The sequence below is a fragment of the Marinospirillum alkalitolerans genome (assembly GCF_045055655.1).
Taxonomy (GTDB): Bacteria; Pseudomonadota; Gammaproteobacteria; order Pseudomonadales; family Halomonadaceae; genus Marinospirillum; species Marinospirillum alkalitolerans.
This window is the reverse complement of the sequence record NZ_JBANFI010000004.1, coordinates 57672-113280: the sequence shown is the minus strand read 5'-3', so window position 1 is coordinate 113280 and position 55609 is coordinate 57672. Positions and strand designations below refer to the sequence as shown.

Below are 55609 nucleotides of genomic sequence, written 5' to 3'. Positions count from 1 at the left end.
GGCTTCCGTCTCTATTCGCTGAATTGAATCGTCGGGGCTGGCGCTTCTTCAAGCTGGCTAAGTTGCAGAATCAACTGCTCAGCAATCTGGCCAAAGGCTTGGCTGGTCGGGCTTTCGGGTTCTTGCGCCACGGCCGGTGTGCCTGCATCCATCAGTTCTCTCAGGCGTCGCGTCAGTGGTAGTTGCCCAAGTAGCTGTGTTTGATAGTCTGTGGCAATGCGCTCGCCGCCGCCGCTACCAAAAATAGGCTCGCTATGACCGCAAGAAGAGCAGGTGTGCAGGCTCATGTTCTCAATGACGCCGAGTACAGGCACTTTCACTTGGCGGAACATTTCGATGCCGCGTTCTGCATCGAGCAGTGCGATATCTTGGGGGGTCGTCACAATAACGGCACCAGTCACCTTCACCTTCTGTGCCATGGTGAGCTGGATGTCGCCCGTGCCTGGTGGCATATCGATCAGCAGAAAATCTAAATCAGACCAGCGGGTTTGGTTGAGCAGCTGCTGAAAAGCACTGGCCGCCATCGGGCCGCGCCAGATCATCGGCGTGCTTTGATCAACAAGGAAAGCCATCGACATCAGTTGGATGCCTTGGGCTTCGATAGGATCAAAGCTTTGGCCATCTTGGCTTTGGGGTTTTTGTGTCGGACTGACGCCAAACATTTGTGCCTGGCTCGGGCCGTAAATATCCGCATCCAATACGCCAACACGATGGCCAAGTTTTTGTAGAGCCAAAGCGAGATTGGCCGTTACAGTCGATTTACCAACGCCACCCTTGCCAGAGGCAACGGCGACAATATTTTTTACACCTTCGATCACGGGTTTTCTCCTCAAACAGGTCCTTGGCATCTTAGCTTGCTTTGTGGAGCGAAGCAAAGCTTGTACTGAACGGATCGTGACTCAAACCTCCATAAAAAATCATTGTTTTTCATGGGGTTAATTGAATGTTGTGTGCTTGGTTGGCTCGGATCACCACAAGAGGGTCCAAAGGCCAAGGCCAATAAAGAGCAGGGCGGTGATCCAGTGTAACTTATCCAGCGAGATTTTATCGAAAAGCAGATGCCCTGCCAGAATAACGGGAAGATTGGCGGCCAACATGCCAGCGGTCGTGCCTAGAATGACACTGACCAGGGCCTGCTCAAAGTGAGCGCCGAGCGCAACAGTGGCAACCTGAGTTTTATCGCCCATTTCAGCAATAAAAAAGAGTACCAAGGTGGCGATAAAGGGGCCGTATTGAAACCAGCGTTGGGGGGTGTCCTCGTCGTCGAGGCGATCTGGGATCAGCATCCAGAGTCCCATCGCGATAAAGGAGAGGCCAAGCAGCCAGCTGAACCAAAGTCCATCCAGCCAGTGGGCGGCAATAGCGCCCAGCCAGGCGGCAGCGGCATGATTCAGCAAGGTTGCGAGCAGAACACCCCAAATAATAGGCCAGGGACGCCGATACTTGGCAATAAGCAAGAGGGCGAGAAGCTGGGTTTTGTCTCCAATTTCGGCCAAAGTGACCAGTAGGGTGGAGACGATAAAGGCACTGAGGTGAGAATCACCAAAACTGCTGAGGTAGGTGTTCAAAGAATCGAGTAAAGACAAGAGAAATCCTAGGAGGCTGGCACAAAAAAACTGAACACAACTCACGCCAGCCTCGACTGGTGGGTTGGGTTCAGGTCTCGTTAGGCCAGAAGGCTATTGATGCCATGGTGTGCTCACCAAGAATGTTGACATCAATCTCAGATTAAAAAGTAATCTGAGCAACTACTCCCCTAAACTTGATTTCTTGCATAAGAAATCACTTTTTGGTGCCCGGGGCCGGACTCGAACCGGCACAACCAAAAGGTCGAGGGATTTTAAATTATTTATAGTAAAACTCTTTAAAACCCTTTCCCAGCAAAAACAAGCGTTTAGGGCAGTAGCTGCTAGTTTCGTTACTGGTTAGAACCCTTTGTTTGGGTACCGCCATTGTACTCAGCTATTTCCATTTTGCAACATCCTAGGCTATGGATTCTTCTTTTTCTGTGATCAGTCTGGCGTCGTTCTCTTTCAGCTTGAATCTGTATAGCTTCAATCCAGCAGATTCGAATGCCCGATTCATGATCCAGTCCCGCTTTTGTCTGTCGTCACGTTCATGGCTTGCATCATCAAGTTCAGCTGCACAGATGATTTTGAAGTCTTGATCGGTTACGACATAGTCAACGTGCCACTGGCTTATTTGCCTGAATGCTACTTTTTCATCAAATGAGCCCTTGCGTATTTCTGACCAGTTGACGTTGAGTAGATCGACTACTCTGACTTGTGCAAAAATCCTTTTATCGTTTCCGAATTTCTCCTGCATGTGATGGAAGAACTTTCTCTCCGTTTCTGTCATCAGGTGCGATTTGCCTCTGTAGACTTTTTTTCCATCCTTTAGCCATTCTCCTACTTTTCCAATTTCTTTAACTTCTTCTGACGCCTCATTTTCTTTTGTATCTTTATTGTTCTTATTGAGTGAAGCGTAAAAATTATCACTGGCCTTTTTGCCTGTTTTAATCTCAATTTCACTTTTTTCTTGAGAGGTTTCTAATTTTTTTGTTCTTCGCAAAGTTTTGGTTTTTTTCTCATTTTCATACTTTGCCTCTTTTTTCTCCTTTTTTTCTGTCTTTGATTTTTTTGATATTAAATTTGCTGCTACTATTACCGCTATTGCTAAAATGAACCATCCCATTATGCTTCCTCCTTTTGCCTTCCTCCTTGGAACCAGGCTGCATTTACTCTCGCAGCCAGTTTTATTCCGTCCCTGTTCTCTTCAGCTCCTTTTGCACATCCTTCGACATTGGGCTGATTTGACCTATATCAGGTTCTTCCCCTCCTGTCATAAGCCACCATCTGAATTCAGGGTACGCTTTACCTAAAATTTCTATCTCGGCTGCACCGAACCTCGCTTTTCCACGTTTTATGTTTTGCCACCGCGTATAGCTCGTTGACCCAAGTCTATCTAGCTCCGCTATGCTTGTTTTTTCTAGCAATAGCATTGCTCTATCGTCTATGTTTTTTTCCATAGTAATAACTCATCATTTTTCTGTTTTGCACCCTTTACATGTCCATAGTCCATGACTACACTGTTCCTATGCACTTTGTACATGTCTTTATAGCTTTCTTGGACAACTAGATAGGATGCGTACTGAACGAAGGATTTAACTTTCTTTGTGCTTCTCCTTTCTTGTTACCCATTGCAACCCATTACAACCCAACGCAAGCAGTATAGCAAAAGGACTCAAGCTATGAACCAACAAGCTTCCATTCCTGAAATCGCTCCGGCTCCCCAGCAGTTAACTGGTGCAACTGTGTTTGCTCCTCTCGTTACTCGCGAAACCTTCGCTCGCCATATCGGTTTAAGCGTCCGTGTTATCGATGGCTGGATTTCAAACGGTTATCTCCCCACCGTCAAAATGGGCAAGTATTCCCTGGTCAATGTCGCTCTTTTATCTAAGCAGTGTTTAGAGCACGAAGGCGGTGCATCATGACTCAGCAAATGATGGCTATAAAAATTGATTTTGCTCTTGCTGTTGATGATGCATTGGTATCAATTCAAAAGGCGTCAGAGCTTTTTTTATCTCTGCGTAATTCATTTGATGGCAATCCAGTCCTAGAGACTGAACTCCAGATTGAGCTAGAAAAGTCCATTTTATACTTGAAGGCGTTGAAATCTGGTTCCATGCAGATCCCTTTCTACACTGATGGAGGTGCATCATGATTAAAAATAGAATGAAGTCAGATGCTCTCTTTCTCCAAGCTCATTTAAGTGCAGTCGTTTTCTATTCTGTTTTTCAGGATGATTTACACTCAGGCCATTTACATTTGTCTTTCAGGCCATTGGCTGATGATGCGCATATTCAAGTGCATCCTAAATATGTGCTTGATTCTGAGACTCAAAAGCTCACTATCACTTTGTTTGATATGGATTTTTATAGTGTTGATCATTTTGCATTCTATTTGTGCGCAAAATACAAGATCAATTTTGTTCTGGCTGGTGGAATCATTCAAGACCTGATGATTCATCATCCGCCTTATAAAAATCATCCATTCGTTGGCGTTTCTGACTCTCTTGATGTGCCAGGTCAAAAGAATACGATTTTATATTTTGACTCTGCTACTCAGCGCTCAATGATTTCTCACTTTACCCAGCAGCAGTGTGCTTTGGTGCAGTCTCAAGCTAAAGACCTCTTTTTAGCGCCTGATGTCATTAAGTCTCTAGAAGACCGACTCGATTATTTAGGACGTGTTGCAAATTTGAATTATCACACCTATCGCTCTGCGACTTGTGATTTTTAGCGTTATTTAAATCTTGAGTATTGCTCAAGCCCATGCAAGCAAGCTTATAGCTGTCTGCATTAATCAAACAGCTCCAGGAGCATTCAACATGACATCAAAAAAAGCACCAATACGAATTTTTCTTGATCCAGAAGATCTTGCCAAGCTGAACCATTTAGCAGGTGACGCGATGGAGACGCCGAATAAGCTCGGTGCATTCTATCTATCTGCGGTTGTGCAGGCCCAGCACGCTAGGCGACAGCTTTTATTGGCTGATGGCCTTGATCCTCAGCCAAAGAATTTGACCCAGCTTCAGCTGGGTGGGGGTGAGGCGGCTGCCGCCGCTCATGCTGGCAACCAGCTTACCTCTGGAGTCTAGCCTGTGTTCCCTCTAACCCCTTGCCCGTCACCCGTCGCTTCGGTCGCGCAGCCATATCAGCAGGCGGGCGGCTGGGTGTCACACCCCCGAGGCACGAGTGGGGTTGATACCCAGCTGGCCGTCTGCATGGCTCTGCATGCGACCGTAAGCGATCACTGGGTGGCGGTGCTAGGGGTGACCCCTTGCCTCGATCCCCGAGCAGAGGGAGCTGGTGAGGTTTTAAGTGCGGCGGCAGCCGCTGCATTAACTGCGCTAGGGATTGTAGGGGCCAGTTCCCCAGTCGCGGTTTTAAGCGACTTGGGAATGAGCGTTTAGCGAACCCCGAAAAGCCCGACCCTTTATGGGTAGCGCCCATTAATCAATGTTGGAGAAGAAGATGAACCCCACTTATAAAATGGTTGCTCAAGTTATCGGTGCCAGTCGTTACAGCATGGATGGCGGCATTAAAGGTGCAAAAGTGCAAGTTGTTCAAGATGCAGATCCTGATAACCAAAACCGTCTTGGTAAAGAAATCATGGTCTTAAACGCACCCTATGACGTTTTTGAGTCACTGCAACAGTATGCAGACTCTCTTCCTTGTCCCTTGGAGCTTGAAGTCCAGATGTCATTGATGGCTGGTGGTAAAGGTGGCCTCAAGATTATCTCAGCCAGCTGGCCACCTGGATCAGCAACAACGCACCCAAAGCAATCAGCAGATCAATCAAAGAAATAGAGGGCTAGGTCATGGCTGATCGTATCGGACTTTGTGAGCAAGATTGGAATCAAGTGGTGTTTGATGGCAGCTCTTTAGTGAGCTGTCCGACTCATCTTTTCCAGTTGACGCCTTTTCAACAAGCGATACGTCAGCCAGGTTTTTTTGACTCAACCGTTCTAGTCGCTACTTGCTCAAAAGTAGGTGGATTTTCAGAAATTATTTCAGGGGCCAATTCTATTTTGAGTTGTCCCGAAAATGATTTCCTGATGATAAGTCGATCAAGTTATGCATCTTATCCCATCGATGATGACTTGGGCGCTTCCATATCACAAATCCAATACGACCATTTATGGCTACTTGTCTTTATTTGTGGATTGCTCATGGCTTTTGGCCTTGGCGCTATCAAAGGAGGCCAGCGATGACACACGAAAACATCGTATTCATTGTTGGGTCTCTGATAACTGCCTATGCAATAGGCTGGGCCTGGGCAGCATCCATGCTTTATTTCAAACAATTTATGGAGAAAATCCAATGAAACAAAAACTTCAAAACCTGCGTGTAATGGCTGCTCGTCACTCCAAGAAACTCGCTGCTACTGCTGTAGCCGGAACTGCAGTTGTATCCGGCCAAGCAATGGCTGATTTGCCAGCTGGTGCCACAGCTGCATTTTCTGAGGTGGCTGGTATGGGAACCGCTTTGGCCGCTGCCGCTTGGCCTGTTGTCACTGTCATTATGGCTGGTTTGATCGGCATTAGTTTGTTCAAGAAGTTCATCAGCCGCGCAAGCTAATCCTTGTGGTCAGCATCTCAACCCCCTCTGGCCCTCACTTGAGGGCCTTTTTACAGATGCTGGGTGTGATGCCTGAAAATGCGTTTGTCAGCTTTTGGAGGTTGTGATGCCTATTAATCTTATTTACTTTTTTTTCGTTCTTATTGTTGCTTTCTCCTATATTTTTTCCTCTCAATCCTTTGCATCCGATGTGCCCAGAGCTACTTGTGATCTCGTTTATGATGCATCCAGGGCGCCTCTTTCAGAGTGGACCGGTCCTCATGATTCTCGCGTTGTTAATTCTAGTTATCCGTCTAATGCGCCAGAACGTAGGAGACGCCAATTAGCAGATGGTAGCTGGGAAACTTATTGTTCTCCCGCTCGTTCTGCGCCATCATCTTATACTCGTATTGTAAACCGTATTGATCGTCCTTATTTACAGCGCAATGTTTATACTCAACTTGCATCTTCAACTAATGGTTGTAACGTCTCTTATCATAGAGAGCATTATCAAAAACGCATCGGTGTTCCTTCTGCTTTAGATGGCGATTTTAGTCATTGCATTTCCAGTGCTCATGATGAGCCTTCTTGTCCCCCTGATCGTCCTGATTGTGATTTTAATGCAGATGATGATGATGAGCCTTCTTGTCCTCCTGATCGTCCTGATTGTGATTTTAATGCAGATGACGATGATGATCTTTTGCCTGGTCAGCCAGTGCCTGATGTTCCTGAGCTGCGCGATTTAGGCAACGGTGTTTTCTATCATGATGGTAATCCTGATTGGGGTACACCTCCTTACTATGTTTGTGAATCTGCTATAATTTGCGCTTCTTATACTCACCCCTCTGATTGGCACAATCCTCATGTTGATCCTGATGATTTGTACAATTCTTCTTCTTGCCCATCATTAATCTATAATGACGCTCATTTGCCTTATGGTGGTTTCTTTACTAGTGGTGGGTGTCTTTATACGATGAATTCATCTAGTCAGTCTGCTAGTATCGTCCATTATTGTTCAGTCTATGACTGCACTCCTGATTCTGGTGGAGATTCAGGGGGTGATACTGATGGAGGCGGTGCTAATGGAGGCGGTTCTGAAGGTGGTTCAACTGGCGGTGATTCTGATGGCTCTTCTGATGGTGATACTGGTAGCTCGCCAGGTGGTGACGCTGGTGGATCGACAGGAGGTTCATCAGGTGGATCAGCCGGTGGTGATAGCTCAGGTTCAGCCAATGATTCTACAGGAGGGTCAGCGGGAGGTGCTACTGGCTCTACGGGAGGAGGCGGCTCAGGCTCAGGCGGCTCGACGGGAGGCGATAATTCGGGATCGGGTGGCTCGGCAGGAGGCTCAGCGGGTGGATCAACAGGTGGTGATAGTTCGGGCTCAGGTGGTGGCTCCACAGGAGGGTCGACGGGTGGCTCGACAGGAGGGTCAACGGGTGGGTCGAATGGTGGGTCAACTGGTGGTTCAACCGGTGGCGATACAGGCGGCTCCGTAGGAGGCGGCCCTATAGTTGATACCGATGTTGATGTTATTGGTGAGGTCGGAGACATTACTGTTAATGTATCAACTGAGGTCAACTTTGATGATAGTGCAATCATTTCCGCTATTGATCGATCTCAATCGAATATTGTATCTCGCATTACAGAGACGGCCAACATGCTACTGGATGGCCTCTCTGGCTTTCTCTCTCAGCTGGTTGATGTCTCTAAAGATATTCTTTCAGCGATTCTGGATCTACCATCTCTTATTAGCTCTGAGTTTTCCCAGTATTTTGATGATCTATCTGATCAGCTTGCTGGCATCGAAAACCCAACAGCTGATGAAATCGCAGATGCTCTAAATCCCTCTTTTGATGCTCAGACATCTCAATTAACCACTGCTATCGAATCTCAAACAGGCCAGTTATCCCAGTCCATTAATTCTCAGGGTGCTGCGATTGATGGCCTATCCTCGGCTATTGGTGATCTCGTTGATACTCTGTCGTCTGGGGATGGTGATGTTGCACAAGATGGTTTAGATAAAATATCGGATCAAATTGATGATCTTCATAAGACATTAACCGATTTTTCTGATTCCTTTGATGATTTTTCTAGCCTTGATGAAGCTGATATTAGTGAGGCTGATGTCTATGATCAGATTTCATCTAATGTTGATTCTGTTGTTTCAGATATTCAAGGTGAGCTTGATGCGTATAATGATTTGGCTTCTCATGATTTTGATCATGAGATTGAATCCGGATTGCATCAGGTTGTATCAGATCAGGCTGATACTTTTTTATCCTCTATAAGTGAAAGAATGCAGTCTCTTAATCTTCTCAGCCTTTTACCTTCTTTACCCTCAGGAACTTCTTGTAGCTCTGTTACTTTGTCATTCATGGGAATGAACTTTGCTGTTGAGTGTAAGGTTTTCCAGACAGTTCAGTCTTATTTGTCTTGGATTCTTTTTGTCTGGGCGACAATTAGGATCTATTCCGTTATTTTTTCAACTAATAGGTAGGTAAGTCATGTTTGCAATTTTGAATCTTGTTTTCAGAGCTTTTCTTATCAGTTTTGGTGTTGTTTTCAGATTGATAATGAAGCCTTTCGTGATGATATTTCTTGCCGTTTCTCCTTTTATAAGAGACTTTCTCTATCTTTTTATTAGAGATATGGCTGGAAAAAAGTATACTTTCTTGGTTTATTCTATACTTCTCGGTATATGGATGACTATTTTTGTTGGTACTATTATGTCTATCATGGCGCTTTCTGTAGCTATCCACGTTTCTTTACCTTCTGAGCTTGCTCGTGGGATAGGTCTTATAAAACCCCATAATGCAGAAGCCGTCTTATCATCAGTGATTACTGCGGAGGTGATGGCTTTTGTTTTGCGCGAGCAGCGCTTCTCCATTCTGACGTTTATAAATGGCGGTTCGCTCAAGACTGCCTCTGCTCATGTTCCAAGTTCGCGCAGGTAATTTATATGGCTGTTTACTTTATAACAGGTAAGCTCGGTGCTGGTAAGACTCTCGTTGGTATCGGCAAGATGCGCGATAAGCTCAACTCTGGCTGTAAGGTCGCGACTAATATTGATTTAAATTTGCATAATTTAATCAATATTAGGAGTAAAAACGCTGTTGTTTATCGCATACCCGATAAACCAGAGCTTGAAGATCTTGAGGCTATAGGTGTGGGTAATGATACCTATGATGAAGAGAAGAACGGTTTGCTCGCCCTCGATGAATGCGGCACTTGGTTTAACTCACGCTCTTGGGGTGATAAATCACGTCAGGCTGTCATCAACTGGTTTTTACATGCTCGAAAACTGGGGTGGGACGTTATCTTTTTCGTTCAAGACATCAGCATAGTTGATAAACAGGCCCGCGAAGCCCTTGCTGAGCATGTCGTCTATTGTCGCCGTTTGGATCGCGTTGGCATACCCATCGTATCTGGTCTTTTGAGAATCGCTGGTGTTCGTGTCACCTTGCCAAAAGCTCATTTAGCCATCGTTAAGTATGGTCATCAGCAAAACTCGATGATTGTTGAGCGTTGGTTGTATACAGGTAAAAGCCTTTATAAAGCTTACGATACCAAGCAAGCTTTCTCTGATCATTATGAGCATAGGACTTATCAAGTTTTGCCGCCTTACTATTCTCATTATCGTTATTTGGTTAAAAAAGATTTGAGGTTTTTTATGCGTATGACAAAGATTTATCTCAAAAGATTTAATCGTCCTCTGATTGCAGCTCTTGCTTTCATCCTTGGTATTGTTTTTACCAGCTCTTACCTACTTTATGATCTTGTTGAGCAGAAAAAAGCCTATGCAGCTGAACGACAAATAGAGCCTTCTTCTTCACAATTTTCTTTACCTGAGTCTTCATTAGCCATGTTTAACGGTGCGCGTATTACTGGTTATTCGCAGTTAGGTAGCTGGCAGAGCTACCGTATTTTAACTTCTGATCTTCAGCACATTAGTTCAGATGAGGTCGAGGCCCTTGGTTATCAGCTTGAAAAGAAATCAGCTTGTCATCTAATTATTTCTAGAGGGGCGCACCATGAAGAAGTACGCTGCTAGTTTATTGCTGCTGTTTTCTATCCAGCTTCATGCTGAGATACCGGTTATTCTGCAAAACGTAGCCCTTGGCGATTTTGTCACTTGGTATACAGAGCAGACGGGTGAATCAGTCATCATCTCAACTGATGCTGATTTAAAGCTCACTGTTTATGCGCCAAATACGCCAATCGAATCTTTGCCTGGTCTCTTCCGTAGCATCATTAGTGCTCATGGTCTGGCCTTAGAGGGCGGTCAGCCTCTTATTATTGCTGATCCAGCACCTGAACAGCTTTCACAGCCAGTTGATCAATCAACTGATCTGGTTACTCTTGTTTATCGCTTCCAGCATGTTCTGGCCGATGATCTTCTTGAGTTCACTAGCACTTTTTCCAGGTCAGCTTTTGAACCATCACTTGCAGTTGCATCTGTCTATGTGGTCAGAAGCCTAAATGCTTTGGCGCTCACAACGACTCAGGATCGGCATGACGTCTATGCAGATCTCATGTCTCACCTTGATACGCCTCGGCCTTTAGTGCTGCTTGAAGCTGTCATTTATGAGCATCGAGACTCAAGCGGTCAAGATCTCGGCTTGGCTTATGGTCATCAGCGCGATTCTTCCGGCGTTCTTGGTGGATTCAATGCAGGCCAGCTCGAAAGTTTAGCTAGCTCCGGTTTAAGCCTTGGAATTTTGAGCGGCCAAAATCTTTCGGTCCTGGTCAATGCACTTAGATCAGATGTGCAATCAAAAATTCTGAGCACACCTCAGATCCTGGTCATGTCCGGTGAGAGGGGGGTGATCAGCGTTGGTCAAAACGTGCCGTTCCTCGCGTCAACGACTGTTAGCAATGGTCGAGAAACCCAGTCAATCGAGCGCCGTGATGTCGGTGTGTCGCTCACTGTACGGCCTTTTGTGTCTCAAGGCGGTGAGATCATTCTTGGTATCCAGCTCACTGCTGACAGCATCAATCAAGCTCTACAGGCCAGCGACATCATCACTAATACGCGCAATTTGAGCACAACAGTCCGCATTCAGTCCGGCCAATCCATCGCCCTTGGCGGTCTGATCACCTCTGATGAAGAAGAGCGCGTATCCAGTGTGCCGTTTCTTGGCGCCATACCGTTTTTGGGTGCGCTTTTTCGCTCAACCAGTACAGAAACCACTGAGCGCGAGCTGAATATCGTACTCCGTGCTGTGAGCGTGACCACCCTCTAGCAGGTCACGCAGAAATTTTAAAAAAATACCGTAGCCACTCAATAGAACTCATTACAAGGATTTTAAGATGTTGCATTTATGGGATAGAACTTCGCTTGATTCTCTGTTTACAGAAAATCCGATTGATGGTCGTGGCGCTATCATGTTGTCATCACGGGGCCAGGTTGATACCAGCTCGATGAAGATTCTCGCTTCCACTGTCGATACAATCCGGCAGCTTTATGTAGGCATCATCAATCCTGATCGTCTTTCTGCCCTCGAGCAAGCCTATAAGGGGCATGATAACTATGTTGCTGATGACGGTACGCTTTACGCAGTCGGCGGCGCGATGCAGGGCGGTTACAAGTACCGTATTCAGAGCAATGACATCGGCGTCATCGTCATGATCAAGCACCGCTATCATGATCCCGATGCTAAAGCACCCCATGTCAAAATTGAGCTTTCACCCAAGCTCATCCAGTCGCTTGATCCCCTTGAGATCCAGCATTATATGGATGATCTAGCCTCTTACTGGCTTGATGATCCTCAGCCCACTGGCTGCGCCGTTCACATGGCGACTGATATTCAGGGTTGGCAGCCACCACACGACTTACTCAATCGTTTTGTATGCAGATCCAAGCGTATCGCATCTAACTCCGGTATCTCTGATTTCTCGATAGAATCAGGCCAGATCGCCACAACCTACAACTACGGCCAGTCCATGTTGTTTGGAACGGCTCGATCCATGCAATGTGCGATTTACAACAAGACAGCAGAGGCTCTGCACCGCGATAAACTCGATTTTTGGGAGGCGATTTGGAAACGCCTCGGCGGTGATGATCCGTTTACCTCAGCCTATGATCCTGAAAAACCCGTTTGGCGTGTAGAAATTCGCCTGCATCAGTCTGTCATTCGTGAGTTTGCATCAGGCACTCTTGACGATACCTCGCGCTTTAACTGGCTGAATACACGCACTGGTGAGCTGATCGGCACTAATCCAGAACTGAATCGATTTATTGACATCGTTCCCCATCTGTCCGGCCTCTGGCGTAAGTCTATGATGTCTTTCAGGCTGGATCTGGATAAAGGCAAGCTGATAGACCCTTTCTGGCAGCGACTTTTGCAAGATCCACTCTACTTTGATACAGAAGAAACGCTCGACTATAAGCGCCTCAAGAAAACACCAGGGCAAGGTTCAGAAAAGAATATCGGTCTCGCATTGGGAAACCTCCTCAGCCTTTATGCTCGTAATTCGTTTACCTCTGCATATGCTTTGCACTGTCTCGCTCAGTGCGGCATTTGGCACGAGATTCAAGCCTATTACGAGTCTAGGGGCATTGGCCTTGCTGAGCTAAAGGAGCTGATAAAGCAAAAACTCACTCAACGCCGACTTTTGGGGCGTGTGTGATGTCGATCCACAAGACTAAAACGGGTTGGCAAGCTCGGGTGTATATCACCCCAACAATTAGGCCCAAAAAGACATTTAAAACGCAAGCAGAAGCTAAGCGCTGGATGGCACAAATAAAGCATCGGTATGACTCAGGCCATCGGCCCGAGCAAAAAGACACCCGAACGCTGCTCGATTTGATCAACCAGTACAATGAACTGCATCTATCTCATCTGTCATCTGGTGCGGATCGCTACTCCAAGCTTGTGCACCTGTGCAATTTTGCACGCAATCCAAAGGCAAAGGATCTTGATGCGCTGTGGTATACGCACCTCAGAAACCAGAGGGCAAAGCATGTATCACCCAACACGTTGAATCATGATCGCGCTTATCTTAGCTCTATGTTCAATGTCTTGATTCGTCTAGGGCTGTGGCATCAGCCTAACCCTGTTAAAACGGTGGCATCGGTCAAGACTCACGATGCTGAGGTGATTTTTTTGGCACATGATCAGATAGATTTGCTCTTGTGCGAATTATCCAATTCGCAGAATCCACATGTCCGACTGATCGCCGAGATTTGCCTGTCAACTGGCGCGAGGTGGTCAGAAGCCGAAAAATTGCAGTCGCACCAGGTCACACCTGGTCTGATCAGTTTTTGGAAAACCAAAAGCAAAAGATCGCGTCATGTTCCCATCAGTGATGAGCTTTTTCAAAAGATCAAGCAGCACAAGAAGCATAGTGTGAACCGTCTTTTCGGCCCATCTTATGCCGCTTTTACATCTGCTTTGAAAAGATCCGGCATCCAGCTTCCACAGGGCCAGCGCACGCATGTTCTCAGACACACGTTTGCAAGTCACTTTGTGATGAACGGCGGGAATTTGATCGAGCTAAAAGAAATCCTCGGTCATAGCACTATCACTATGACAATGAGGTATGCGCACTTGGCACCTGGTCGGCTTGATTCGGCAACGAAGCTTAACCCACTGGCTAATACCTATCAAAATACTATTTGAGGCTTTAAATATGCGAACAAAGAGCAGGCTCATCCAGCACATTGAGCGAACAGAGCGAATAGCATTTAACCTTGATTTGTTGAAGCAGTATTACCTTGGCAGCTTGGATCTACCACATGAAACGCTATCTCTTGTAAGGGCGCGTGTTGATGCCCATGAGTTTGCCAAGACACCAGCCCAGCGTGAGGCAGAAAAGAAACACGCAGAGATATATTGGTATGAATCAGATCAGCGTCAGCAAGAAGAAGCTGAGCACAGTTGTTGCCCAGATTGCGGTGCACCTGAAAACGAGATTCCTCTTTGCAGGGATTGCCGATAGTCCGCATTGAACTCCATTTTTTACCGCTTGGGTACTTTTTGGGTACTTTGAAAGAATGAGGAGTTTAATCAGGGGAGGGGTGATTCTGTAAGTCTTTGAAAACTATGTTCCATTTTTGGTGCCCGGGGCCGGACTCGAACCGGCACAACCAAAAGGTCGAGGGATTTTAAATCCCTTGTGTCTACCAATTTCACCACCCGGGCTTGCCTATCAAGGCAATAAAAATGGAGGCTGGAGTCGGAATCGAACCGGCGTCCACGGATTTGCAATCCGCTGCATAACCACTCTGCCATCCAGCCATAACATAAAAATGTCGATCTGATTTTTACTTGTTCAAGTAAAAATGCTGGAGCGGGAAACGAGATTCGAACTCGCGACCCCAACCTTGGCAAGGTTGTGCTCTACCACTGAGCTATTCCCGCTCGACAGGGACGCATTATAGGGGGTGTTTTATTTCTGTCAAATCTTTTTTCTGTTTTATCGCATTTTTTCTTTCTTGGGCAGAGACTTAAGTTATTTCTGCCCTGTTTGCCTTCTAGTCTGCTTTGCGAAGATGCGGGGTGGCCGCACGCAGATATTGATACATTGACCAGAGTGTTAGGCCGGCAGCGACATAAAGCAGCGCGAGGCTGAGATAGGCCCCCAGCGTGGCAGGCGGGAAGTAAAGTAGCAGGATAATGGCCAGCATCTGAAAAGTGGTTTTGACCTTGCCTATCCAGCTGACGGCCACACTGGCGCGCTCACCTAGCTCAGCCATCCATTCCCTCAGAGCAGAAATCACAATTTCACGACCAATAATAATCAAAGCGGGTAGCGTCATCAGCCAATGTGCATGCGCCTCGATCAACAGTCCCAGCGCAACAGCCACCATCAGCTTATCGGCCACTGGATCGAGGAAGGCACCAAAGGCCGTCATTTGATCCCAGCGTCGTGCGAGGTAGCCATCCAGCCAATCGGTTATTGCTGCGGCAGCAAAGAGCACTGCGGCAATCAGGTAACGGGATTCAAACGGCAGGTAATAAATCAAAACCAGTAAAGGAATGACAAGAATGCGTAACAGGGTGAGGGCTATGGGTAGATTCATCTTCAACTTCTATTTCAGCGAGTGATTTTTGGGGTTAAGCCTAGCACGAATGTCTTCGGCAAGACCACGGCTGATACCTTCAACTTGGCAGAGCGCATCGAGGCTGGCGGCTTCGATGGCTTTGATGCCGCCAAAATGGCGCAGTAGCGCTTGACGCCTTTTAGGGCCGATACCGGGGATGTCTTCTAAGGCCGATTGAGTGCGTTTTTTATCGCGCTTTTGACGATGGGCTTGAATCGCGACGCGATGAGACTCATCGCGAATATGTTGAATCAAATGCAGCGCTGGCGAATGGCTCGGCAGCACCAGTTCCTGCTCAGGCGTTTCAAAGTAGAGGGTTTCAAGGCCCGCCTTACGTGTCGTGCCCTTGGCCACACCAAGTAGATGAAAGGCGCCGGTTAGCCCTTGCGCTGCGAAGTAGTCGCGCGCGGCATTCAGCTGCCCCTTGCCGCCATCGAGGATCAGTAAATCCGGCCAAGGGCGGGGGCTCTTGGCTTGTTTGTTAGTCGAGGGGGTGGCCGTTGTGCTCTCGTCGTCGCCTGGCGCAGGGTAGCGTCGCGCTAGAGCCTGGGCCATGGCGGCATAGTCATCTCCGGGTGTGATGTCATGAATATTAAAGCGACGATAATCCTGACGGCGCGGCCCTTGACGATCAAATACCACGCAGGAGGCGATGGTCGCTTCACCATGACTATGGCTGATATCAAAACATTCGATGCGCTCTAGTGGCTGATCGAGTTTGAGCGCGGCTTCAAGGCTGGCGAAACGTGCCTGTTGACTCTGTTCTTGGCGGGCTTCGCTATTCAGCTGTTCCAGTGCATTGGCGCGCGCAAGATCAAGCCAGCGTGCTCGTTGTGCACGGACCTGACTGGTGATTTTGAGCTTACGGCCATAGTGTGCACTGAGCGAATTTTGTAGTGCTTCCTGCTCTTCTGCCGCTAAAGCAGGGCTAATCAATAACTCTGGTGCGGGTGGAAGCGGGCTGCGGACCAGAAAATGCTGAGCAATAAAGGCTTGTAGCCGATCCGCTGGGCTGGCCTCGAGTGGGTCTTTGAAACGAAAATGACGTGTTGCCAATAATCGTCCTTGGCGAAGTTGCAGCAGGGTGACGCAGGTGCGCAGCCCATGGACCTCAAGAGCAAAGACATCGACTTCACCCAGGCCCGTATCCACATTCTGCTCTTGTTGCATTTGGCGTAATTGCTGAATTTGATCGCGAAATAAAGCGGCGCTTTCAAAATCTAATTCAGCAGCGGCAGCTTCCATGCGATCGGCAAGACTGAGTGTTAGCTCATGGTCTTTGCCCTGCAAGAGTAAGCGCGCATGGTGTAGGTCGCGCTGATAATCCTCTGCGCTGATTTCACCTGTGCAGGGTGCAGAGCAGCGTTGGATTTGGTATTGCAGGCAAGGTCGGCTGCGGTTGTGAAAAGTTGCATCATCACATTGGCGCAAGCGAAAGGTGCGATAGAGTAGCTGGATAATATCGCGCACACTGGCCGCATTGGGATAGGGGCCAAACCATTCACCGGGTCCACGCTCTTGACGGACCCTTTGTACGGTCAGCGCTGGCCAAGGGTGATGAGAAAAGTGCAGAAAGGGGTAGGATTTATCATCGCGCAGCAGAATGTTGAACGGCGGTTTGAGCGCTTTGATCAGATTTTGCTCCAGCAGCAGCGCCTCGATCTCATTGTGAGTGAGCGTCACCTCGATGTTGGCTATCCGCGCGACCAGTGCTTGGGTTTTTGGATGCAACTGGTGAGCCGGGCGGAAGTAGCTGCTTAAGCGATTTTTTAGGTTCTTGGCTTTGCCGACATAAAGAATGCGATCTTGTTGATCAAACATCTGGTAGATGCCAGGTGCTTGCGTCAGATTCTTTAAGAAGCGGCGATGCTCAAAGGGTGTCGATGCCATGCTAGCCAAGCGTCTCAAAGACATCGATCAGCTTGTGACGCATCGCCAGATGGGTGAGCTCCACATCATTGCGCACATCGAGCTTTTCAAAAATACGGTAACGATAGGTGTTGACGGTGCGTGGGCTGACAAATAAGCAATCCGCAATTTCCTGCGCTTTGCGGCAGTTCACGATCATCATCGCCACTTGCATTTCGCGCTCAGAGAGTTGCTCAAAGGGATTATCCTGTGCCTCAGGTTTGCGCACAATCATGCCGCTGGCGAGGGTGGGATCAATATATTCATGGCCTGCCGCAACAAGACGAATGGCGCGAATGACCTCTTCATAGCTGGTGCCCTTGGTCAGATAGCCCTTGGCACCGGCCTTGAGGAGGCGTGTGACAGAAACATGATCACCATTGGCGGTTAAACCGATGACCGCGATATCAGGACAGCTATGGTGCAGGCGTCTGGTGGCCTCGACACCACCGATTCCAGGCATTTTAACATCCATTAAGATAATGTCAGGCTGGAGCTCGCGAGCCAGTTGAATGGCTTCTTCTCCTGTTTCGGCCTGAGCGACGACCTCTATGCCATCGGTATCAGTCAGAATGCGGTGAATGCCTGTCCGCACGAGGAGGTGGTCATCGACAATCAGAACGCGGGTCATTTTTATTTACCTAGGAAAATGCCAAGGACGGTGAGGCCAGCTCGCGATGGATCTCAGGGGAAAGCGTGACCTGAGGCTTCGGGCGCGTTAAAATAGCCCACTCATTTTTTTACTCCCTACATAGTGTAACGCTTTCATGTCCGTTTCTTCTACTCCCGCAGCGCCCCGTGTTGGTTTTATCAGTTTAGGTTGTCCTAAGGCTTTGGTGGATTCTGAGCGTATCTTGACCCAATTACGTGGTGAAGGTTATGACCTGGTGCCCACCTATGAAGATGCCGATCTGGTGGTCGTCAATACCTGTGGTTTTATTGATGCCGCTAAGGCTGAGTCGCTTGAAGCGATAGGTGAAGCCTTGAATGAAAATGGCAAGGTGATTGTGACTGGCTGCATGGGTGTTGAAGAAGCGACCATCCGTGAGCTACATCCGCAGGTGTTGGCGGTGACTGGGCCGCAGCAATATGAGCAGGTGGTGCAAGCGGTGCACCAGTATTTACCACCGATGAAAGAGCATAACCCTTACATCGACCTGATGCCGCCGCAGGGTATTAAGCTGACACCGCGTCATTATTCCTATCTGAAAATTTCAGAGGGCTGTAACCACCGCTGCAGCTTTTGCATTATTCCTTCGATGCGTGGTGATCTGGTTTCACGCCCGATTGGAGATGTATTGGGCGAGGCCGAGCGCTTAGTGAAGGCGGGTGTGCAGGAGCTTTTGGTGGTATCTCAAGATACCAGTGCCTATGGCGTCGATTTAAAATACCGTAGTGGTTTTTACCAAGGCCGCCCAGTGAAAACGCGCATGAAAGAGCTGTGTCAGGAATTAGGTCAGCTCGGCGCTTGGGTTCGGATGCACTATGTTTATCCCTACCCGCATGTCAATGATATCTTGCCCTTGATGGCAGAAGGCCTGATCCTGCCGTATTTGGATATTCCTTTCCAGCATGCCCATCCTGAAGTGCTGAAGTCGATGAAACGTCCTGCTGCCAGTGAGAAAACCCTTGAGCGCATTCTTTCTTGGCGTGCTCTCTGTCCAGATTTAACACTGCGTTCTACCTTTATCGTCGGTTTCCCGGGTGAAACAGAGGCCCATTTCGAGTATCTGCTTGATTTCCTCGATGAGGCTCAGTTAGATCGTGTTGGCTGCTTTACCTATTCTCCGGTTGAAGGCGCGACAGCAAACGATCTGCCTAACCCAGTTGCAGAAGAAGTAAAAGAAGAGCGTTTAGCGCGCTTTATGGAAAAGCAGGCTCAGATTAGTGCTGCAAAACTCCAGCGTAAAATCGGCCGCCATTTAGAAGTGCTGGTGGATGATGTGGGTGACGATGGCGCTGTTGCACGCACACAAGCGGATGCACCTGAAATTGATGGGTTGATCTATCTGCTGGATCAGACGCACCTGAAGCCAGGTCAGCGCTTGATGGTTGAAGTGACCGATGCCGATGAGCATGATTTGTGGGGTCGGCCGCTTTAACAGCCATTTTGAATGAAAAAAGGCAAGTTGTGATGACTTGCCTTTTTGCTATCTGGCCTTTGCTGTTCTAGCTGGTGACCAGCATTAATCTCTCTCTTCAGCCAGCCTTTCGATGATGCTGTCCGCTCCAATCAACGGAAGAAGGCGAAATAGAACTTGTTCCATGACACCTTCTTCTGCTTGGGTAATCAAACTTGCCTTACGATCCTTCCAGGATAGGGTCTGCACAAGGTTGGCCGCGACGACTGAAGGCTTTTCGAGGCTATCAATAGGCACTTCGGTGATTGCACCGCGAATGCTTGTGCTAATAGGGCAGCAGATAAGCAGACCGGTTTGTTTATTATGTTGTCTGGACGACAAAACAAGCGCGGGTCGATATTTGCCGATCTCTTTGCCCTTCGTAGGCTCAAAATCTAGCCAAATAATATCGTTGCGATCTGGTATAAGCTCAGCCATTAGGAAGCTCGGTAGCTGAGGGTTGAGCTAGTATGTCGGCATGAGCAGAATGAGCATCTAGACTATTGAGTAAATCGGCTTCTGAGAACGGAAGTTTGGGTTGACGCTGAGTTTGAGGCGCTGCTTCGATGAGGATTTTTCCAGACTGGACTTCGATACGAATAGGGCTCGACACCTTAAGTTGTGCTTGAGCCAAAATTTTGCTCGATAATCTAACTGCGGCACTGTTGCCCCAGCGCTTGATCTCACTTTGCATGACGAGCCCTCGATTGGGTGTTTATACGTACGTATCTACATTAGCGGGCGTGTTTCTCAGTGTCAATTATGAAGCTTGTTTTTTTAAGCACAAACGAAACACCCCGCCGGAGTGAGGAATTTGTTTTTTTGATGTTGCAATTAACTGATTTAAAAGATTTTTTCTGTTCTTGTTGCGGGTGTTGCACTTCAGGGTGACACCTTTGTGTGTCACGTTGATTATGTCTTGTTGCTGCTCGCTCAGTGTAAACGAGTGCTTATGGTTCCGGTTGATAAACCTTGCGACTGATAGAACCTTGTCAGGACGGTAGCGGCTGGCTTGCTGTAGGTGCTGAATCGCCTTAGTGATGCTGGCGGTGGTGAAGTCCTGAGTCATGGCCGCATGTTCTTCTAGTTGAATCAATGCGTAATCTGTCCCGTTCTTGCGGTGAATGTGGCTCACTCGTGCGTATGAGCCGTTTTCGTCTGCATCGTACTGTTGGATAAGGGTCTCCCCTGAAATGCCCTCAGTGGCTTCAAATAGAGCGTTACAAAGCTGGTCAAAACTGATTGGTTGGAAGCTGGCGCTTGTATCGTTCATTGTTAAACTGCTCCGGTTTATATCTCGACTGAATAATATAAAGGTGACGAGTAAATTATTGATAACTTACTCGCCTTTGGGGGGACTTAAAACGCCAGATTAGCGGACATGAGGCAGATGATATTCAAGGCAGTCAATCTTAGCCACTAACTCGGCTTGTTCAGCATATATTTCGGCATTGAGAGGGTTGGGCCGATAACTGTAAATGTAATTAATCATCCCGATATTGTTATCAAAAAACCGTTCACTCAGACTCTCTCTAAGCTCAGAAATAGGCACATTGTGAATGTGCCTGAATCTGGCAATAGTAAACGCCTGACGCCCCACCAAGTTACAATACTGATTGACTGTATGAAGAGACAGATTGCCAACAAGACGCTCACTTAGCGCCAGTGCGTCAGTTGCAAACAAAAGACTGCCAGCTAACAAAACCGATAAAGCCTTTTTCATGATTGTTCCTTATGAAATAGTCAAAGCAAGATATTTTTTTGGTGGCTTATTATCTGTAATTGATAAGCAGATGTGAAGCTTTGATAGAAGATTTAGAAATGAGTTTTGATTGCTATAAGGCCATATTTATTTCAAATTTTTATTGTTTTTGCGTTTGTTTATAATTTCAAATTATAGGTGGCTCGCTATTCACCAAGTTATTTGTATTTTTAAGACCTGCTGCGTTGAAGTGTTCGCGGTAAATGTCTTTCGCTGTTCTGGTAACTCTCAGCGTCTCAGCTACCGGATTCCCTGTATAAAGGCGCGTAAAACCCAACTCTTTTGTTAAGTAGTTAGGCCATCCGGCATCGGTGGGAACCTGTTTCAGCATAAAAGCAGAGTTTTTCAGATTATTATCCGAATAGTCGTTAATCGAGTGAAAAGCGGCGTGTACGGGTCTTTCGTCTGGATGTCGTAGGTTGGTGTGCGTCAGGTCTATTTCGCGCCTTGTAAGCAAGATTTCGCCGTGTAAATGTGGTGTCTTGTTCCTATATTCGCCTGAAACCTCAATTACAAAGTAAAAATCCACTTCCCTGCGTAGCTCTCGCTGTAACGCCTCTCTGAGGCGTTTCAGCAGGTAGCTAGATAGGGGCTTTTTACTGGCGCTTGCTTTTTCAAGCAGACCGGATGTTATGTTGAATGTGAAAGGCATGGATTTTAGGTGCTCTGTTTCCATTTTCTTCATTGCGTAGTGATTCATGAACACGGCGTTAGCCGTGCTGATGAATCGCCACGCTGGAGCTTTGGTATTCTGTTGCTGAAAGCGATTCTCTGAGGATAGAGGAGGGTTCCCTGTACTATATACTGGGTCTACACCTAAAAAGAGCTTCTGAAGTTGGGCTTTAGCCTTTGCAGCGTCTAGCATAAGGCGGTTTTGTTTGCGTACCGCTGCCACGCACTTTTTGTCTACCTTTTTGGTGTTGAATAATCGGGCTGCATCTGGTTTCAGGGTGATACTTTTGGCTTGTTTCATGGTAAAATTGACTCGTAAATTTCTTGTGGCCGACCTCTTAGGGTTGGCTTTTTTTTGCCTGCTTTGCCTGATTTTCAAAATTAACCGTAGACCGTGAAAGCATGGGGATCAGGTAGCTACGTTTTCTATTTTGGATATGACAAAACCGGATCACTCTGGTATCAGTTCTGAATCAGTCCGGCATCAGCTCGCTTGTTTTAATTCTGCATTCTCTTGCTTATCTTCATTAGCCAGTTCTGAGTCACCATTCAGGGCAGCGTATGCTTCCTGCTGGTTTCTTCTCAGTTGGGCTATATCAGTGTCTGTTAGGGTTTCAATCCTCAGCACTGGCATAACTTCTTCATCGGTGATGGATTCGGCCCCAAGCGCAATCCGTGCGGTCTTCTGAGCGGTGATCATGGCGCTGGCTGCGCTGTTCAATGCTCTGAGGTTGACGGCGGCGGCTTCTGGACTTGTGGTGTCTAGTGCTTCCAATGAATCCGCGATCTTTTCACGGATCAGGCGCGTTAGAGCCATGTCTTCATGCAAGAGCTTTGCTATCTCAAGTCTCAGGGCTTGATTGTTGTTCAACTTGTCTAAAAGCTCGCTCTGGGCTTCTCTTGCCAGTCGCTCAACTGCTGCACCTTTGGGGGCGTTGAACCGTTTGAATATGCGGCTTAGAGTTGCTGGTGATAGTCCGGTCTTTTCGGCAATGGCCGCACGGGTCATGCCTATGGATCTGAGCGCCAGCGCCTTCTTGATCTGAGTGATGTTGGCGTGCTTCATCATTCCGGCCTCACTGTAGGCGCATTGATTTGTGTAGCTGGGCCAGCCATTCATCCAGATCAGACTGGCGGTAATAGGCTTTTCTGTTGACTCGCAAACAGAAGATTTTCCCAAGTCTGTTTGCATTGCCTCTGATGCGTTTACCAGTTGCCACCACTGATTCAAGCCCTGACTGTGATCGGCGGTTTTCCATCAGGATGCTGTGCCACTCAATGTCCGGCCTTTTGGTCTGTGCCGCGCAGTAAATGACCGCTGCTGTTGTTGTCAGCCAATGGCCGTCTTCATCATGCATGGCTTTGAGGTCGTCCAGCGCGTGGCAGATCTGGGAGGGCTGGGAAAGTCTAGCGGCAAGATCTGAGCCTTTTAGGTGGGTAAACAGTCCGGCGCTCATGCTGCACCTTCCTGAGCTTCACGGAGGTTCTGGAGGTTGTAGAAATCGTACTTTTTACGGAGTGATTCGGCTTCATCGGCTGGGAGTGATTCGGCCATTTTTTCAACTGTTTGGGAGCCGATCTGTTCCATCAGCGACAAAATACCATGACCTTCACTGATTAAAAGTCGTGCTTTGTGTCGGATCAGTGAGGCGGCTTCTGCTGGCAGCACCTCTACGATTCCTTCTACCTGCATTAAGGCTTTAACTTGACCAGCAAGCATAGTGCCTATTAATTCGTTCTGAGTTATGCCGTGTGACTTTGCCAGTGCCTGTAAAACCTTCAGATCATCCTTATGAATTTTGAAGAAGGCTTTGTGTATGCCCTGCTGCTTCATCCTTTCAATGTGAGCTTTTGCACGTTCTACGTCAGTTTTCGCACGCTTCTTGCCTTCCACCATTTAGAGTCCCCTAATATCGTTAGTGTTTCACAAGAATATGCGCGATTCACGGTACATAGCAAGGGTGGTGCGGTTGGTATATTTTTTTTGGTGCTGGCGCTGGTTGTGGCCGGACGTGGGGGAACGATTCGTTCACCCCCTCGTGTTAATGACTATGCTATCTTGTTCCAGTGGCGTTTGATGGTGGGAATTGAAAGCCCTAGTTTTGCCGCTGCTTTTGACTGACTCAAGCCCTCTGCTTTAGCTGCTTGGACTGCTTTAGTGGTGCTCGTTGCTTCTGGTCTACCTAATTTCTTTCCTTCGGCTTTGGCGCGTTCTAAGCCCTCTGCTGTGCGCTCTCGGATACGGTTGCGCTCAAATTCGGCGAAGGCGCTAAACATCTGAAGCATAAGGCGGCCTGAGCTACTGGCAATGTCCATTTTTGGTAGATCGAGACTCTGAACACTGATGCCGCGCTCTTGCAGTGAAGTGATGGTCTGCTGAATGTCGATGTTGTCCCGTCCGAGTCGATCCAGCTTCAGGACTATAAGGCTATCGCCATGCTCCAGCTTGTCCAGCAACCTAGCAAACTCTGGGCGCTGGCTTGCCTGCACACTTCCCGAAATGGTTTCACTGATGATGCGGTTAGGCTGAATGTCATAGCCTGCTGCTTTTAGTGCTTGAACCTGATTCTCAGTAGTTTGTTCGGTGGTTGATACACGGCAATAGGCAAAGGTGCGTGTCATGGCTGTAGTCTCGTTGTTGGTATCATAAAAGGTGGTCTAAGTATAAGATGGTATCAAAAATACTGCAGCGCTATTTTGTTGATACCTGATAGGACGCACTTTTTCCGGTGTCATTAATCGGTCGATTATTGATACCAGTCCGGCATAGGATTTGAGGGGTTTACAAGCCATTGCTGATGTGGCGTTTTGCTAGTTGCCAGTATAGGGGGCTAAATTTTAGCGCCTCCTTTGCAATGGCTTGTTTGGATCAGGTCGTGGGGTTTTCGCTGTCGTAGTGGATCAACTCGACAAACTCGGCTAATTTCTCCAAGTGGTCAATCTTGTTTTTGAGATAGTGCCGTTTGGTGATAAGCGCCAGCCCTGCGCGGTCATCTTTATCTAAGTGGCCTACAAGCCCCTCCAAAGCCATAAATAGCTCTGCGCCGTTCATTTTCCCGTATTGTTTCCAGTACAGGTGATTGATGACAGTGTGACGTAGTGAGTAGAAGGTTTTTACATTCGATTCATGCAGGCCGAGCGGCATTAAAACCTTTTCGCGTAATGAATGGATGACTTTTTTACTGAAGTTCTCCACACTTGCGGCGGTTAGTGCATCGTTGCTCAGTGAGCGGCCTTCGGCCCAAAATAAAAACTGTTCGCTGTCGAATCCCTTGCAGTAATCAAGAAAACCAGCTTTGATGATCTCGCTGTGAAGTGGAACCTTTCGACTGGAGTTTTTATTTTTAACTGACTGCACTAGAACGCCATTGTTTGCTTTTCTATTCGCAAACTCTACAAACCATATTCCCGACTTTGGGCATTGCTTAACATCGCCACCAGTTAAGAACAATAGCTCCCCATTTCTTGCACCATTATAGGTAGCCAGAAGCGGCATCCAGCGTAAATAAGGTTCTTTTTTTATTGATTCGGCGCAGAGTGTGCCGGACTTGCCGTTTACTGCATCAAGTAAAGTTAGCGTTTCGGAATCGCTAAAGCATTTTCTTTTTTCGTTGTCTTTTCGGCTATCGTCAGGTTTTGGGATTTCGACTTCTGCAAAAGGATTGGCCCCTTTTAGATGGTGAGCTTTTGCAGTCTGTGCTCTTTCTAACATTCGCCGGAATGCGCCCATGCTGTCTTTGACAGTGCTGTATGCGTAGCCGTTTGTTTTAAGCCAGTCCACAAACTCTCTGACCATTTGCGGTCTGAGGTGACGAAGTGGGATGTCACCCTTGAACTCTTCCCAGTATCTGATCGCTGCTTTCAGATCGGTACTTTTCCGGCTGCGTTCCTGTCGTGGTTCAGTCTTGTTTAGCCACTCTAGCCGCTCAGTTGCCAGCCCTAACAGTGTGACTTTTTCGGTTTTTTCTGTTGAGCGTTCGCGTGGTGCTGGTTGCTCTGGTGGTAACATTGCCGATAATTTTACTTCGCGTTTTTTTGCTCGTGCTAATGCTTCTGTTTTTTCCAGCTCGTCCGCAAACTCTAGCAATTCGTCAGGGGTTAAGTCTTTCGTTGCTTCTGGATCGAACCTAATTGCTTTATTCATTTTTTCGATCAAATCGTTATGGTGCTGCTCTAGCTCTTCAGGAGTCCAAGTCCCTGTCATTTTCTGTAATCTCTCAAGATAAATATCAAACGCCACTCTGAGCGGCCTAGCCCTCTTCAGGGCTTCCACTCTTATCTCAGTATGAAGGGATCTTCGGACTTCTGAAAAGCCCGTCAATGGTCGAAGGGCTTTGGGTACTTTCAGGCGACAATGAAAGGTATTGCCGTGTCTATTTCGGAGGATGTATTTTGCCATTGTGTCGCTTGCCTCAGGGTGACACCCTGAGGTGACACCCAAGCGCAACACAAAAAATCTATATAGATCAATTGCTTAAAAACGAAACACCCCGCCGGAGCGGGGTGTAGACTGCGAGCAGCCTTCTCAGATCACTGAATGGCCACTGAGATTCTAGCCTGTTGAGTAGAGTATCCTTTCCCTAGCCTCAGTAAGGATATTACGCTGAGGCGAGAGGGGCCGCTAGATGACAATGACGACAGGTTTTGTAATAGATTGCGTACATTTCATTGTCGGCTAGAGCTGAAAAAATCAGCCTGCCAAGCTAAATGCTGTTCTCCTTGTGGTTGATATTCTGCACTGATCCAGCCTGCATAGCCCTGAGCTTGGAGTTGCTTCCAAAGTGGCACGAAATCCAGCTGACCTGTTCCAGGTTGGCCGCGTCCTGGTACATCGGCAAACTGGATATGACCAATATCCTGCTGAGCGAGGGCGATTAAATCTGCAAGATGCTCACCCATGCGCGCAGCATGATAAAGGTCTAACTGGTAGCGAAAAGCAGGGTGTTGAACCCGCTCGGCCAGCTGCTTCCACTGCGCGTAGGTGGCCAATAAATATCTGGGTTGATCGAAGCTATTCAGCGGCTCGCACGTCAGCAGTGTGTCTGCTGGTAAGCGCTCAAGCACCCAATGCAGATTGTCTTCGAGCTGAGCAAGGCAGTCTTGTGGATCTTGTCCCGCTTGATGGCGTCCTGCAAGCAGGTTGACCACCTTGGGTTGAAGAGCATGAATGTACTCTAGAGCTTGATCGACAGCCTGATAAAAAGCGGATTGGCGATCTTTTTGGCAAGCCAGGCCCAGCCCGCCTTCCATCAAATCACCAGCTGGCAAGTTCATCAGCACAAGAGGAAGCTTTGCTGCTTGTAAGCGCTGCGCCCAAATTCTAGGTGGAATCGAATAGGGGAATTGCACCTCAACACCTTCAAACCCGGCCTCTGCGGCATACAAAGCCCGATCTTCTAAAGGCTGTTCTTGAAAGAGGAGTGTGAGATTGGCGGCCAGTTTCATGATTTTTTACCCTGATTGTGCACGCCTAAGGTTGAATTAAGTAGGGGATCACCCCGGTGTGTGGGCGCTGGCGCTGGTTGGAACAGCTCGACCAGCTGCGCTGGGTCCACCTGAAGTCCGGATTGCAGGCCTTGCAAGCGAATGAGCTCGGCTGCTTGACGGCTCATCGGTGTCGCTTGGCCAAGCTGCTGTGCGCAATCGGCACTCAGGTTGAGATCCTTAAGCAGTGTGGCGAGAGTCCATTTTGGCTGACTAAAATCTTGAGCAGCCATGCGTGGCGCGAGAAGCTGTAGCGGCAGTGAATCGGCAAAACCACCGCGAAAAGCAACGGGCAGCAGCGCCGCATCGATACCGGCTTGTTGCGCCAATGCCATGACCTCCGCAATGGCGGCCGCTTGGCAGGTCACCAGCATCTGATTACAGACCTTAGCGATTTGGCCGCTGCCGGCGGGACCCAGATGGGTGATCTGGCGAGCCAGCGGAGCCAGTAGCGGGCGAATCTTCTCGAGTGTGCTGGCTTCACCGCCGCACATGATCGCCAGCTGGCCTTGTTCTGCTCCTTGCACACCGCCTGAGACTGGCGCATCGATCCATTGTGCGCCTTGTTGCGCTGCCAATGCAGCCAGGTTGCGCGTCGCTGCCGGAGCAATACTAGAGAAATCAAGGATGATCTGCCCTGGCTGGAGTTGTGCGATCAATGGTTGTGGGCCTTCTAGAAGTACCTCTTCAACCACTTGCGTGTCTGTCAGGCACAAGCAGAGCACCTCGCAAACCTGAATCAGCTGCTGGGGCGAGGTCAAGAGCTGTGCGCCTTGATCGACGAGTGCTTGCGCTTTGCTCGATGTACGATTCCATACAGACAGGTTAAAACCAGCTTCCAGCAAACGCTGGCAGAGAGGGCGTCCCATCAAGCCAAGGCCAATAAAACCGATATTCTTCAACATCTTATTCTTTCCTTTTTTGGCTGGCTCACTCAGGCTTGGGCTGGATTGAGGTAGCGCCGTGGGACGCGTGGTAGCAAGCCGGTCAGCAGGGTATAGCTGATGGTATCGCAATAGCGGGCGACCTCTTGCGCTGGAAGACGGGCTCCCCAGAGCTCAACTTGATCACCCACCTGAGCTTGCGGAAGATGGCTCAGGTTGACCATCAGCATATCCATTGATACCCGCCCAATCAGTGGGCAGCGTTGCCCATTCACCAGAACTGGCGTGCCTTCAACGGCTTGGCGTGGATAACCATCACCATAACCGCAGGCCACAACACCGACGCGCCCGCCTTCAGGCAGGACTCCACGTCCGCCATAGCCGATCTGACTGCCAGCAGGGTAGTCTTGAATCGCAATTAAGGCGCTGCGTAGAGTCATCACTGGCTGGAGTTGATCGGCTTCAGGCTGTGGGCCTGTAAAAGGACTCATACCATAGAGGGCGATGCCCGGGCGTTGCCAGGTAAAGCGCGCTGCGGGCCAGGCCAGGCTGGCAGCTGAATTGGCTAGGCTGACGGGCAACCCAGTTTGGTGTGCTAGCTCTTGCATGCAGCTGATTTGCTGCTGGGTAAGTGGATGATCAAGTTCATCAGCGCGGGCGCAATGGCTTGCGAGGAGCATGGATTGGGGCGCAAGCTTTTCAAGCTTGGCGAGGATGCTGGGGAGGTGTTGAGGTGCAAAGCCAAGTCGATGCATACCACTGTCGACTTTAATCCAGAGTGTCCAGGCGGTGGGCTGCTGGATTTGGGCTTGGTAAGCCGTCAACGCCTCGACTTGCCACTGACTGTGGATCATCAACCAGTAACCTTGTTCTGCAATGATCGGCAGCTCGTCAGCGCTGAAAAAACCTTCCAAAAGCAAGATAGGGTGGGTGATCCCTTGCTGGCGTAAGGCTTGGGCTTCCTCTAAACTCGCTACCGCAAAAGCTGGCGCGAGATCAGCCAATGCTTGAGCCGCAGGGAGCGCACCATGGCCGTAAGCATCGGCTTTTAAAACGGCGAGAGTCGAACCCGATGGGTTGAGTGCTTGAATCAGCGCAAAATTATGACGCAAAGCGTGCAGATTGATGTCTGCCACCAGTGGGCGAGTCATACAGAGGGGATCTCCAAAATATTCGAGAGTGAACCTGTCATCACAAACCAAGGAGTCTCTGATCAACGTCATCAGCGCAGGCTAGGTCAGGCGAAATTGAACGAAAAGGCGGAGTTTACAGCGAGTAAATAAGCGTTTTGGGGCCAATTTCAACGCCGCATAAGCAAGCGCAAGAGTTCATCAGAGGTTTCCTAAGCAGAGATTAAGGGCAATTCACCATGTTAATGTCAAGTGTTATTGGGCATCGCGGCGCACGCGCCTTGGTTGCAGAGAATACCCTCGCATCAATCCGTCGCGTTGCGGAGTTGGGTGGCCGCTGGGTTGAGCTGGATGTGCAGTTATCGCGTGATGGCGTTCCTTTTTTATTCCATGACGATCAGCTGGCTCCATTGACGGGGCAGACTGGGCGGGTGGGGGATTATGATGCTCAGCAGCTAGAGCAGATGCAGGTGATCCATGGTGCTCAGCCAGCCCAGCCTTTGGCCAGCTTGGCTCAAGCGCTCAATTTATGCATTGAATTGGGGCTAGGGTTAAATCTTGAGTTGAAGAGTGACGGGGTGCAACGGGGCGCCAAAACACTTGAGGTTTGTTGGCCGATGATGCGTGATCGACCCGAGCTGTCGTTGGTGATTTCCAGCTTTGATCCAGAAGCGCTGGTCGTGGCGCGCCGTCTTTGTCCTGCTGTACCGCGTAGCTGTCTTTTTGAAGCCTTGCCAAAAAACTGGCGCGATCAAGTGGATCAGGTGGCCGCTCGTGCGATTCATTTGGATGCCGAGCCACTCCAAGCTGAGCAGGTCGCGCAGATCAAGCAACTTGGTTTGGAAGTCTACTGTTATACCGTTAACTCACTTGAGCAAGGGTTAAAGCTCAGAAAATGGGGGGTGCAGGGCATTTTCACCGACGCGCCGCAGCTTTTTTTAGACGCTCCTGAATGGCGCAGCCTGCGCTTGCAGGCTTTTGGTGGTTAAAATACCGAGGATGTATTGAGCGTGCTAGCGGCTAAAGGATGGCGCTGATACAGCGATAATGAGCAGGTGTACCTGATGCTAGAGTGCCCTTGGACTGGGCACTTTTTATGGGGGCGCGCCTTTAATGGTGAGACGCCTTGAATGAATAGGGGTTAAGGCGCATCTGCCTCAAGTAAGAGTTCGATTAAATCCTGATGAATATCCGGTGTGCTGACCACCCAATCACGTGTATCCAGGTAAAAACTGCGATGTGGATCAGGATAAAGGTGAGCCAGCTTGGCTCCCGCTTCTTCGGCAATCAAGATCGCCGCCGCAAAATCCCATAAACTCAGGCTCTCGTAATAGCCATCCAAGCGTCCTTGGGCAACATGGCAAAGATCCAGCGCAGCAGAGCCGCAGCGACGGATATCCTGACATTCAGGAAGGAGATAAGCCAAGCGGTTGATTAAATGAGAAAGTTGCGATTTTTCATAGGGGAAACCTGTTGCAATCAAGGCGTTGCGAAAATGGCTGAGCCCAGAAACAGCGATAGGTTCACCATTTAAAAAGGCACCCTGGCCGCGTATGGCGGTGTAGGTCTCTTGCAAAAAGGGCGCATGCACCACGCCGATCAGGGGTTGGCCTCGATGATAAAAACCGATTGATACCGCCACATGTACCTGTCCATGCGCAAAATTCACCGTGCCATCAATCGGGTCCAGAATCCACAAGGCCTCAGCCGCTTCAGCCGCTTGTGTATCGGGTGCCAATTCTTCGCTTAAAATGACATCTTCAGGAAAGGCGGCTTGCAAGGCCTGGGTCAAGAAAGCATCAACCTGTTGATCGCAGCTGGTCACCAGTTCGTGATGGTCTTTAAACTCAGTCGAGAATTGGCCACTGGCACGAGCCGCGATTAGCTGCTCACCGGCTAAGCGGGCCAGCTCTAAAGCTTTTTGATGACGGGCTAAAACTTGTTCTTCACTAAAAGGATGGGATGCCGTGAAGGCGGAGATCAGGTTCACTTAGGCTCCTTCTCTGGTAGACTGAAAAAAGCGGCACTGATGCCGTGTCACCGAAAGAGTCTAGCACTCTTCAACCTTACTTGCTGGAGCTGGAATCAAAACAATGAAGTGGACAGATGGTTTAGGCTGGTTTTTGGGTTGTAGTTTGATTTTGGTTGGCTTTTGGCTCACGGGTTTTTATCTGCTGACAGGCTTGATGCTGGCTTTGGTGGGCTTTTTGTGGTGGCCACCCAGTCGTCAGGCCATGATGCAGCGCCTTAATCTGCCACCCATGCCATTACTGCATGTTGGCGTCACCCTCTGCCTATTGGTGATCGCCTTGTTTGCTTTTATTGGTCGCCATGGCGAGATCTTAGAGCAGCGCGCTTTCGAGGCGGGCTATCCAAGTTTAGAAGCTTGGCAGGAAGCGCAACGCCAGCCATCGCGTGAGAGCCATCAAGCAGAATAAAAGAGGGCCGTGAATGAGTAAGCAGCAAGCACTTTTTCCGCTTGAAGAAGGCGAAATCGAGCTGGGCATGAAGCTCCCTTGGACGGTCTTTACCGCTTCTGGACAGCTGATGATGAAAGAAGGCGCGCTGGTGGATAATCCGCGCAAGCTAGACAATCTGCTCAGTCAAGGGCATCGAGAAAGAGATCCGGCCACAGTGACCACGCCGGGCGAAGAAGCGCCACCTGCTGACCAGCCGCAGCCAGTTCGCTTTCAGGAAGATGTCAATCCTTTTGCTGAGCTAGACGAGTTAGGCTATCAGCTCCAGGCTATTTTTGAACGGATTGAGCGCCAGTGCGTCAAACCTGGCGAAGTCGAACGTAAGATCTATGATCTGGCGACCAGCATTCAGGGATTAGTCAAACTGGATGCTGATGCTGTGCTGGGTGCCGTGCATCTGAATCGCGAGCATCCTTATATTATTCAGCATCCCTTGCATGTCACGATCATGGCGGCTTTGATCGCGAAAAAGCTCCAAGTGCCGCAAAATATTCAGCTTTCTATGCTGGCCGGTGCCTTAACGCAAAATGTGGGCATGAATGCCTACCAAATGCGCTTGCATGCACAGCGTGAGCCGCTGACACCACGTCAGTGGGAATTGGTACACCAGCATCCCTTAGAAGGCGTGAAGCTACTTTCTGCGGCTGGAGTGAAAGATCCCTTATGGCTTCAGGTGGTGTTTCAACACCATGAAAAAAATAACGGCACTGGTTACCCCAAGGGTTTGAAAGGCAACCAGATTCGCCCAGAGGCCAGAATTGTTGCCTTGGGCGATGTGTACTCAGCTTTAGTCAGCGGCCGGCCACACCGTCCTGGAATGAGCGCCCAGCAAAGCCTGCGCTCCATCTTCCTTGAGCGTGGACAGCAGTTTGATCCCAAGCTGAGTATGGTGTTTTTGAATGAGCTGGGCTTGTATCCCCCCGGTGCGGGTGTGCGGCTACGCAATGGTGAGCAAGGCATCGTGATCAGGCGTACCAGCGATCAAAAAGCCCCCGTGGTCACCAGTGTGATGGACGAGCGAGGAGAGCTATTTATGCGCTTACAGCAAAGAAAAACCAGCGAGTATCAATACAATATCATTGGGCATTTAAATCCGCAGGACTGGCCGCGCTTTAATCCTACTCTCTTGTGGGGGATCAAGCTACGGAGGGTCAGCTGATGATGGCAAGGCAGGGGCAAGAGACTGCGATAGGAAACTCGGCCTGGCCATCTTGGATGCTGCTTCTGGCCGCTGTGCTCTTCTGGGGCTTCACCCAAGCAAGGGCTGATGAGCGTGCTGTGCTGGCTGCTGAAGTGCAACAGCGCATTGATGCTTTTGATGAAATCGATCAGCTCTTTCGCGCACTGCGTTTTAAGGTTGTGAACCAGCGCAGCCAAGATCATCAGGGGGCACTGGTCTATGCTGATCAGCTCGTTCAACTGGCTTATCAGTTACCTGGCTTGTTTGAAGCAGAAACACCGCGTCAGGTTATTCCTTTTAGTCGAGCACGTCCTGAAATCTGGTCACGCAAGGCACGCTATGATTTTTTAATGGATGAGTTTTTGGATAACCTTGAAGAGATTCAAGCTTTATTACGTCAAGCACGATTGACGGATGCCGGACATCGCATTGATCGCACTGCACAAAGCTGCCGACGCTGCCATGATCCCTTTCGTTATCGGCGCTAATTGGCGCTTTTCCCCGATTTTTTCTCCAGCGCCGCTCCTTATGGGCGGCGTTTTTCTTGATTGAGGTGGTTATGACAACAGCAGAATATGATTTTGATTTATTGGTGATTGGCGCAGGCTCCGGTGGGGTACGTGCCGCCAGAACCGCTGCAGCACAGGGTGTGCGCGTGGGGATTATTGAAGATCGCTACTGGGGCGGCACCTGCGTCAATGTGGGCTGTGTGCCCAAGAAGCTTTATAGCTATGCAGCCCATTTTGCGCAGGACTTTGCTGATGCAGCAGGTTATGGATGGCAGCTAGAAAAAACACCCAGTTTTCACTGGCCACAATTGCGTGATGCGCGCGCCACAGAGATTCAGCGTCTGAATGGGATCTATAACAAGTTACTCGATCAAAGCGGTGTGCAGCGGATTCATGGACGAGGCCGTGTACTTGGGCCGCACCAAGTCGCTGTTGGCGAGCAGGTTTTTCGTGCTGAGCGCCTTCTACTCGCCACGGGGGCTTGGCCTTTTATTCCTGATTTTGAAGGGGCTGATCTGTGTATTGATTCGAACCAGATTTTTGATCTAGCGGAGTTTCCGCAGCGCTTTCTAGTGTATGGCGGTGGTTATATTGCTGTCGAATTTGCATCGATCTTTCATGGATTGGGTGCCGAAACCACGCTGGTCTATCGCGGTGAGCAGATTCTACGTGGATTTGATCAAGAAATTGCCGCCTTTACGCAGGCGCAGATCGCCCAAACTGGCGTACAGCTGGCACTGAAGGAAGAGATCACCCGCATTGAGCGTCAAGCCACAGGGCTGTTGGTCACGCTATCCAGTGGTCGCCAGCTTGAAGTGGATCAGGTGTTGTGCGCCACAGGCCGTCGTGGTCATACCGAAGGTTTAGGTTTGGAGACTGTCGGTATCGAGGTAAACGCAGCGGGTGAAATCCCTGTCGATGAGCACTTTTGTACCTCCGTGCCCAGCATTTATGCGCTGGGTGATGTCACGGGTGGGCCGCAGCTTACGCCTGTTGCACTGGCTGAGGCCATGGTGCTGGTGCATAACCTCTACAGTGGTCAAGCACCGAAAAAGATGGATTATCAATCGATTCCAACAGCGGTCTTTTGCCATCCGAATATCGGCACTGTGGGCTTGAGTGAAGAAGCCGCGCGTGCTCAATATGCTGGTGTGCGCGTTTTTGTCACTGAGTTTAAGCCGATGCGCAATACCCTTTCGGGCAATCCAGGACGTTGCATGATGAAGTTGATTGTGGATGCGGCCAGCGATCGTGTTGTTGGCTGTCATGTGGTGGGATCTGATGCGGGTGAAATCGTGCAAGGCATAGGGATAGCCGTCAAAGCAGGACTCACCAAAGCTGATTTTGATGCCACGCTTGGAATCCATCCTACTTCGGCTGAAGAGCTGGTTACTTTGCGTCAGGTCACGCGTAGCTAGGGTGCTGCGGCCGTATTCATAATATTAAATTATGGTTACGGCCGCTATCCATAATGGCAAATTTGATTTCTGATCTCAGTCTGCTAAGATAGAGGCATCTTTGGACAGAGACAGAAACCGATGGATGCTTCTCAACTTGTTGTACGTCACCCTATCGCCGATGATGGTTACGCCATCTATCAGCTGATCCAGCGCTGCCCTCCTTTAGATCTGAACTCCGCTTATCTTTATCTTTTGCAGTCCACTCACTTTGCTCCCACCTGCCTGCTTGTTGAATACGAGGGCCAGGTCGAAGGCTTTGTTTCTGGTTATCTGCACCCACAACAAGCCGACACCTTTTTTCTTTGGCAGGTGGCGATAGGCGAGAAGCTCAGAGGCCAGGGTTATGCTCGTCGTCTGATTGAACAGCTGCTCCAGCGGCCTGCGCTGGCCAAAACACGTTTTTTAGAAACCACCATTACGCCAGATAACACCGCTTCCTGGGCTCTTTTTCGTGCTTTGGCGCGTGAACAGGGTGCCCCTTTAACCGAATCAGTGATGTTTAGTCAGCAGCAGCTCGGTGGTGAGCATCTGGCTGAGCATCTGGTGCGTATTGGTCCTTGGCCTGAATCTTGAACGATGAGATCAGCCAGCCAATAAAGCATTTCTCAGAATAAACTCATTGATAAGAAAGGAAAATCCGATGACTCACACGACACACAATACCGAATCACTCGAGCGCCTTGAATCTGAAGTGCGCACCTATAGCCGCTCTTTTCCAACTGTCTTTAAGCGTGCCAAGGGTGCCAAGCTCTATGATGAGCAAGATCGCGAATATATCGATTTTCTAGCCGGTGCGGGTACGCTGAACTATGGCCACAATAATCCTAAGCTTAAAAAAGTGCTGCTCGACTATATGATGGATGATGGCATCACCCATGGTCTGGATATGTGGACAGCGGCCAAGCGCGAATTTTTGGAAACCCTTGAAGAAGTGATCTTTAAACCGCGCGGTCTGGATTACAAGGTGCAGTTCTGTGGCCCAACCGGCACTAATGCGATTGAAGCGGCCTTGCGCATTGTGCGTAACGCTACGGGGCGCACCAATGTCATCTCTTTCACCAATGCCTTTCACGGTGTCACGCTAGGGGCTTTGGCGACCACAGCGAACAGCAAGTTCCGTCATGCTGCGGCGATGCCCACTCAGGGGGTGTCCTTCTTACCCTACTGTGGCTATATGGATGGTGATTCCTCCAGCTTGGCTTATCTTGAGAAAACCCTGACCGATAACTCCAGTGGTGTTGATTATCCAGCCGCTATCTTACTGGAAACTGTGCAGGGCGAGGGCGGTATCAACGTCGCATCAAAGGTTTGGTTACAAGGCATAGAAAAGATTTGCCGCAAGCATGGCATCTTGCTGATTGTGGATGATATTCAGTCAGGTTGTGGCCGGACAGGTAAGTATTTCAGCTTTGAAGAAGCGGGGATTAAACCAGATGTAGTGACAACCTCTAAATCACTTTCTGGCTATGGTTTGCCTTTCGCGGCCGTGTTTATGCGTCGCGATCTTGATCAATGGAAGCCCGGTGAGTACAACGGCACTTTCCGTGGTAATAACCTGGCCTTCGTGACTTCTGTAGCGGCCATGCGCGAATACTGGACCAATGATCATCTTGAAAAAGAAGTCACGCGCAAGGGCAAGATCGTTGAGTATCGCTTTAAACAAATGGCCCGTGTGTGCCAAGAGGCGGGTATCCAAGCAGAAGAACGCGGACGTGGCCTGATGCGCGGCTTGGATATTGTTGATGGTGAGCTGGCAGATGAGATTGTGGCGCAGTGCTTTGAAAAAGGACTCGTGATTGAAACCTGTGGTCCCAGCGGGCAGGTGCTCAAGTGCCTCTGCTCCTTGCTGATTACCGATGATGAACTCAACCAAGGCTTGGATATTCTGGAAAGCTGCCTGCGCGCTGTGCTCAGCGAAAAATCCCAAGCCGCTTAAAGTGCAGGTCTTCCTGCACGATGTGGTGAACCTGGCCTGAGAAAAGGTCAGGTTGAAGCCCAGATTGAGTCTTCAGCAAAAGATTTTAAGGATTAAAAGATGATTGTTCGTAATTTAGAAGCAGCACGCCAAACGGATCGCCTTGTTGTGGCGGAAAATGGCAACTGGGACAGCACTCGCTTGGTGCTGGCTGATGATGGGATGCATCACTCTTTTCATATCACGCGGATTTATGAGGGCACGGAAACGCCGATTCACTACAAGCATCACCTTGAAACAGTCTACTGTATTTCAGGTGAGGGTGAGGTTGAAACCGTCGCGGATGGCAAGATCTGGCCGATCAAGCCAGGTGATGTGTATATTCTGGATCAGCATGATCAGCATCTGCTGCGTGCACACAAAACCATGGAGCTGGCCTGTGTCTTTTATCCTGCCATTACAGGCACTGAAAAGCACCGTGCTGATGGCTCCTATGCGCCAGCTGATGAAGCCTGATTGATGCGTTGCTAAGATCTGTAAGCGACAAATAAGAAACGCGCTTTTTATAGCGCGTTTTTTTGTATTGAGCTAGGTCGCTTTGCGTGCACACTCAACGATCCGAGAGATCATCAATACGATCGCCACGAAAAATCAGAATGCGATTTCGTCCAGACCGTTTTGCCTGATACATGGTCTGATCTGCGGTATTGATCAGCGCCTCTGCGTCTTCAAAGCGAGCATGGCTGGCGAGGGTATGAAAAGCGATACCCATTGATGCCGAAATATACAAGTCTTGCTGCTGATGACTAAGCAGAGGCGTGGTCGCTAGATAGTTTTGTAAATGGCGCGCAAACTGAGTCGCCACATCCAGATGTACACTGGGCATCAAGACCAAAAACTCTTCGCCACCATAGCGCCCTACGCTGGCACCGCGCGGGACTTCCTGTTCTAACAGGCTGGCAAAGGCTTTTAAGGCACTATCGCCAAGCGCGTGGCCATACTGATCATTGAGCGTCTTGAAATAATCCAGATCAATAAAGATGACTGCCAGCGCATGCTCTTGGCCTTGCTCAACCCGCTTAAAGTACTCATTCAATAGGCGATCAATATACTGACGATTAAAAATGCCAGTCAGCGGATCACGCTTGAGCTGTTCTTGTAACTGCTGAGATTGGCGGCGTAGCGCATCAAGCTCTTGCTGCTGCTGGGCGACCTTTTGAATCATCTTCAAGTTACGCTCCACTAGAATGCTTTTAGCATCTTGAAGCAGCTGGAAGGTGTCCAGTTTTTCAGGCGCTTTCACTTGAAAAAGGCGTGCCAGTTCGGGAAGGGCTTCTTGTAAGCGCAGCAGCAGATGGGCAAAGCTTTGTTCATCAAGCTGGAGATAATCCTGACTCGCTTGGAAGGCGAGTGTCATAGCGATTTCACGATTAGAGCTGAGCCAGGTATCGGCCAGCAGGCCAGATAAAGCCAGTACGCGCAGATTGATGTCTTTTTTATCGATTTCTTTTGGCAAGGCATGGCTTTGTTCAATTAGTCGCGTATAGAGGCTGGGTAATCCCCAGCGTGCGCCAAGCCATGCACCAACTTGCGCATGCTGAGTTTGAAACTCTCTTTCTTCAAAGGAGGCCAATTGGCGATGGGATCGTGCGCTATGGAAGATGACGCCATAGATATCAGCATCAATTTCGTTCAGCGCCAGCATACCTATATCCTGCATGACCGCAGCAATATAGACAGTTTCGACATCAAAGGGTTGGCGTAGCGTTTTCTTCAGTTCGCGCACAGCCAAGCCGCTTAAAAGGGCACGCTTCCAAAATGAATCAAGATCCATGCCGTTATGCGTTGCATAGCCAGAGCGCACTAAGCCAAAGCTCAAGGCCAGCGATAGCGCACCTTCAACACCGATCCGGTTCACAGCTTGTAGGATCGATTTCAATGGATGGCCGCCATAAAAGCTGGAGTTGGCAACCGAAAGAATCTTGGCGCATAAGGAAGGGTCCTGCGCTAAGGTATCTGCGAGGTTTTGACTTCCTGTCGAGGGTGTCCGTGCCAGCTCGATCACTTTCAGCACGATGGCAGGGAGTGATGGCAGGCTCGTGCAGTGTTCCAAACGCTGCGCAAGAGTAGGAGGAAGCATCCGCTGAGCAGATAAAGGCATGCAATTTAACCGATAATGAAGGATTTCATGCGCGATTATACATCATTGCTGACTAAGCTGAATCCCTTGGCACACTAAGTGCAGAAAAGAGATCCTGATGTCGCTCTCAGAGGCCTTGTAATGCTTCGATATGTCGATGCACTGAGCGCGCAAGCGGTGCCAGCTCATAGCCTCCTTCCAGTACTGAAACCAGACGACCGCCGCTGTGCGCCTGGGCTTGATCCATTAGCAGCTGGGTAATCCAATAGTAATCATCATCTTCAAGGTCGAGCTCGCCCATTGGATCTTCACGGTGAGCATCAAAGCCAGCCGAGACCAGAATCAGTTGTGGTTTGAATTTTTGCAGTGCAGGGAGCCAAGAAGCCTCGATCTGCTTACGAAATGCCAAGCTGGCTGTGTGGGCATCCAGTGGCGTATTGATGATGTGCTCTGCGTTCAGATCAGCATAGCGCCAAGGGTAAAAGGGGTGCTGAAAGCTCGAACACACTAAGACGCGCGGATCATTGCGAAAAATATCGACAGTGCCATTGCCGTGGTGCACATCAAAATCCACTATAGCCACGCGTTCAAGCCCATACACCTCAAGTGCATGCAGCGCGCCGACGGCGACATTGTTATAAAAGCAAAAGCCCATACTCTCGACCTTCTCTGCATGATGGCCTGGTGGGCGTACAGCACAAAACACATTATCGGCTTGATTCTTAAAGATCTGATCGACACCTTTAATGACTGCGCCGGCGGCAATCGCTGCGGCCTCAAGAGAGCGGGGTGCGAGCAGTGTCTCATCTTCGATGGCAGTAAAGCCCTCTTGTGGCAAGCTGAGCTCTAAAGAACGCAGGTGAGCGCGCGGATGCACACGACACAGCTGCTCTTCAGTCACTGGCTTCGCCTTATATTGCAGCAGTTGATTCATTAAGCCGCTGAGCATCAGCTGATCCACTATGGCATTTAAACGCAGGGGATTCTCTGGATGCCAAGGTCCCATATCATGCAGTGCGCAATCTGGATGCGTAATAAAAGAGGTGATCATTGGCTCTGGCCCTAAATAATCGATGGTTGACTCAAGACAAGTTCATGCAGTCCTTGCCGCCTGATTGCCCACTTTTGTTGATCAAAAGAACAGCTTAATGAGTCAATATTAGTTTAAACTGGCACACAGTTGCTGGATACTGGGCGAACGTCTTAGGAAACCTCTGATTCACTACTGCGCTGGGTGATGCTGCGTTGAAATTGGTCTCAAAATGCTCATTTACTCCATGTAAACTCCGCTTTTTCGTCCAATTTCGCCTTGCCTGACCTGCGCTCATGACGTTAATCAGAGGCTCCTTAGAGAAACAGGCTAATCGCGTGGCCTGTCATTCTTGATCGGAGGTGTTGGATGAGTACCCGTTTTTTACGCTACTTCTTTGAGCCGCGCTCTCTTGCGGTTATTGGCGCATCAGAGAAAAACTTTAGCCTCGGTGGGCAGGTGGTCGTCAATCTGCTGGAGGCTCAGTTTGCCGGTCGTATCTGGGTGGTGAATGCCAAGGATTATGGCGAGGTGCATGGCTGCCCCTGTTATCTGTCTGTAGAGGATCTTCCCGAGGTTCCTGATTTAGCGGTGGTCTGTACGCCTGCCAGTGAAGCTCCTGGCGTGGTTGAGGCCTTAGGACATTTTGGTGTGAAGGCCGCTTTGGTGCTGACATCAGGCCAAGGACAGCGTGCGACCAACTATCGCGAACATCTTCTGGAGGCGGCCCAAAAGTCAGGGATTCGCGTGATGGGCCCTGAGTGCATGGGCATTTTGGTGCCAGCGCGTAAACTCAATGCCAGCTACGCCCCGCAGAATATTAAATCTGGCAAGGTTGCCTATATCGGCCAATCTGGGATGCTCGGCAATGCCATTATCGACTGGGCCAATGGTCGAGGCATCGGCTTCTCTCATTTAGTCACGCTGGGCAATAGCGTGGATGTCAGGCTTGCCGATGTGATCGATTACATTAATCGCTATACCGGTGCGCAGGCGATCTTGTTACATCTCGAACACCTGCCGGATTGTCGCCACTTTATGACCGCTGTGCGTGAGGCCTCGCGCAATAAGCTGGTTCTGGCGATCAAATCGGGTCGTACGCCTGAGGCGCAGGGCGACCCTTTATTGATCACCCCCGGTTTACCCAATCGTGATCCTGTTTATGATGCGGCCTTTTCACGCGCCGGTATGGTGCGGGTCGATAACAGTGAAGAATTGTTTGATGCTTTAGAAACCTTGACACGGATGCGGCCAGTGCGCGGTGATCGTCTCGCGATTATCAGTAATGGCCTCGGCCCCAGTATGCTGGCCGTGGATCGTTTGATTCACCAAGGCGGGCAGCTGGCCCAGTTGAGCGCGAGCACCACCCAGCGTTTACAAGACTGGCTGCCAACAGATCAGCCGCGCTCTAACCCTTTAGATATTGGTGGCGGGGCGACACCGCAGATGTTTGTTGAAGCCATTCAGATCATCAGTGAAGATCCTGGCGTGGATGCTGTGCTGGTGGTTCATGCACCGACACGGTTGGCCCCCAGTGAGGCCACGGCCTTGGCGCTGATCGCCAACAAAAAAACCTTTAAGCGCAATCTGCTGACCAGCTGGATGGGGCTGAATCATGCCTTTCCCGCACGTCATGAGTTCAATCTGGCCGGTATTCCGACCTATCTGTCGCCAGAGAAGGCAGTACAAGCGTTTATGCATCTGGTGAACTACCAGCGCAATCAGCAGCTCTTGCAGGAAACGCCGCCAACCCTGGCCTTTAATACGGCGAAAGAGGCTCGGGCCTCAGCCCAGCAGCTGGTCAGCGAGGTGGCAGCACAAGGGCGGGGTTATCTGACCCATCAAGAAACCAAACTCGTGCTGGAAGCCTATGGGATCGATGTTGCGCCAACCGCCTATGCACAAACACCTGAGCAGATTGCCGAACTGGCGGAAGCGATTGCTGGCCCGAAGGCATTAAAGATCAATCACACAACCAACTGCTATCCATTTCATTACCGCAAGCACCCACATAAAATCTCAGCGGGCTTGTTACATGATTTAGAAAGCGCCGAAGATGTACGCTTAGGTGCACTGCGCTTGGCTGATAAGGTGCAAGAGAAGTTTCCAGAAAGCCAATTCCATGATTTTGTCTTGCAGCCGATGCAGCGTGGCAAGCACTCGATGCAGCTCAACGTGGGTATTACACGCGATCCAGTTTTTGGGCCAGTGATTCTGTTTGGTATTGGCGGCTATAAGGTCAATATTCTGATCGATCGTCAGGTGGCCTTGCCGCCATTGAATATGACTCTGGCAATGCATCTCATACATAGTAGCCATGCGGGTCAGCTGATTTCAGGGCATTCAGCCCATGCTGAGCGAGATTTACAGCGCTTGGCAGAGCTGCTGGTCAAACTGAGCCAGCTTTGCTCGGATGTGCCCTTGTTAAAAGGACTCGAGATCAATCCGCTGCTGCTGAATCGTGATGGTTTGATGGCCATCGATATTCAGTGTGATCTTGGGGAACCAGCTTATCATGCCATCATGCCTTATCCAGAAGACTTGCGAAAACAAGTCACACTCAAGGATGGGCGGCAGGTCGAGGTGCGGCCGATTCGTGGCGAAGATGCGGTGGCGTTATTGCGTTTTCACAGTCGTTTATCAGAAGAAAGCATACGTTTTCGCTACTTCCATAATAAATCCGACCTCACCAAGCGTGATCTCTCCTTGCTGACCCAGATCAACTATGATCGTCAGATGGCCTTTATTGCCGAAGAAACACTGGCAGATGGCACCCAAGAAATCCTGGGTGTTTCAAGGATCTGGACTGATCCAGACAATATCCGCACTGAGTTTTCAGTGATTATTCGTGATGATTTGCAGGGATTGGGATTGGGATCCTTGTTGATGAACAAGCTGATCAGCTATAGCAAAAGTGTGGGTACACTGGAGATGATCGGCAAGATTATGGTCGAAAATCACCCGATGCGCGGCCTGATGAAGCATCTGGGTTTTCGCTGCACCTATAATCTTGATGAGCAGGTGATAGATGCGGTGTTGCCGCTGAATGAGCCAGCGAATGAATGGCAGCGCCATCGCTTGGCCCATCCTGTCGATTAACCTACCGAAGTTCCTCGATTTTTGTCAATCAAGGCCGCCATCTCAGCGTGGATGGTGGCCTTGTCTTTTCTTAGCGCAGCGGCTCTGCTGCATCGGCCGTGATGAGACTAGGGCGCAAGACGCTCGCGTTTCCAACCATCTTCAGTGCGGATAAAGTTCAGCCGATCATGCAAGCGGCTGGGTTGACCTTGCCAGAACTCAACGCGCTGCGCCTCAATGCGATAACCACCCCAGTGTTCAGGCCGTGGCAAAATAGCGCAGTCTTTAAACTGTTCTTCGAGCATGGCTTGGCGTTCAGTCAAGGTCGCCCGCGAGGCAATCACCTGGCTTTGCTCAGAAGCCCAAGCGCCGATCTGGCTTTCGCGCGGACGACTTTGAAAATAAGCCTCAGATTGCGCTGGATCGAGTTGAATCGCACGGCCTTCAATCCGCACTTGGCGTTGCTGCTGTTCCCACCAAAAAAGCAGGCTGCAGCGCGGATTCGCGGCCAATTCGCGGCCTTTATCGCTCAAATAGTTAGTGTAAAAGATCCAGCCTTGTTCTGCGGAAAAGCCCTTGAGCAGCAGTGTTCTGGCCTTGGGTTGGCCCTCAGCGTCCACTGTGGTCACGGTCATGGCATTAGGATCGAGCACTTCACTGCTCAGCGCCTCTTGCAGCCAGCGGGTAAACAGAGCAAAAGGGCAGTCTCCTGCCTTGTGTTCATCTAAACTATCGAGATCGTAGGTGCGACGTAGTGCCTCGAGGTTTTGGTTCATCAGGCTTTCCTCATGCGTTAGAATGTCTAAAATCGTGATTAAAGTATCGATCAATAAAGGAGTTTTGTGATGTCTGAGCCCCATTCTGCAGCAGATACTGCCCAGAAGGTAGGTCAAAAAGTCAAAGTCTGGGATTGGTCAATCCGTGTTTTTCACTGGTCCTTACCCATCCTGCTGTTTGCGCTATGGTACACCCGCATTGATACTGATGTGCATATGATTTTTGCGCAAATTCTGATGGGGATGCTGGTGTATCGCTTCATCTGGGGCGTCATCGGCACACCCTATGCGCGCTTTGGTCATTTCCTGTACGGACCGCAGCGCTTTTGGCAGTATCTCATCCACTTCTTCAGTCAAAACAAGCCTGTTTATCTTAGTCACAATCCTATGGGGGGCGTGATGGTGCTGGTGCTACTGAGTGCGCTGAGTTTTCAGCTGATCACTGGGCTCTTCACCAACGACTGGATTTTTCCTGGTCCCTTGTCTCAGTATGTTTCAAGCAGCACGGCACAATGGATGATGGATTGGCATCATCGCTTTTTTGATTACCTGCTGATCTTGATAGGTTTACATTTAACCGCGATCCTGGTCTATCGGATCAAAGGAGAAGGGCTGGTCTGGGCGATGCTTAGTGGTAGCAAGCAGGTGGGTGCAGAAGGTATGGCGGATGCCGCACAACAGCCGGTCGTCTTCCCTTGGTGGCGTTTTGTGCTGGCCGTTGGCTTGTCTCTTGCCAGTGTTGGTTTGGTTTTTCACTATTTGGCTTAAGAAGCCTGATCAACAGTAAATAGGTCAAGAGATCGCTGTAAAAACTCAAGCTTGACCAGACTGAGCCTCGAAACAGACTGAGAACAGACCCTGTTTCGAGGCTCACTCTAACTAACAGATGAACCGCGGGGATTAACGTGCGCGGTAGTCATCATGGCAGCTGCGGCAACCACGCTGTACAGCACCAATGGCTGAGCGGGCTTGGCGGACATCAAAACCTTCTTGTGATGAAGCTTCAATCAGTGCTGTCAGCGCTTGACCAAACTCAGCACCTTTAGCCTGAAAACCAGACATATCACTCCAGGCACGGCTCAACAGGCGGCTAGAATCCACATCCGCTGTTTCCGGGAAATAGGTTTCACCCAGCAGGCTCCCCGCCATCCCGATATTGCGTGCACGCTCATTCACTGCTTCGGCACTAAACTCTTGGCGACCCTGCAGCATGGCACCCATAACATTCATCTGCGCGCTCATTACTTGGTACAGGGCTTGGCGATATTTGACTGCATCTTCAGGATCAAAAGCACTGGCTTGGGCGCTGGTTGCAGTTAAACCCATCAGACCTGCAACGGCCAAGGTTTTTAGTTGCTTCAACATAGACTTCTCCTTCTCTTCATCTTTAACGAGTATCAGACGATTCTGATGCAGTTACTTTACAGTAAAAAGTAAAGCTCAGCAAAAGATGGCCGACTCAGTAAAACAGCTCTGTTTTTTGGTATCTCGGTGTCATTTTTTGCCGCCCAAGTGTAGCCCTGTTGGACACAAAGATACGATATCCGCGACAAAAGACTGAGAGGGAAGGGTGTTCAAAAGGCTGCGGACTGCTATTATAGCGCTGGGTTCGCCGCATGATGAACGGCTGATATACATTTCACATAACCTGTTGTCTTAATTAAAGGATCGCAATATGGATCTTGCTACGCTGCTTGGCCTGGTACTGGGTTTCACTCTGGTGGTTTTAGCGATTATCACCAGTGCAGACTTAGGACTATTTATGAGTTTGCCCAGTTTATTGGTGGTCGTCGGTGGGGCCTTCTCAGCAGCCTTGATCAAATACCGGATTCAAAGCTACCTCGTGGCTTTAAAAGAAGGCTGCTTAACAGCCTTCTTTGAGCGCAATGACAACCCACGTGAAATTATCGCCCTGGCTAACCGCCTGTCTCGTATTGCGCGCCGTAATGGCCTGTTGGGCTTGGAAGATGAGCCGATTGATAATGCCTTCTTTGCTAAAGGCGTACAGATGTGTGTGGATGGCAGTGCACCTGAGTTTATTCAGGAAGTATTGCAAAAAGAAATGATCCTAACGATGGAGCGCAAATCCTTAGCAGAAAAGGTTTTTCGTTCATTGGGCGATCTTGCACCAGCCTTTGGGATGATCGGGACGCTGATCGGTCTGATTGCGATGTTGAACAACCTTGATGACCCGACCAAGCTCGGTCCAGGTATGGCCTTGGCCCTGATTACCACCTTCTATGGTTCGCTCTTGGCTCAGCTGATCTTTATTCCGCTCGCGGACAAGCTGGAAATGAAGTCAGACGAGCTGCGCAATAACATGTCTTTGATTGTTGATTCCGTGATGGGGATTTACAACGGGATGAATCCACAGGTTCTGGATGAATTGCTAGAAACCTATCTGCCCGAGTATCAGCGTGGTGCCATGAACATGACCGAAGAAATCGAGTAGTGGTTGACTTGATTCGGTGCTGATCACAAGGGATAGCTTCTGATTATGACGAAAAAAAGAGAAATACCGCAGAAGAAAAAGAAAGAAATCAAAGGCACGCCCATCGCGCCCTGGATGGTGACCTTTGCCGACATGATGACCCTCTTGCTAGTGTTCTTCGTGTTGATTCTTTCTTTCTCGACGATGGAGCAGGAGCGTTTTCGGGCGATCTCGATGGCTTTGCAAAATTCTTTTGGTTTTCAGATGATGAATCCACTGAATTTGATTCCAGTCGATAATCCGCCTCGAACTGAGAACGTTGTGGCGCCTATTCGCCCTGAACCCCCTACAACCGAAAACACTGGAACGGAAAACCAGCTGGATGCACTTGGGAACCGGCTGCAAACCAATTTCACTGATGAAATTGAGCGGGGTCTGATCATCGTTGAGCATGATGAAGATCACATCATCATTCGCTTTCCTGACGATGCAGCCTTTGGCCCTGCCAGCGATTGGTTAGAGCCGCAGATGGTCCCGATTATTCAGCGTGTGGGTGATCTGATCTCTGAGTTTGATATGTATGTGATCGTGGGTGGACACACGGATAATATCCCGATTCACAACCAGCGTTATCGTTCAAACTGGGAACTCTCGGCGGCGCGTGCGGTTTCAGTCGCGCATGAGCTGACTTGGATGAGTGATCTGAACGAGGAATATTTGTATGTGGTCGGTAATGGTGATGCGCGTCCGATTGCCTCCAACGCAACACCAGAAGAGCGGGCCCGTAATCGCCGCGTCGATATTCTACTGATGGAGCGTGATATTACTGATGAGCGTGAGGTTTTCCAGGGGATTCAGCAGATACCGACTTATCGCTAAAGCGTCTTCTGTTTTATCTTCACCATCCTCCAGCGCCCTGATATTCAGGGCGTTTTTGTGTGTATGGCTCGCTGGATGCTATCGGGTCTTGAGAAGAAGAACGGAGCCGAGTGGTCTGCTTGATGATCAGCAGCTTCAATCAGCAACAGGAGAGCACTCTAGATATGGATTTGCTGCCAGCGCCGCCGTTGCCAGAGCAGAATAAAAGCACTGGAATTCAGTAAGCGATAGATCAGCTGAACCGACCAAATGCCGAGCAGGCCATAGCCAAGATAGAGCCCTACCCACCAGGCCAAAGGCAAAAAAACCAGCCATTGTAGTGTCAGGCTCAGCTGCATGACTTGTTTTTGTGCTCCAGCGCCTTGTAATGCCTGATTAAAGACGATGGCCGATGCATCCAACGCAATCATGATGCCGGTCAACATCAACGGCACACGCCCCAAGGCGATCAGCTCAGGATCATGCAGGAAAAAACCAAGAATCACTTCTGGGATCAGCAGCATCGGGACAGCCAGAATAGCCAGTAGCCCAGAGGCGATGCGCATGACTTCCCAGCCCCAGCGATGGGCTTCTTCTTTTTTGTTTGCGCCAAGGCTGTTGCCAACCAGTGTCATCGCGGCCATACCTAGCCCCACGGCAGGCAAAATTAGTAGTAAAGAAAGATGCACCAGTACATGACCAACAGCGACACTCGCCGTATTGATCTGCCCCAAAAACCAAAAAAGCACCACATAGCTCACCGCAAACAAAAACTGCTGCACTGAATGGGGCAAGGCTAGACGGAGCGTGCGCTGCATTAATGCCCAGCTAGGGAGTTGAAAGAAAAAGCCGCTGGGGCAAGCGCGACGCCAGGTTAATCCAGCCCAAAGTAACGCGCCAAAGGTGACAGAAAGGCTGGTGCCCAAGGCCGCACCCACCACGCCGAGAGGCGGGATCCCCCATCCCCCATGAATCAGCCACACACTGAGCAGAATATTCAGGCCATGGGTGAGCAGCACAATACGCAAATACAGGCCAGATTGATGCACACCATGCCAGTAACCACGAAAACAAAGGGTCAGGATAACTGGCAGCAGCGCCAAGATACGCCACTCAAAGTAGGCCTTGGCATAGCCTTGGACTTCAGTACTGGGATTGAGCCAACTGATCAGCCGTTCGGATTCGAGCCAGCCAACCCAAGTCAGCGGCAGCACCAGCACCAGCGCCCACAGCATCGCGGCATTGAGTGGTAAAGCGCGTATCGCATATTGACGGGCGCCATGCCTTCTGGCCACTTGCGACTGAACACTCGAACCGAGTCCCATCAGCAGCGCGGTGATCATGAACACGGCATAGCCACCAAGCCCCACGCCAGCCAAGGGTTCTTCGCCAAGGCGACCAACGAGAGCGGCATCGACCAGATTCAACACACTCTGGCTCAGCATACCGCCCATCATTGGCAGGGCAAGCCCCAAAACTTGGCGACTGCGTGTCAAGCTGAACATCTTAGCGATGCATCAACTTAGCGATCAGGATCATAGCTCAGCACGGGCATCAACCAGCGTTCAAGATCCTTGAGGCTCATCTTTTTATGCTCTGCCGCAGCTTTAACCTGATCTTGCGTGATTTTACCCAGGTTAAAATAGCGGCTGGCTGGATGCGCAAAGTACCAGCCAGAAACGGCCGCCGTTGGGTACATGGCGTAGCTTTCGGTTAAAAAGAGGCTGGTGTGCTCAGTGGCGTTGAGCAGTGCAAACAGCGGCCCTTTTTCAGTATGATCTGGGCAGGAAGGATAGCCGGGGGCAGGGCGTATGCCTTGGTAGCGCTCTTTGATCAGCGCGTCATTATCGAGCTGTTCATCAGCGGCATAACCCCAGAATTCCTTGCGCACCCGTTCATGGAGGCGCTCAGCAAAGGCCTCGGCAAGACGATCAGCCAGCGCTTTGACCATGATAGCGCGATAGTCATCATGCTGGGCTTCGTATTCTTGCGCGAGCTCTTCTGCGCCAATGCCTGCGGTGACAGCAAAACCGCCCACCCAATCTGCGATACCGCTGTCTTTGGGGGCGATAAAATCAGCCAGAGATTTACAATGGCCATCCTTGTCTGCGGTTTGTTGGCGCAAATGGACCAGACGCTGAATGACCTGCTGACGAGTTTCATCGCTATAAATCTCGATCACATCATCATCAACACTATTGGCAGGCCAGAGACCGATAACACCACGCGCTTGCAGCTGACGCTTGCTGATCAGCTCTTGTAGCATCTCCTGTGCATCGGCAAAGAGCTTTTGCGCCTCCTCGCCAACCACCGCATCTTGGAAGATGGCCGGATACTTGCCCACCAGGTTCCAGCTGATAAAGAAGGGGGTCCAATCGATGCGCTCGACCAGCTCTTCTAGTGAATAGTCATCAAAAGACAAGATGCCAGTGATGCGTGGCGGTACGGGTGGCTGGGCTTGGAAATCGATCTTGAGCTTGCGTTCACGCGCCTGAGCGTAATCATATTCTGCGGCCTTGAGGGTGCGCTTGCTTTGGCGCTCGCGCACGGCATCATAGTCTTCCTTGATCTTGGCCATAAAGCTGGGTTTGAGTTCCTGAGAAAGCAGGCTGCTGGCCACACCGACCGCGCGCGAGGCATCGCTGACATAGACCACGGCCTCTTGATAGTGTGGGTCAATCTTCACTGCCGTGTGGGCTTTCGAGGTCGTCGCGCCGCCAATCATCAGCGGAATCTGGAACCCCTGACGCTGCATTTCTTTAGCGACATGCACCATCTCATCCAGGGAGGGGGTGATCAAACCCGAAAGGCCGATAATATCGACCTGATGTTCACGCGCAGCTTGCAGGATCTTCTCAGCGGGCACCATCACGCCAAGATCGATCACCTCATAGTTGTTACATTGCAGCACCACACCCACAATATTCTTGCCGATATCATGCACATCGCCCTTGACCGTGGCCATCAGGATCTTGCCTTTGGTTTGCACCTCGCCGGATTTTTCAGCCTCAATATAGGGGATCAAAATCGCCACGGCCTGTTTCATCACTCGTGCCGATTTCACCACCTGCGGCAAGAACATCTTACCTTCGCCAAACAAGTCACCGACGATATTCATGCCATCCATCAACGGGCCTTCGATCACATGGATAGGTCGTTCGGCCTGCTGGCGGGCTTCTTCTATATCCACATCGATATAAGCGGTGATGCCCTTCACTAGAGAGTGAGCGATCCGCTCGTTAACCGGCAGGCTGCGCCACGCCAGATCTTCCTTTTTCTCTGCACTCTGGCCATCACCGCGATACTTTTCAGCGATATCCAATAGGCGCTCGGTGCTGTCTTCACGGCGATTGAGCACCACATCCTCGACAGCCTCTTTGAGCTCAGCGGGCAGATCATCATACAGCGCCAACTGGCCGGCATTGACGATCCCCATGCTCATACCCACGCGGATGGCGTGATAGAGAAAGACAGAGTGAATCGCCTCGCGCACTGGGTTGTTGCCACGGAAGGAGAAGGAGACATTCGATACGCCACCAGAAATCAGCGCATGCGGGAGGTTGTGATGTATCCACTCAGTGGCCTGAATAAAATCAACACCATAGTTATTGTGCTCTTCAATCCCCGTGGCGACAGCGAAGATATTGGGGTCAAAAATGATGTCCTCGGCAGGGAAGCCAACCTGATCGACCAGCAAACGATAAGCCCGCTCGCAGATTTCAATCTTGCGTGCAAAGGTATCCGCCTGACCCACTTCATCAAATGCCATCACAATGACAGCAGCACCATAGCGTTTACACAGCTTGGCTTGTTCGATAAACGCCGCTTCTCCTTCTTTCATCGAGATGGAGTTGACGATGGGTTTGCCCTGTACGCATTTGAGGCCCGCTTCAAGAATCGGCCATTTGGAAGAATCGAGCATAATCGGCACGCGGGCGATATCTGGCTCTCCGGCAATCAGGTTCAAAAAGCGCACCATCGCCGCCTGCGAATCCAGCATCCCTTCATCCATGTTGATATCGATAATCTGCGCACCGTTTTCAACCTGTTCTAAGGCCACTTCTAAGGCGGTGGTATAGTCCTCGGCGATGATCAGCTTTTTAAAGCGTGCAGAGCCGGTGACGTTGGTGCGCTCACCGACGTTCACAAACAAGGAATCAGCGGTGATGTTAAATGGCTCCAAGCCGGAGAGACGGCAGGCCGGAGCGATCTCGGGCACTTGGCGTGGTGGGATCTCAGCCACGGCTTCAGCGATAGCGCGGATATGCGCCGGTGTGGAACCACAGCAGCCGCCAATAATATTCATCAAGCCAGATTGGGCAAATTCGACCAGAATCGAGGCCATTTCTTCAGGTGTTTGATCATATTCGCCAAAGGCATTCGGCAGACCCGCATTGGGATGCGCTGAAACAAAGGTGTCCGCAATCCGTGAGAGCTCTTCAATATAGGGGCGTAGATCTTCCGCGCCCAAGGCACAGTTGAGGCCGATGGAAAGGGGCTTAGCGTGACGAATACTGTTCCAGAAGGCCTCGGTGGTTTGACCAGACAGGGTGCGGCCAGAGGCGTCGGTAATGGTGCCAGAGATCATGATCGGTAAGGCATAGCCTTGGCGCTCAAAGACCTCTTGGACTGCAAATACCGCTGCCTTGGCATTTAATGTATCGAAGATGGTTTCAATCAGAATTAGATCGCAGCCACCCCGTATCAGCGCCTCGGTGGCCTCAATATAGTTCTCGACCAGCAGATCAAAGGTGACATTGCGATAGCTGGGATCATTGACATCTGGCGAGATGGACGCCGTACGACTGGTTGGCCCCAGCACCCCAGCTACATAGCGGGGCTTGTCTGGCGTGGAGTAGGCATCCGCGGCCTCGCGTGCTAGGCGCGCACCCGCTTCGTTCATCTCTGCGGCCAAGGCCTGCATGTCGTAATCAGCCTGAGAAAGCTGGGTGGAGTTAAAGGTGTTGGTTTCAATAATATCCGCGCCTGCAGCCAGATATTCACCATGCAGACGGCGAATCAGATCGGGCTGACTCAGCACCAGCAGATCATTATTGCCTTTAACATCGCTGGGCCAATCAGCAAAGCGCGCGCCACGATAATCTGCTTCCTGCAGTTTTTCCTGTTGAATCAAGGTGCCCATGCCGCCATCCAGGATGACATGGCGTGTTTCAAGACTCTTGGTCAGGACTGCAAGACGCTGCTCGGTGGCGCTGTTAATCATGTTCAGACTCCAGAAAAAAGAATGCGGCTAGTGTAACAAAAAAGTCGGATTTGGCCGCGAAAAAATGCCTTCCTGAGCTGGGTTTAAAGACCAATCAAAAGACTAGGGTATTTTATTCTGCGTGCAGATGGCATAAGATGGGCGCATCCTCCTGCCGTATCGACAGCAGGACTGTCACCAGTACAGATTTATTTGAGGTAATTCAGCATGACCCAAGAACTAAGCCAGGAAGTGACTCGCCAGCCTATACAAATTACAGCATCAGCTGAAGACTATCTGGCCGAACTCCTTTCCAAGCAAGCGGTTGAAGGCATGGCAGTACGGGTCTTTATTACCCAGCCAGGCACGCCCTATGCCGAAACCTGTCTCGCTTATAGCCGCCCAGGTGAAGAAGAGCCGCAAGACGAACTCTTAGAGCTTGAGAAAATTAAGGTTTATCTGGAGAAAAACAGCCTGCCTTTTCTGGAAGAGGCCGTCGTGGACTTTAACCCAGACCGTATGGGTGGACAGCTGACGATTAAGGCCCCGAATGCCAAGATGCCTAAGGTCAGCAAAGACAGCCCCTTGGCGGATCAGATTAACTACATCCTTTATAGTGATATCAATCCAGGTCTGGCAGCACATGGTGGTGAGATCAAATTGATTGAAATCACCGAAGACAAGGTGGCTGTTTTACAATTTGGTGGTGGCTGCCAGGGCTGTTCTGCAGTTGATCTGACGCTGAAAGATGGTGTCGAGAAAACGCTGCTTGAGCGCCTGCCTGAACTCAAGGGCATTCGCGATGTGACCGACCATACCGTGACCGAAAACGCCTATTACAAATAGGTGATCTCTTCACTCATCTGTTGAGCCCATGCAAGGTGGGCTCATCGTCAACAGCAGATGCCATTTGTCATTTAACTCTAACTCTGAATAGAACGCCGACAGGCAACAGGGCAGTTGCCGCAATATCCCAGCTCGTCAATCAAATAGCGCAGACAGCACAAGCGCCGGATGCGCTTTGGATCAGCAGCATCTTCTGCTTCAATGTAACGCACAGGAAGGTACAGAGGATTACGCTGCCCATCAGGCAGAGAGCGGCTCTCTAAGAGTCTCTGGGCTGGTTGATTGCTTGTGGGCACAGCCAGAGGATGGGTTTGGATCGCCGATGTGAAGAACTCAAGATAGTTACCGGCATTGCTCCAAAACACCTTGGCTGAAGCGCCGCTCACCAATGCCAGTGCGTTAATCAGTGGGCTTAAGTGCTGATCAATCAGGCTCTTAAAGCGTGAAAAATCATCTTGGTTGGAAAGAGGTTGGCCCGCGTGCGCGAGCGTAAAGCCAGTGGTTTTGCCATCAGCAGACTGAGTGAAATAAAGCTCCTTCAGCCCCACAGGAAGATCTCGTCCGAGTAGCAGGTTGGCTGCAAGCGCGGTGGCAATCAAGGCGCTGAAATGCCATTTTGACCAGAGTGAAGCGACGGCCTTTAGATCCGCCTCAGGACCATACTGGGCCCCGAAGCGAGCGAGTAGCTGCTTGAGGTAATTCGGGTTTTGCAGCTCAGTCGCTGGTAAGGCCTGTGGCCCAGGTGTTGGCGAGACAAGAGGGGGAGCAAAGTTTTCGAGTGGGCCGACATAGAGGGTTGAGAGAGTGTGGCTCATGGCAGTGCAGCTTTTGGCAATTAGAGGCCAGCATCCTAATGCAAATGATAAAGATTAGCAAATATTTCGACTCTCGTTATGAGGCAGCTAAGGTGCCTCTGATCAACGCAGCATCAGCAAGCACAATAGTGAATCAGAGGCCTCTTAAACCAAAACCAGCGGCTGCAAGCGGCGTTGTTGCTCCAGTAGCCATTTCAACTGCATTTTCTCCTCTTGATCTGCCTCTTTTTGTGCGCGGTAGCGATCTTCCTGTTCTTGCCGTTGGATCAAATAAGCGGCTTCTTTTTCTTCCAGCTTGGCCAGCAGCTGAGCTTCTTTGTGCTGCTGAGTCTTGATTAGCTCGGCTTGGTGTTCTTCAAGTAGGCGCAGGCGGGCTTGAAGTTCAGCCTGCTGCTGCTGGCTGGCCTGGAGTTGCGCTTGGTGATGCCGCTCTTGTTGTTGATGGCGTTTTTCCTGCTCTTCTTTTTTCTGCTCCAGTTGACGCACCAGCAGTCTGGCTTGGTCAACTTCCTGCATCCAGCGCTGCTGGTGTGCTTCATGGCGCTCCTGTTCTTTGAGTAGGGTCTGCTGCTGTTGCTGAGCTAACTCATGCAGACGTGCCTCATAGTCTTGCTGCTGCTCAGCCAAGGCCGCACGTAGGGCGGCTGTCTCTTCTGCAAAACGCTGTTTTTGCTCGCTCTCAAGCGCCTGTAGGTGGCTGAGCTGATTCTGCAACTGCCCGAGCTGTTCTGCCTGGGCTTCCAACTTGCTCATAAGCTGGGCGTTTTTTTCCTCTACGCGCTGATTCTGCTGCGCGATTTCCTGCGCCTGTTGTTCGGCGGCCTGCTGCGCCAATCGTGCGGCATCAAGCTGCTGATCGATCTCGGCTTGATAGGCCAGACGCTGGCTCTCGGCTTCTTGATAGGCCGTGCGCCATAAGTCCTGTGCGCACTCGATCAGCTTCTGCGGTAAGCGGGTTGCAGCTTGCGGTGCTTGCTGGCGTTCATCCTTCCAGCGCTTGAGGTGTTCGCTCAGTGTGGAAAAGCTGCCAGTACCGAGCTGTTCACGTATGCGCTGCAGGGTTGGATTTTCTCCAGCCTGAATCAGCTGCTCGATGCAGGCTGCGACTTCTTCGTATTGAACGCCATTTCTTGCCATCGTGATCTTGCTCCATAAAGCAGGTTTTTTTTGCAGCCGGTGCAAGGCTTGCAGTGAGCTAGTGAATACAAAGGACTTTATTACATATTACGTATTACGTCAATTTCTACTACGAAAATACCCCTCGATTCATGATAACCACCCTTATCATGAATGGGTGGCGGTGTAAGAGGGGATGAGATAAGATGCCCTTCGGATCGATCACAAAGCAGAAAAATCATGTCTTCCGAGCTTTCTTTGACTGCGTCACAATCTTCTTCACCACAAGCGCGCTCACAATCAGCGACCGAGCTGCCCGTACGTTGTCTTGAGCGTCTGGCTCCACTGCCAGCTGAATTAAGCGGTGCCTCTGGGCGCAATCGACCGCCAGCGCATTTGCATTGCCAGATTGATGCACCACATGATTTAGCGGCAGTCCAATTATGGCTGGCGGAATACCAAGGCCAAACCTATCGCACTTATCGCAAAGAGGCGGAGCGTCTTTTGCTCTGGTGTTGGTTGCAGCGCGGCCTGCCCTTATCGAGCTTGACGCGAGAAGATTTAGTGGAATATCAAGCTTTTTTAGCTGATCCTCAACCTGCAAAGCGCTGGTGTGGGCATGGACGGGCCCCGCGCCACTCAGAT

Annotated in this window: 57 protein-coding genes, 3 tRNA genes and 1 riboswitch (1 of these 61 running past the window's edge); of the genes, 28 read left to right on the top strand and 32 right to left on the bottom strand. The window is 50.0% G+C overall.

Annotation, left to right across the window (positions count from 1 at the left end; translation table 11 throughout):
- Positions 1-11: 11 nt before the first annotated feature.
- From apbC to V6U78_RS07415, 4 genes are all read right to left on the bottom strand, one after another.
- Complete coding sequence (apbC, locus tag V6U78_RS07430; RefSeq protein WP_405338991.1) at positions 12-818, bottom strand: iron-sulfur cluster carrier protein ApbC; 807 nt, start codon at positions 816-818, stop codon at positions 12-14.
- Positions 819-968: 150 nt separating this feature from the next.
- Complete coding sequence (locus V6U78_RS07425) at positions 969-1586, bottom strand: TMEM165/GDT1 family protein (protein ID WP_405338989.1); 618 nt, start codon at positions 1584-1586, stop codon at positions 969-971.
- A gap of 5 nt (positions 1587-1591) precedes the next feature.
- Positions 1592-1769, bottom strand: a riboswitch (yybP-ykoY riboswitch).
- 214 nt (positions 1770-1983) lie between these two features.
- Positions 1984-2694: a DUF2726 domain-containing protein gene (locus tag V6U78_RS07420; RefSeq protein ID WP_405338987.1), complete on the bottom strand. Its 711-nt coding sequence runs from the start codon at positions 2692-2694 to the stop codon at positions 1984-1986.
- 61 nt (positions 2695-2755) lie between these two features.
- Entirely contained in the window at positions 2756-3028 is a 273-nt protein-coding gene (locus tag V6U78_RS07415; RefSeq protein ID WP_405338985.1) for a hypothetical protein, read from the bottom strand.
- A 222-nt stretch (positions 3029-3250) separates the two neighbouring features.
- Between V6U78_RS07415 and V6U78_RS07410 the strand changes: the two genes are divergently transcribed.
- The 13 genes from V6U78_RS07410 to V6U78_RS07350 all read left to right on the top strand — a co-directional run bounded on the left by V6U78_RS07410 (position 3251) and on the right by V6U78_RS07350 (position 13746).
- Positions 3251-3493, top strand: coding sequence for a hypothetical protein (locus V6U78_RS07410; protein ID WP_405338983.1), 243 nt, complete (start codon positions 3251-3253; stop codon positions 3491-3493).
- Positions 3490-3723, top strand: a complete 234-nt coding sequence (locus tag V6U78_RS07405) for a hypothetical protein (protein ID WP_405338981.1) — start codon at positions 3490-3492, stop codon at positions 3721-3723. The genes V6U78_RS07410 and V6U78_RS07405 overlap by 4 nt, the downstream gene beginning before the upstream one ends.
- Complete coding sequence (locus tag V6U78_RS07400; RefSeq protein ID WP_405338979.1) at positions 3720-4301, top strand: hypothetical protein; 582 nt, start codon at positions 3720-3722, stop codon at positions 4299-4301. Before V6U78_RS07405 ends, V6U78_RS07400 begins: the two co-directional genes overlap by 4 nt.
- A gap of 88 nt (positions 4302-4389) precedes the next feature.
- Entirely contained in the window at positions 4390-4659 is a 270-nt protein-coding gene (locus tag V6U78_RS07395; protein ID WP_405338977.1) for a hypothetical protein, read from the top strand.
- Between the two features lie 376 nt (positions 4660-5035).
- Positions 5036-5371: a hypothetical protein gene (locus tag V6U78_RS07390; protein ID WP_405338975.1), complete on the top strand. Its 336-nt coding sequence runs from the start codon at positions 5036-5038 to the stop codon at positions 5369-5371.
- A gap of 11 nt (positions 5372-5382) precedes the next feature.
- The gene (locus tag V6U78_RS07385) at positions 5383-5775 is read left to right on the top strand and encodes a tail virion protein G7P-2 (protein WP_405338973.1); all 393 of its coding nucleotides are present in this window, start codon (positions 5383-5385) and stop codon (positions 5773-5775) included.
- 109 nt (positions 5776-5884) lie between these two features.
- Positions 5885-6142 carry a major coat protein gene (locus tag V6U78_RS07380; protein WP_405338972.1) on the top strand — a complete coding sequence of 86 codons (258 nt, stop codon included), beginning with the start codon at positions 5885-5887 and terminating at the stop codon, positions 6140-6142.
- Between the two features lie 106 nt (positions 6143-6248).
- A complete protein-coding gene (locus V6U78_RS07375; protein ID WP_405338971.1) occupies positions 6249-8621 on the top strand; it encodes a hypothetical protein in 2373 nt (790 codons plus the stop codon).
- 7 nt (positions 8622-8628) lie between these two features.
- Entirely contained in the window at positions 8629-9078 is a 450-nt protein-coding gene (locus V6U78_RS07370; protein ID WP_405338970.1) for a DUF5455 family protein, read from the top strand.
- 5 nt (positions 9079-9083) lie between these two features.
- Positions 9084-10175: a zonular occludens toxin domain-containing protein gene (locus tag V6U78_RS07365; protein WP_405338968.1), complete on the top strand. Its 1092-nt coding sequence runs from the start codon at positions 9084-9086 to the stop codon at positions 10173-10175.
- The gene (locus V6U78_RS07360) at positions 10156-11367 is read left to right on the top strand and encodes a hypothetical protein (RefSeq protein WP_405338966.1); all 1212 of its coding nucleotides are present in this window, start codon (positions 10156-10158) and stop codon (positions 11365-11367) included. Before V6U78_RS07365 ends, V6U78_RS07360 begins: the two co-directional genes overlap by 20 nt.
- A gap of 67 nt (positions 11368-11434) precedes the next feature.
- Positions 11435-12754: a hypothetical protein gene (locus V6U78_RS07355; protein ID WP_405338964.1), complete on the top strand. Its 1320-nt coding sequence runs from the start codon at positions 11435-11437 to the stop codon at positions 12752-12754.
- Complete coding sequence (locus V6U78_RS07350; RefSeq protein ID WP_405338962.1) at positions 12754-13746, top strand: phage integrase; 993 nt, start codon at positions 12754-12756, stop codon at positions 13744-13746. The genes V6U78_RS07355 and V6U78_RS07350 overlap by 1 nt, the downstream gene beginning before the upstream one ends.
- 435 nt (positions 13747-14181) lie before the next feature.
- Here the strand turns inward: V6U78_RS07350 and V6U78_RS07345 are convergent.
- The 6 genes from V6U78_RS07345 to V6U78_RS07320 form a co-directional block, all read right to left on the bottom strand.
- Positions 14182-14268, bottom strand: a tRNA-Leu gene (locus V6U78_RS07345).
- A 22-nt stretch (positions 14269-14290) separates the two neighbouring features.
- A tRNA-Cys gene (locus tag V6U78_RS07340) sits at positions 14291-14364 on the bottom strand.
- Between the two features lie 48 nt (positions 14365-14412).
- A tRNA-Gly gene (locus V6U78_RS07335) sits at positions 14413-14487 on the bottom strand.
- A gap of 113 nt (positions 14488-14600) precedes the next feature.
- Positions 14601-15149: a CDP-diacylglycerol--glycerol-3-phosphate 3-phosphatidyltransferase gene (gene pgsA / locus V6U78_RS07330; protein WP_405338960.1), complete on the bottom strand. Its 549-nt coding sequence runs from the start codon at positions 15147-15149 to the stop codon at positions 14601-14603.
- A 9-nt stretch (positions 15150-15158) separates the two neighbouring features.
- A complete protein-coding gene (gene uvrC / locus V6U78_RS07325; RefSeq protein WP_405338958.1) occupies positions 15159-17084 on the bottom strand; it encodes an excinuclease ABC subunit UvrC in 1926 nt (641 codons plus the stop codon).
- Positions 17062-17709: a response regulator gene (locus tag V6U78_RS07320; RefSeq protein ID WP_405338956.1), complete on the bottom strand. Its 648-nt coding sequence runs from the start codon at positions 17707-17709 to the stop codon at positions 17062-17064. Before V6U78_RS07320 ends, uvrC begins: the two co-directional genes overlap by 23 nt.
- A gap of 136 nt (positions 17710-17845) precedes the next feature.
- Here V6U78_RS07320 and rimO point away from each other — a divergent pair, with 136 nt between their 5' ends.
- Positions 17846-19180, top strand: coding sequence for a 30S ribosomal protein S12 methylthiotransferase RimO (rimO, locus tag V6U78_RS07315; RefSeq protein WP_405338954.1), 1335 nt, complete (start codon positions 17846-17848; stop codon positions 19178-19180).
- An 84-nt stretch (positions 19181-19264) separates the two neighbouring features.
- Here the strand turns inward: rimO and V6U78_RS07310 are convergent, their stop codons facing one another.
- From V6U78_RS07310 to alr, 13 genes are all read right to left on the bottom strand, one after another.
- On the bottom strand, positions 19265-19636 hold the full coding sequence (locus V6U78_RS07310; protein WP_405338952.1) for a type II toxin-antitoxin system PemK/MazF family toxin: 372 nt from the start codon (positions 19634-19636) through the stop codon (positions 19265-19267).
- Positions 19629-19892, bottom strand: a complete 264-nt coding sequence (locus tag V6U78_RS07305) for an AbrB/MazE/SpoVT family DNA-binding domain-containing protein (protein ID WP_405338950.1) — start codon at positions 19890-19892, stop codon at positions 19629-19631. Before V6U78_RS07305 ends, V6U78_RS07310 begins: the two co-directional genes overlap by 8 nt.
- 66 nt (positions 19893-19958) lie before the next feature.
- Positions 19959-20471, bottom strand: a complete 513-nt coding sequence (locus V6U78_RS07300; protein ID WP_405338948.1) for a hypothetical protein — start codon at positions 20469-20471, stop codon at positions 19959-19961.
- A gap of 99 nt (positions 20472-20570) precedes the next feature.
- Positions 20571-20921, bottom strand: a complete 351-nt coding sequence (locus tag V6U78_RS07295; RefSeq protein WP_405338946.1) for a hypothetical protein — start codon at positions 20919-20921, stop codon at positions 20571-20573.
- A 166-nt stretch (positions 20922-21087) separates the two neighbouring features.
- Complete coding sequence (locus V6U78_RS07290; RefSeq protein ID WP_405338944.1) at positions 21088-21933, bottom strand: hypothetical protein; 846 nt, start codon at positions 21931-21933, stop codon at positions 21088-21090.
- 183 nt (positions 21934-22116) lie between these two features.
- Positions 22117-22701, bottom strand: a complete 585-nt coding sequence (locus V6U78_RS07285; protein WP_405338942.1) for a helix-turn-helix domain-containing protein — start codon at positions 22699-22701, stop codon at positions 22117-22119.
- Between the two features lie 7 nt (positions 22702-22708).
- Positions 22709-23089: a hypothetical protein gene (locus V6U78_RS07280; RefSeq protein WP_405338940.1), complete on the bottom strand. Its 381-nt coding sequence runs from the start codon at positions 23087-23089 to the stop codon at positions 22709-22711.
- The gene (locus tag V6U78_RS07275) at positions 23086-23529 is read right to left on the bottom strand and encodes a hypothetical protein (protein WP_405338938.1); all 444 of its coding nucleotides are present in this window, start codon (positions 23527-23529) and stop codon (positions 23086-23088) included. Before V6U78_RS07275 ends, V6U78_RS07280 begins: the two co-directional genes overlap by 4 nt.
- A 152-nt stretch (positions 23530-23681) precedes the next feature.
- Complete coding sequence (locus V6U78_RS07270; RefSeq protein WP_405338936.1) at positions 23682-24254, bottom strand: recombinase family protein; 573 nt, start codon at positions 24252-24254, stop codon at positions 23682-23684.
- 247 nt (positions 24255-24501) lie between these two features.
- The gene (locus tag V6U78_RS07265; protein ID WP_405338934.1) at positions 24502-26031 is read right to left on the bottom strand and encodes a DUF6538 domain-containing protein; all 1530 of its coding nucleotides are present in this window, start codon (positions 26029-26031) and stop codon (positions 24502-24504) included.
- Between the two features lie 266 nt (positions 26032-26297).
- On the bottom strand, positions 26298-27077 hold the full coding sequence (locus V6U78_RS07260) for a hydroxypyruvate isomerase family protein (protein WP_405338932.1): 780 nt from the start codon (positions 27075-27077) through the stop codon (positions 26298-26300).
- On the bottom strand, positions 27074-28021 hold the full coding sequence (locus tag V6U78_RS07255) for an NAD(P)-dependent oxidoreductase (RefSeq protein ID WP_405338930.1): 948 nt from the start codon (positions 28019-28021) through the stop codon (positions 27074-27076). Before V6U78_RS07255 ends, V6U78_RS07260 begins: the two co-directional genes overlap by 4 nt.
- 29 nt (positions 28022-28050) lie before the next feature.
- Positions 28051-29151: an alanine racemase gene (gene alr / locus V6U78_RS07250; protein ID WP_405338928.1), complete on the bottom strand. Its 1101-nt coding sequence runs from the start codon at positions 29149-29151 to the stop codon at positions 28051-28053.
- Between the two features lie 218 nt (positions 29152-29369).
- On the opposite strand from alr, the gene V6U78_RS07245 reads away from it, so the two are divergent.
- Positions 29370-30119 carry a glycerophosphodiester phosphodiesterase family protein gene (locus tag V6U78_RS07245; RefSeq protein WP_405338926.1) on the top strand — a complete coding sequence of 250 codons (750 nt, stop codon included), beginning with the start codon at positions 29370-29372 and terminating at the stop codon, positions 30117-30119.
- Positions 30120-30271: 152 nt separating this feature from the next.
- On the opposite strand, the gene V6U78_RS07240 is transcribed toward V6U78_RS07245, so the two are convergent.
- Entirely contained in the window at positions 30272-31120 is an 849-nt protein-coding gene (locus tag V6U78_RS07240; protein WP_405338924.1) for an inositol monophosphatase family protein, read from the bottom strand.
- A 103-nt stretch (positions 31121-31223) separates the two neighbouring features.
- Between V6U78_RS07240 and V6U78_RS07235 the strand changes: the two genes are divergently transcribed.
- From V6U78_RS07235 to V6U78_RS07205, 7 genes are all read left to right on the top strand, one after another.
- Entirely contained in the window at positions 31224-31568 is a 345-nt protein-coding gene (locus tag V6U78_RS07235) for a hypothetical protein (protein WP_405338922.1), read from the top strand.
- 13 nt (positions 31569-31581) lie between these two features.
- Complete coding sequence (locus tag V6U78_RS07230; RefSeq protein ID WP_405338920.1) at positions 31582-32766, top strand: HD-GYP domain-containing protein; 1185 nt, start codon at positions 31582-31584, stop codon at positions 32764-32766.
- A complete protein-coding gene (locus tag V6U78_RS07225; RefSeq protein WP_405338918.1) occupies positions 32766-33275 on the top strand; it encodes a cytochrome c in 510 nt (169 codons plus the stop codon). The genes V6U78_RS07230 and V6U78_RS07225 overlap by 1 nt, the downstream gene beginning before the upstream one ends.
- Before the next feature lie 71 nt (positions 33276-33346).
- Positions 33347-34714 carry a glutathione-disulfide reductase gene (gorA, locus tag V6U78_RS07220; RefSeq protein ID WP_405338916.1) on the top strand — a complete coding sequence of 456 codons (1368 nt, stop codon included), beginning with the start codon at positions 33347-33349 and terminating at the stop codon, positions 34712-34714.
- A 120-nt stretch (positions 34715-34834) separates the two neighbouring features.
- The gene (gene ectA, locus V6U78_RS07215) at positions 34835-35329 is read left to right on the top strand and encodes a diaminobutyrate acetyltransferase (RefSeq protein WP_405338914.1); all 495 of its coding nucleotides are present in this window, start codon (positions 34835-34837) and stop codon (positions 35327-35329) included.
- 67 nt (positions 35330-35396) lie between these two features.
- The gene (gene ectB / locus V6U78_RS07210; RefSeq protein WP_405338912.1) at positions 35397-36692 is read left to right on the top strand and encodes a diaminobutyrate--2-oxoglutarate transaminase; all 1296 of its coding nucleotides are present in this window, start codon (positions 35397-35399) and stop codon (positions 36690-36692) included.
- A 99-nt stretch (positions 36693-36791) separates the two neighbouring features.
- Positions 36792-37187: an ectoine synthase gene (locus tag V6U78_RS07205; protein ID WP_405338910.1), complete on the top strand. Its 396-nt coding sequence runs from the start codon at positions 36792-36794 to the stop codon at positions 37185-37187.
- A 94-nt stretch (positions 37188-37281) separates the two neighbouring features.
- On the opposite strand, the gene V6U78_RS07200 is transcribed toward V6U78_RS07205, so the two are convergent.
- Both V6U78_RS07200 and V6U78_RS07195 read right to left on the bottom strand, forming a co-directional pair.
- The gene (locus V6U78_RS07200; RefSeq protein WP_405338908.1) at positions 37282-38832 is read right to left on the bottom strand and encodes a sensor domain-containing diguanylate cyclase; all 1551 of its coding nucleotides are present in this window, start codon (positions 38830-38832) and stop codon (positions 37282-37284) included.
- 106 nt (positions 38833-38938) lie between these two features.
- Positions 38939-39862, bottom strand: coding sequence for a histone deacetylase family protein (locus tag V6U78_RS07195; RefSeq protein ID WP_405338906.1), 924 nt, complete (start codon positions 39860-39862; stop codon positions 38939-38941).
- A gap of 348 nt (positions 39863-40210) precedes the next feature.
- Between V6U78_RS07195 and V6U78_RS07190 the strand changes: the two genes are divergently transcribed.
- The gene (locus tag V6U78_RS07190) at positions 40211-42940 is read left to right on the top strand and encodes a bifunctional acetate--CoA ligase family protein/GNAT family N-acetyltransferase (protein WP_405338904.1); all 2730 of its coding nucleotides are present in this window, start codon (positions 40211-40213) and stop codon (positions 42938-42940) included.
- Positions 42941-43047: 107 nt separating this feature from the next.
- On the opposite strand, the gene pdxH is transcribed toward V6U78_RS07190, so the two are convergent.
- Positions 43048-43695, bottom strand: coding sequence for a pyridoxamine 5'-phosphate oxidase (gene pdxH, locus V6U78_RS07185; RefSeq protein ID WP_405338902.1), 648 nt, complete (start codon positions 43693-43695; stop codon positions 43048-43050).
- Positions 43696-43764: 69 nt separating this feature from the next.
- Here pdxH and V6U78_RS07180 point away from each other — a divergent pair, with 69 nt between their 5' ends.
- A complete protein-coding gene (locus V6U78_RS07180; RefSeq protein ID WP_405338900.1) occupies positions 43765-44463 on the top strand; it encodes a cytochrome b/b6 domain-containing protein in 699 nt (232 codons plus the stop codon).
- 132 nt (positions 44464-44595) lie between these two features.
- Here the strand turns inward: V6U78_RS07180 and V6U78_RS07175 are convergent, their stop codons facing one another.
- On the bottom strand, positions 44596-45060 hold the full coding sequence (locus tag V6U78_RS07175; protein WP_405338898.1) for a c-type cytochrome: 465 nt from the start codon (positions 45058-45060) through the stop codon (positions 44596-44598).
- A 310-nt stretch (positions 45061-45370) separates the two neighbouring features.
- On the opposite strand from V6U78_RS07175, the gene V6U78_RS07170 reads away from it, so the two are divergent.
- Both V6U78_RS07170 and V6U78_RS07165 read left to right on the top strand, forming a co-directional pair.
- The gene (locus V6U78_RS07170; RefSeq protein ID WP_405338896.1) at positions 45371-46147 is read left to right on the top strand and encodes a motility protein A; all 777 of its coding nucleotides are present in this window, start codon (positions 45371-45373) and stop codon (positions 46145-46147) included.
- Between the two features lie 45 nt (positions 46148-46192).
- Complete coding sequence (locus tag V6U78_RS07165) at positions 46193-47005, top strand: flagellar motor protein MotB (RefSeq protein WP_405338894.1); 813 nt, start codon at positions 46193-46195, stop codon at positions 47003-47005.
- Between the two features lie 158 nt (positions 47006-47163).
- Here the strand turns inward: V6U78_RS07165 and V6U78_RS07160 are convergent, their stop codons facing one another.
- Together V6U78_RS07160 and metH are read right to left on the bottom strand one after the other, a co-directional pair.
- Positions 47164-48489, bottom strand: coding sequence for an MATE family efflux transporter (locus V6U78_RS07160; RefSeq protein ID WP_405338892.1), 1326 nt, complete (start codon positions 48487-48489; stop codon positions 47164-47166).
- 17 nt (positions 48490-48506) lie between these two features.
- A complete protein-coding gene (metH, locus tag V6U78_RS07155) occupies positions 48507-52208 on the bottom strand; it encodes a methionine synthase (RefSeq protein WP_405338890.1) in 3702 nt (1233 codons plus the stop codon).
- Positions 52209-52415: 207 nt separating this feature from the next.
- On the opposite strand from metH, the gene nfuA reads away from it, so the two are divergent.
- The gene (gene nfuA / locus V6U78_RS07150; protein WP_405338888.1) at positions 52416-53033 is read left to right on the top strand and encodes a Fe-S biogenesis protein NfuA; all 618 of its coding nucleotides are present in this window, start codon (positions 52416-52418) and stop codon (positions 53031-53033) included.
- Between the two features lie 77 nt (positions 53034-53110).
- Here nfuA and fhuF read toward each other — a convergent pair whose 3' ends face one another.
- Both fhuF and V6U78_RS07140 read right to left on the bottom strand, forming a co-directional pair.
- On the bottom strand, positions 53111-53848 hold the full coding sequence (fhuF, locus tag V6U78_RS07145; RefSeq protein WP_405338886.1) for a siderophore-iron reductase FhuF: 738 nt from the start codon (positions 53846-53848) through the stop codon (positions 53111-53113).
- Between the two features lie 144 nt (positions 53849-53992).
- Positions 53993-54985 (bottom strand): DNA-binding protein, encoded by a 993-nt coding sequence (locus V6U78_RS07140; protein WP_405338884.1) that lies wholly within the window; start codon positions 54983-54985, stop codon positions 53993-53995.
- Between the two features lie 219 nt (positions 54986-55204).
- Here V6U78_RS07140 and V6U78_RS07135 point away from each other — a divergent pair, with 219 nt between their 5' ends.
- Positions 55205-55609, top strand: the start of a protein-coding gene (locus V6U78_RS07135; protein WP_405338882.1) for a tyrosine-type recombinase/integrase. 822 nt of this gene lie beyond the right edge of the window; 405 of the gene's 1227 nt are visible here — the first part of the coding sequence; the start codon lies at positions 55205-55207; its stop codon lies beyond the right edge, outside the window.

Excerpts from the sequence above, each read along its gene's own strand:
- V6U78_RS07420 (WP_405338987.1), bottom strand. The coding sequence starts at position 2,694 with ATGGGATGGTTCATTTTAGCAATAGCGGTAATAGTAGCAGCAAATTTA.
- V6U78_RS07415 (WP_405338985.1), bottom strand. The coding sequence starts at position 3,028 with ATGGAAAAAAACATAGACGATAGAGCAATGCTATTGCTAGAAAAAACA.
- V6U78_RS07410 (WP_405338983.1), top strand. The coding sequence starts at position 3,251 with ATGAACCAACAAGCTTCCATTCCTGAAATCGCTCCGGCTCCCCAGCAG.
- V6U78_RS07405 (WP_405338981.1), top strand. The coding sequence starts at position 3,490 with ATGACTCAGCAAATGATGGCTATAAAAATTGATTTTGCTCTTGCTGTT.
- V6U78_RS07400 (WP_405338979.1), top strand. The coding sequence starts at position 3,720 with ATGATTAAAAATAGAATGAAGTCAGATGCTCTCTTTCTCCAAGCTCAT.
- V6U78_RS07395 (WP_405338977.1), top strand. The coding sequence starts at position 4,390 with ATGACATCAAAAAAAGCACCAATACGAATTTTTCTTGATCCAGAAGAT.
- V6U78_RS07390 (WP_405338975.1), top strand. The coding sequence starts at position 5,036 with ATGAACCCCACTTATAAAATGGTTGCTCAAGTTATCGGTGCCAGTCGT.
- V6U78_RS07385 (WP_405338973.1), top strand. The coding sequence starts at position 5,383 with ATGGCTGATCGTATCGGACTTTGTGAGCAAGATTGGAATCAAGTGGTG.
- V6U78_RS07380 (WP_405338972.1), top strand. The coding sequence starts at position 5,885 with ATGAAACAAAAACTTCAAAACCTGCGTGTAATGGCTGCTCGTCACTCC.
- V6U78_RS07375 (WP_405338971.1), top strand. The coding sequence starts at position 6,249 with ATGCCTATTAATCTTATTTACTTTTTTTTCGTTCTTATTGTTGCTTTC.
- V6U78_RS07370 (WP_405338970.1), top strand. The coding sequence starts at position 8,629 with ATGTTTGCAATTTTGAATCTTGTTTTCAGAGCTTTTCTTATCAGTTTT.
- V6U78_RS07365 (WP_405338968.1), top strand. The coding sequence starts at position 9,084 with ATGGCTGTTTACTTTATAACAGGTAAGCTCGGTGCTGGTAAGACTCTC.
- V6U78_RS07360 (WP_405338966.1), top strand. The coding sequence starts at position 10,156 with ATGAAGAAGTACGCTGCTAGTTTATTGCTGCTGTTTTCTATCCAGCTT.
- V6U78_RS07355 (WP_405338964.1), top strand. The coding sequence starts at position 11,435 with ATGTTGCATTTATGGGATAGAACTTCGCTTGATTCTCTGTTTACAGAA.
- V6U78_RS07350 (WP_405338962.1), top strand. The coding sequence starts at position 12,754 with ATGTCGATCCACAAGACTAAAACGGGTTGGCAAGCTCGGGTGTATATC.
- pgsA (WP_405338960.1), bottom strand. The coding sequence starts at position 15,149 with ATGAATCTACCCATAGCCCTCACCCTGTTACGCATTCTTGTCATTCCT.
- uvrC (WP_405338958.1), bottom strand. The coding sequence starts at position 17,084 with ATGTCTTTGAGACGCTTGGCTAGCATGGCATCGACACCCTTTGAGCAT.
- V6U78_RS07320 (WP_405338956.1), bottom strand. The coding sequence starts at position 17,709 with ATGACCCGCGTTCTGATTGTCGATGACCACCTCCTCGTGCGGACAGGC.
- rimO (WP_405338954.1), top strand. The coding sequence starts at position 17,846 with ATGTCCGTTTCTTCTACTCCCGCAGCGCCCCGTGTTGGTTTTATCAGT.
- V6U78_RS07310 (WP_405338952.1), bottom strand. The coding sequence starts at position 19,636 with ATGGCTGAGCTTATACCAGATCGCAACGATATTATTTGGCTAGATTTT.
- V6U78_RS07305 (WP_405338950.1), bottom strand. The coding sequence starts at position 19,892 with ATGCAAAGTGAGATCAAGCGCTGGGGCAACAGTGCCGCAGTTAGATTA.
- V6U78_RS07300 (WP_405338948.1), bottom strand. The coding sequence starts at position 20,471 with ATGAACGATACAAGCGCCAGCTTCCAACCAATCAGTTTTGACCAGCTT.
- V6U78_RS07295 (WP_405338946.1), bottom strand. The coding sequence starts at position 20,921 with ATGAAAAAGGCTTTATCGGTTTTGTTAGCTGGCAGTCTTTTGTTTGCA.
- V6U78_RS07290 (WP_405338944.1), bottom strand. The coding sequence starts at position 21,933 with ATGAAACAAGCCAAAAGTATCACCCTGAAACCAGATGCAGCCCGATTA.
- V6U78_RS07285 (WP_405338942.1), bottom strand. The coding sequence starts at position 22,701 with ATGATGAAGCACGCCAACATCACTCAGATCAAGAAGGCGCTGGCGCTC.
- V6U78_RS07280 (WP_405338940.1), bottom strand. The coding sequence starts at position 23,089 with ATGAGCGCCGGACTGTTTACCCACCTAAAAGGCTCAGATCTTGCCGCT.
- V6U78_RS07275 (WP_405338938.1), bottom strand. The coding sequence starts at position 23,529 with ATGGTGGAAGGCAAGAAGCGTGCGAAAACTGACGTAGAACGTGCAAAA.
- V6U78_RS07270 (WP_405338936.1), bottom strand. The coding sequence starts at position 24,254 with ATGACACGCACCTTTGCCTATTGCCGTGTATCAACCACCGAACAAACT.
- V6U78_RS07265 (WP_405338934.1), bottom strand. The coding sequence starts at position 26,031 with ATGGCAAAATACATCCTCCGAAATAGACACGGCAATACCTTTCATTGT.
- V6U78_RS07260 (WP_405338932.1), bottom strand. The coding sequence starts at position 27,077 with ATGAAACTGGCCGCCAATCTCACACTCCTCTTTCAAGAACAGCCTTTA.
- V6U78_RS07255 (WP_405338930.1), bottom strand. The coding sequence starts at position 28,021 with ATGTTGAAGAATATCGGTTTTATTGGCCTTGGCTTGATGGGACGCCCT.
- alr (WP_405338928.1), bottom strand. The coding sequence starts at position 29,151 with ATGACTCGCCCACTGGTGGCAGACATCAATCTGCACGCTTTGCGTCAT.
- V6U78_RS07245 (WP_405338926.1), top strand. The coding sequence starts at position 29,370 with ATGTTAATGTCAAGTGTTATTGGGCATCGCGGCGCACGCGCCTTGGTT.
- V6U78_RS07235 (WP_405338922.1), top strand. The coding sequence starts at position 31,224 with ATGAAGTGGACAGATGGTTTAGGCTGGTTTTTGGGTTGTAGTTTGATT.
- V6U78_RS07230 (WP_405338920.1), top strand. The coding sequence starts at position 31,582 with ATGAGTAAGCAGCAAGCACTTTTTCCGCTTGAAGAAGGCGAAATCGAG.
- V6U78_RS07225 (WP_405338918.1), top strand. The coding sequence starts at position 32,766 with ATGATGGCAAGGCAGGGGCAAGAGACTGCGATAGGAAACTCGGCCTGG.
- gorA (WP_405338916.1), top strand. The coding sequence starts at position 33,347 with ATGACAACAGCAGAATATGATTTTGATTTATTGGTGATTGGCGCAGGC.
- ectA (WP_405338914.1), top strand. The coding sequence starts at position 34,835 with ATGGATGCTTCTCAACTTGTTGTACGTCACCCTATCGCCGATGATGGT.
- ectB (WP_405338912.1), top strand. The coding sequence starts at position 35,397 with ATGACTCACACGACACACAATACCGAATCACTCGAGCGCCTTGAATCT.
- V6U78_RS07205 (WP_405338910.1), top strand. The coding sequence starts at position 36,792 with ATGATTGTTCGTAATTTAGAAGCAGCACGCCAAACGGATCGCCTTGTT.
- V6U78_RS07200 (WP_405338908.1), bottom strand. The coding sequence starts at position 38,832 with ATGCCTTTATCTGCTCAGCGGATGCTTCCTCCTACTCTTGCGCAGCGT.
- V6U78_RS07195 (WP_405338906.1), bottom strand. The coding sequence starts at position 39,862 with ATGATCACCTCTTTTATTACGCATCCAGATTGCGCACTGCATGATATG.
- V6U78_RS07190 (WP_405338904.1), top strand. The coding sequence starts at position 40,211 with ATGAGTACCCGTTTTTTACGCTACTTCTTTGAGCCGCGCTCTCTTGCG.
- pdxH (WP_405338902.1), bottom strand. The coding sequence starts at position 43,695 with ATGAACCAAAACCTCGAGGCACTACGTCGCACCTACGATCTCGATAGT.
- V6U78_RS07180 (WP_405338900.1), top strand. The coding sequence starts at position 43,765 with ATGTCTGAGCCCCATTCTGCAGCAGATACTGCCCAGAAGGTAGGTCAA.
- V6U78_RS07175 (WP_405338898.1), bottom strand. The coding sequence starts at position 45,060 with ATGTTGAAGCAACTAAAAACCTTGGCCGTTGCAGGTCTGATGGGTTTA.
- V6U78_RS07170 (WP_405338896.1), top strand. The coding sequence starts at position 45,371 with ATGGATCTTGCTACGCTGCTTGGCCTGGTACTGGGTTTCACTCTGGTG.
- V6U78_RS07165 (WP_405338894.1), top strand. The coding sequence starts at position 46,193 with ATGACGAAAAAAAGAGAAATACCGCAGAAGAAAAAGAAAGAAATCAAA.
- V6U78_RS07160 (WP_405338892.1), bottom strand. The coding sequence starts at position 48,489 with ATGTTCAGCTTGACACGCAGTCGCCAAGTTTTGGGGCTTGCCCTGCCA.
- metH (WP_405338890.1), bottom strand. The coding sequence starts at position 52,208 with ATGATTAACAGCGCCACCGAGCAGCGTCTTGCAGTCCTGACCAAGAGT.
- nfuA (WP_405338888.1), top strand. The coding sequence starts at position 52,416 with ATGACCCAAGAACTAAGCCAGGAAGTGACTCGCCAGCCTATACAAATT.
- fhuF (WP_405338886.1), bottom strand. The coding sequence starts at position 53,848 with ATGAGCCACACTCTCTCAACCCTCTATGTCGGCCCACTCGAAAACTTT.
- V6U78_RS07140 (WP_405338884.1), bottom strand. The coding sequence starts at position 54,985 with ATGGCAAGAAATGGCGTTCAATACGAAGAAGTCGCAGCCTGCATCGAG.